The 57,671-nt window shown below is 64.2% G+C and carries 48 protein-coding genes and 3 pseudogenes (1 of these 51 running past the window's edge); 27 read left to right on the top strand and 24 right to left on the bottom strand.

Going from position 1 to position 57,671, the window contains the following annotated elements; all coding sequences use genetic code 11:
- Together K7G81_RS16690 and K7G81_RS16685 are read left to right on the top strand one after the other, a co-directional pair.
- Window positions 1-7: the final stretch of a DUF3147 family protein gene (locus tag K7G81_RS16690; RefSeq protein WP_223031967.1), read on the top strand. It extends 341 nt beyond the left edge of the window; the window shows 7 of its 348 coding nt (coding positions 342-348); its start codon lies off the left edge, out of view; it ends in the stop codon at window positions 5-7.
- Between the two features lie 46 nt (window positions 8-53).
- Window positions 54-689: a phosphoribosylanthranilate isomerase gene (locus K7G81_RS16685; protein WP_223031966.1), complete on the top strand. Its 636-nt coding sequence runs from the start codon at window positions 54-56 to the stop codon at window positions 687-689.
- Window positions 690-694: 5 nt separating this feature from the next.
- Here K7G81_RS16685 and K7G81_RS16680 read toward each other — a convergent pair whose 3' ends face one another.
- Window positions 695-2,461, bottom strand: a complete 1,767-nt coding sequence (locus K7G81_RS16680) for a DUF885 domain-containing protein (protein WP_223031965.1) — start codon at window positions 2,459-2,461, stop codon at window positions 695-697.
- Window positions 2,462-2,607: 146 nt separating this feature from the next.
- Here K7G81_RS16680 and K7G81_RS16675 point away from each other — a divergent pair, with 146 nt between their 5' ends.
- The 3 genes from K7G81_RS16675 to K7G81_RS16665 are packed head-to-tail and all read left to right on the top strand — an operon-like array spanning window position 2,608 to window position 6,112.
- Entirely contained in the window at window positions 2,608-3,882 is a 1,275-nt protein-coding gene (locus K7G81_RS16675; RefSeq protein WP_223031964.1) for an MFS transporter, read from the top strand.
- Complete coding sequence (cysK, locus tag K7G81_RS16670; protein WP_223031963.1) at window positions 3,879-4,799, top strand: cysteine synthase A; 921 nt, start codon at window positions 3,879-3,881, stop codon at window positions 4,797-4,799. The genes K7G81_RS16675 and cysK overlap by 4 nt, the downstream gene beginning before the upstream one ends.
- 11 nt (window positions 4,800-4,810) lie before the next feature.
- On the top strand, window positions 4,811-6,112 hold the full coding sequence (locus K7G81_RS16665) for a cell wall hydrolase (protein ID WP_223031962.1): 1,302 nt from the start codon (window positions 4,811-4,813) through the stop codon (window positions 6,110-6,112).
- 44 nt (window positions 6,113-6,156) lie between these two features.
- On the opposite strand, the gene K7G81_RS16660 is transcribed toward K7G81_RS16665, so the two are convergent.
- From K7G81_RS16660 to hisI, 5 genes are all read right to left on the bottom strand, one after another.
- A complete protein-coding gene (locus K7G81_RS16660) occupies window positions 6,157-6,462 on the bottom strand; it encodes a hypothetical protein (RefSeq protein WP_223031961.1) in 306 nt (101 codons plus the stop codon).
- A 125-nt stretch (window positions 6,463-6,587) separates the two neighbouring features.
- Entirely contained in the window at window positions 6,588-8,390 is a 1,803-nt protein-coding gene (locus K7G81_RS16655) for an acyl-CoA dehydrogenase C-terminal domain-containing protein (RefSeq protein WP_223031960.1), read from the bottom strand.
- 6 nt (window positions 8,391-8,396) lie between these two features.
- Window positions 8,397-8,819: a MerR family transcriptional regulator gene (locus tag K7G81_RS16650; protein WP_223031959.1), complete on the bottom strand. Its 423-nt coding sequence runs from the start codon at window positions 8,817-8,819 to the stop codon at window positions 8,397-8,399.
- 33 nt (window positions 8,820-8,852) lie between these two features.
- Window positions 8,853-9,353: a hypothetical protein gene (locus tag K7G81_RS16645; RefSeq protein WP_223031958.1), complete on the bottom strand. Its 501-nt coding sequence runs from the start codon at window positions 9,351-9,353 to the stop codon at window positions 8,853-8,855.
- A gap of 32 nt (window positions 9,354-9,385) precedes the next feature.
- The gene (gene hisI / locus K7G81_RS16640) at window positions 9,386-9,748 is read right to left on the bottom strand and encodes a phosphoribosyl-AMP cyclohydrolase (RefSeq protein WP_223031957.1); all 363 of its coding nucleotides are present in this window, start codon (window positions 9,746-9,748) and stop codon (window positions 9,386-9,388) included.
- Between the two features lie 358 nt (window positions 9,749-10,106).
- Here hisI and K7G81_RS16635 point away from each other — a divergent pair, with 358 nt between their 5' ends.
- The gene (locus K7G81_RS16635) at window positions 10,107-11,201 is read left to right on the top strand and encodes an acyltransferase family protein (RefSeq protein WP_223031956.1); all 1,095 of its coding nucleotides are present in this window, start codon (window positions 10,107-10,109) and stop codon (window positions 11,199-11,201) included.
- A gap of 157 nt (window positions 11,202-11,358) precedes the next feature.
- Here K7G81_RS16635 and K7G81_RS16630 read toward each other — a convergent pair.
- The 3 genes and pseudogenes from K7G81_RS16630 to K7G81_RS16620 all read right to left on the bottom strand — a co-directional run bounded on the left by K7G81_RS16630 (window position 11,359) and on the right by K7G81_RS16620 (window position 14,844).
- Window positions 11,359-12,455 (bottom strand): annotated as a pseudogene (locus K7G81_RS16630) (IS3 family transposase).
- A gap of 296 nt (window positions 12,456-12,751) precedes the next feature.
- Window positions 12,752-13,726 (bottom strand): glycosyltransferase family 2 protein, encoded by a 975-nt coding sequence (locus K7G81_RS16625; protein WP_223031955.1) that lies wholly within the window; start codon window positions 13,724-13,726, stop codon window positions 12,752-12,754.
- Window positions 13,726-14,844 (bottom strand): glycosyltransferase family protein, encoded by a 1,119-nt coding sequence (locus K7G81_RS16620; protein WP_223031954.1) that lies wholly within the window; start codon window positions 14,842-14,844, stop codon window positions 13,726-13,728. The genes K7G81_RS16625 and K7G81_RS16620 overlap by 1 nt, the downstream gene beginning before the upstream one ends.
- 295 nt (window positions 14,845-15,139) lie before the next feature.
- Between K7G81_RS16620 and K7G81_RS16615 the strand changes: the two genes are divergently transcribed.
- Window positions 15,140-16,366, top strand: a complete 1,227-nt coding sequence (locus K7G81_RS16615; RefSeq protein WP_255587218.1) for a glycosyltransferase family 2 protein — start codon at window positions 15,140-15,142, stop codon at window positions 16,364-16,366.
- A gap of 11 nt (window positions 16,367-16,377) precedes the next feature.
- Here K7G81_RS16615 and K7G81_RS16610 read toward each other — a convergent pair whose 3' ends face one another.
- From K7G81_RS16610 to K7G81_RS16590, 5 genes are all read right to left on the bottom strand, one after another.
- Window positions 16,378-17,814 (bottom strand): oligosaccharide flippase family protein, encoded by a 1,437-nt coding sequence (locus tag K7G81_RS16610; protein WP_223031952.1) that lies wholly within the window; start codon window positions 17,812-17,814, stop codon window positions 16,378-16,380.
- A 3-nt stretch (window positions 17,815-17,817) separates the two neighbouring features.
- Window positions 17,818-18,762 carry a glycosyltransferase family 2 protein gene (locus tag K7G81_RS16605; protein ID WP_223031951.1) on the bottom strand — a complete coding sequence of 315 codons (945 nt, stop codon included), beginning with the start codon at window positions 18,760-18,762 and terminating at the stop codon, window positions 17,818-17,820.
- A complete protein-coding gene (locus K7G81_RS16600; protein ID WP_255587231.1) occupies window positions 18,759-19,787 on the bottom strand; it encodes a polysaccharide pyruvyl transferase family protein in 1,029 nt (342 codons plus the stop codon). The genes K7G81_RS16605 and K7G81_RS16600 overlap by 4 nt, the downstream gene beginning before the upstream one ends.
- Complete coding sequence (locus K7G81_RS16595) at window positions 19,787-20,836, bottom strand: glycosyltransferase family protein (protein WP_223031949.1); 1,050 nt, start codon at window positions 20,834-20,836, stop codon at window positions 19,787-19,789. Before K7G81_RS16595 ends, K7G81_RS16600 begins: the two co-directional genes overlap by 1 nt.
- Before the next feature lie 308 nt (window positions 20,837-21,144).
- A complete protein-coding gene (locus tag K7G81_RS16590; protein ID WP_223031948.1) occupies window positions 21,145-21,951 on the bottom strand; it encodes a Stf0 family sulfotransferase in 807 nt (268 codons plus the stop codon).
- A gap of 183 nt (window positions 21,952-22,134) precedes the next feature.
- On the opposite strand from K7G81_RS16590, the gene K7G81_RS16585 reads away from it, so the two are divergent.
- The 8 genes from K7G81_RS16585 to K7G81_RS16550 all read left to right on the top strand — a co-directional run bounded on the left by K7G81_RS16585 (window position 22,135) and on the right by K7G81_RS16550 (window position 36,637).
- Window positions 22,135-23,112 carry a glycosyltransferase family 2 protein gene (locus K7G81_RS16585; RefSeq protein WP_223031947.1) on the top strand — a complete coding sequence of 326 codons (978 nt, stop codon included), beginning with the start codon at window positions 22,135-22,137 and terminating at the stop codon, window positions 23,110-23,112.
- A gap of 269 nt (window positions 23,113-23,381) precedes the next feature.
- On the top strand, window positions 23,382-25,502 hold the full coding sequence (locus tag K7G81_RS16580; RefSeq protein WP_223031946.1) for a GumC family protein: 2,121 nt from the start codon (window positions 23,382-23,384) through the stop codon (window positions 25,500-25,502).
- Window positions 25,435-26,838, top strand: a complete 1,404-nt coding sequence (locus K7G81_RS16575; protein ID WP_223031945.1) for an outer membrane beta-barrel protein — start codon at window positions 25,435-25,437, stop codon at window positions 26,836-26,838. Before K7G81_RS16580 ends, K7G81_RS16575 begins: the two co-directional genes overlap by 68 nt.
- A 139-nt stretch (window positions 26,839-26,977) precedes the next feature.
- Window positions 26,978-29,902 (top strand): trifunctional glycosyltransferase/class I SAM-dependent methyltransferase/polysaccharide deacetylase, encoded by a 2,925-nt coding sequence (locus K7G81_RS16570; protein WP_223031944.1) that lies wholly within the window; start codon window positions 26,978-26,980, stop codon window positions 29,900-29,902.
- Window positions 29,899-32,859 (top strand): glycosyltransferase, encoded by a 2,961-nt coding sequence (locus K7G81_RS16565; protein ID WP_223031943.1) that lies wholly within the window; start codon window positions 29,899-29,901, stop codon window positions 32,857-32,859. Before K7G81_RS16570 ends, K7G81_RS16565 begins: the two co-directional genes overlap by 4 nt.
- On the top strand, window positions 32,856-34,595 hold the full coding sequence (locus K7G81_RS16560; protein ID WP_223031942.1) for an ABC transporter ATP-binding protein: 1,740 nt from the start codon (window positions 32,856-32,858) through the stop codon (window positions 34,593-34,595). The genes K7G81_RS16565 and K7G81_RS16560 overlap by 4 nt, the downstream gene beginning before the upstream one ends.
- On the top strand, window positions 34,595-35,644 hold the full coding sequence (locus tag K7G81_RS16555; protein WP_223031941.1) for a glycosyltransferase family 2 protein: 1,050 nt from the start codon (window positions 34,595-34,597) through the stop codon (window positions 35,642-35,644). Before K7G81_RS16560 ends, K7G81_RS16555 begins: the two co-directional genes overlap by 1 nt.
- Before the next feature lie 90 nt (window positions 35,645-35,734).
- A complete protein-coding gene (locus tag K7G81_RS16550) occupies window positions 35,735-36,637 on the top strand; it encodes a glycoside hydrolase family 16 protein (RefSeq protein WP_223031940.1) in 903 nt (300 codons plus the stop codon).
- Here K7G81_RS16550 and K7G81_RS18090 read toward each other — a convergent pair.
- The 3 genes from K7G81_RS18090 to K7G81_RS16535 form a co-directional block, all read right to left on the bottom strand.
- Window positions 36,621-38,024 (bottom strand): O-antigen ligase family protein, encoded by a 1,404-nt coding sequence (locus tag K7G81_RS18090; protein ID WP_223031939.1) that lies wholly within the window; start codon window positions 38,022-38,024, stop codon window positions 36,621-36,623. The genes K7G81_RS16550 and K7G81_RS18090 overlap by 17 nt on opposite strands.
- The gene (locus tag K7G81_RS16540) at window positions 38,008-38,574 is read right to left on the bottom strand and encodes a polysaccharide biosynthesis/export family protein (RefSeq protein WP_369412137.1); all 567 of its coding nucleotides are present in this window, start codon (window positions 38,572-38,574) and stop codon (window positions 38,008-38,010) included. Before K7G81_RS16540 ends, K7G81_RS18090 begins: the two co-directional genes overlap by 17 nt.
- Window positions 38,575-38,687: 113 nt before the next feature.
- Window positions 38,688-39,437 carry a metallophosphoesterase family protein gene (locus tag K7G81_RS16535; protein ID WP_223031938.1) on the bottom strand — a complete coding sequence of 250 codons (750 nt, stop codon included), beginning with the start codon at window positions 39,435-39,437 and terminating at the stop codon, window positions 38,688-38,690.
- Window positions 39,438-39,756: 319 nt separating this feature from the next.
- Between K7G81_RS16535 and K7G81_RS18085 the strand changes: the two are divergent.
- Window positions 39,757-40,314: pseudogene (locus tag K7G81_RS18085) on the top strand (glycosyltransferase family 2 protein); the annotation flags it as partial.
- A gap of 45 nt (window positions 40,315-40,359) precedes the next feature.
- Here the strand turns inward: K7G81_RS18085 and K7G81_RS17895 are convergent.
- Window positions 40,360-40,851, bottom strand: a complete 492-nt coding sequence (locus K7G81_RS17895; protein ID WP_255587215.1) for a hypothetical protein — start codon at window positions 40,849-40,851, stop codon at window positions 40,360-40,362.
- Window positions 40,852-40,965: 114 nt separating this feature from the next.
- Here K7G81_RS17895 and K7G81_RS17890 point away from each other — a divergent pair, with 114 nt between their 5' ends.
- From K7G81_RS17890 to K7G81_RS16510, 5 genes are all read left to right on the top strand, one after another.
- A complete protein-coding gene (locus K7G81_RS17890; protein WP_255587214.1) occupies window positions 40,966-41,970 on the top strand; it encodes a glycosyltransferase in 1,005 nt (334 codons plus the stop codon).
- Window positions 41,971-42,479: 509 nt separating this feature from the next.
- Window positions 42,480-43,154, top strand: a complete 675-nt coding sequence (locus tag K7G81_RS16525) for a sugar transferase (RefSeq protein ID WP_223031936.1) — start codon at window positions 42,480-42,482, stop codon at window positions 43,152-43,154.
- Window positions 43,155-43,499: 345 nt separating this feature from the next.
- Window positions 43,500-43,967: a PilZ domain-containing protein gene (locus tag K7G81_RS16520; protein ID WP_223031935.1), complete on the top strand. Its 468-nt coding sequence runs from the start codon at window positions 43,500-43,502 to the stop codon at window positions 43,965-43,967.
- A 194-nt stretch (window positions 43,968-44,161) separates the two neighbouring features.
- The gene (locus K7G81_RS16515; RefSeq protein ID WP_223031934.1) at window positions 44,162-44,713 is read left to right on the top strand and encodes a hypothetical protein; all 552 of its coding nucleotides are present in this window, start codon (window positions 44,162-44,164) and stop codon (window positions 44,711-44,713) included.
- A gap of 144 nt (window positions 44,714-44,857) precedes the next feature.
- Window positions 44,858-45,412 carry a glycoside hydrolase family 16 protein gene (locus K7G81_RS16510; protein ID WP_223031933.1) on the top strand — a complete coding sequence of 185 codons (555 nt, stop codon included), beginning with the start codon at window positions 44,858-44,860 and terminating at the stop codon, window positions 45,410-45,412.
- Window positions 45,413-45,647: 235 nt separating this feature from the next.
- Here K7G81_RS16510 and K7G81_RS16505 read toward each other — a convergent pair.
- Together K7G81_RS16505 and K7G81_RS16500 are read right to left on the bottom strand one after the other, a co-directional pair.
- Window positions 45,648-46,130, bottom strand: a pseudogene (locus K7G81_RS16505) (transposase); the annotation flags it as partial.
- Window positions 46,131-46,429: 299 nt separating this feature from the next.
- Window positions 46,430-46,678 (bottom strand): DUF7218 family protein, encoded by a 249-nt coding sequence (locus K7G81_RS16500; RefSeq protein ID WP_223031932.1) that lies wholly within the window; start codon window positions 46,676-46,678, stop codon window positions 46,430-46,432.
- A 140-nt stretch (window positions 46,679-46,818) separates the two neighbouring features.
- On the opposite strand from K7G81_RS16500, the gene purF reads away from it, so the two are divergent.
- Together purF and K7G81_RS16490 are read left to right on the top strand one after the other, a co-directional pair.
- Window positions 46,819-48,282, top strand: a complete 1,464-nt coding sequence (purF, locus tag K7G81_RS16495) for an amidophosphoribosyltransferase (RefSeq protein WP_223031931.1) — start codon at window positions 46,819-46,821, stop codon at window positions 48,280-48,282.
- Between the two features lie 7 nt (window positions 48,283-48,289).
- Entirely contained in the window at window positions 48,290-49,003 is a 714-nt protein-coding gene (locus K7G81_RS16490; protein WP_223031930.1) for an SDR family NAD(P)-dependent oxidoreductase, read from the top strand.
- On the opposite strand, the gene K7G81_RS16485 is transcribed toward K7G81_RS16490, so the two are convergent.
- From K7G81_RS16485 to K7G81_RS16475, 3 genes are all read right to left on the bottom strand, one after another.
- On the bottom strand, window positions 49,000-50,376 hold the full coding sequence (locus K7G81_RS16485; RefSeq protein WP_223031929.1) for a cryptochrome/photolyase family protein: 1,377 nt from the start codon (window positions 50,374-50,376) through the stop codon (window positions 49,000-49,002). The two genes, K7G81_RS16490 and K7G81_RS16485, sit on opposite strands and share 4 nt — an antisense overlap.
- Window positions 50,377-50,412: 36 nt before the next feature.
- Window positions 50,413-51,444 carry a 2-oxoacid:ferredoxin oxidoreductase subunit beta gene (locus tag K7G81_RS16480; RefSeq protein WP_223031928.1) on the bottom strand — a complete coding sequence of 344 codons (1,032 nt, stop codon included), beginning with the start codon at window positions 51,442-51,444 and terminating at the stop codon, window positions 50,413-50,415.
- Between the two features lie 70 nt (window positions 51,445-51,514).
- A complete protein-coding gene (locus K7G81_RS16475) occupies window positions 51,515-53,389 on the bottom strand; it encodes a 2-oxoacid:acceptor oxidoreductase subunit alpha (protein ID WP_223031927.1) in 1,875 nt (624 codons plus the stop codon).
- A gap of 258 nt (window positions 53,390-53,647) precedes the next feature.
- Here K7G81_RS16475 and K7G81_RS16470 point away from each other — a divergent pair, with 258 nt between their 5' ends.
- Entirely contained in the window at window positions 53,648-53,947 is a 300-nt protein-coding gene (locus tag K7G81_RS16470; protein WP_223031926.1) for a HigA family addiction module antitoxin, read from the top strand.
- 105 nt (window positions 53,948-54,052) lie between these two features.
- Here the strand turns inward: K7G81_RS16470 and K7G81_RS16465 are convergent, their stop codons facing one another.
- Window positions 54,053-55,048 carry a histone deacetylase family protein gene (locus K7G81_RS16465; protein ID WP_223031925.1) on the bottom strand — a complete coding sequence of 332 codons (996 nt, stop codon included), beginning with the start codon at window positions 55,046-55,048 and terminating at the stop codon, window positions 54,053-54,055.
- Between the two features lie 57 nt (window positions 55,049-55,105).
- On the opposite strand from K7G81_RS16465, the gene K7G81_RS16460 reads away from it, so the two are divergent.
- From K7G81_RS16460 to K7G81_RS16450, 3 genes are all read left to right on the top strand, one after another.
- Entirely contained in the window at window positions 55,106-56,080 is a 975-nt protein-coding gene (locus K7G81_RS16460; RefSeq protein WP_223031924.1) for an alpha/beta hydrolase, read from the top strand.
- The gene (locus tag K7G81_RS16455) at window positions 56,077-56,562 is read left to right on the top strand and encodes an RNA pyrophosphohydrolase (protein ID WP_223031923.1); all 486 of its coding nucleotides are present in this window, start codon (window positions 56,077-56,079) and stop codon (window positions 56,560-56,562) included. The genes K7G81_RS16460 and K7G81_RS16455 overlap by 4 nt, the downstream gene beginning before the upstream one ends.
- A gap of 71 nt (window positions 56,563-56,633) precedes the next feature.
- The gene (locus K7G81_RS16450; RefSeq protein ID WP_255587213.1) at window positions 56,634-57,548 is read left to right on the top strand and encodes a DUF481 domain-containing protein; all 915 of its coding nucleotides are present in this window, start codon (window positions 56,634-56,636) and stop codon (window positions 57,546-57,548) included.
- Window positions 57,549-57,671 lie beyond the last annotated feature (123 nt).

The following is a 57,671-nucleotide window of genomic DNA, read 5'->3' as shown; positions in this document are numbered from 1 at the left end:
ATTGTGACGGCATCGCGATTGACCTTCGCGGCCATCGTCGCGATGTGCGCCTGATGCCTGTCACTGCCAAGATCTGCGGCCTTTCGACGCCCGACGCGCTGGCCGCGGCGGTGGCCGGCGGCGCGAGCCACGTCGGGTTCGTTTTCTTCCCGCCCTCGCCGCGCAATGTGACGCCCGATCAGGTCAGCGGCCTCGCCCGGCAGGTGCCGGGGCATATCGCCAGGGTCGGCGTGTTCGTCGATCCCGACGATGCGCTGGTCGACCGCGCGGTGGCTGCCGGGCTCGACGCGCTGCAACTCCACAAGACCGCGCCGGCGCGCGTCGCGGCGATCCGCCAGCGCACCGGCCGCGAAGTGTGGGCCGCGATCGCGGTCAAGACGCGCGCCGACGTGGATGGCGCGCGCCAGTTCGCGGGCGCCGCCGATCGCCTGCTCTACGACGCCAGGACGCCCGATGGCGCAGCACTTCCCGGCGGCATGGGATTGCGTTTCGACTGGCGGCTGCTCGACGGCGTGCGCCACCCGCTGCCCTGGGCGCTTTCCGGCGGCCTCGATACCGCCAACGTCGCCGAGGCGATCGGCCGCACCGGGGCGCGGCTGGTCGACGTGTCGTCAGGCGTCGAGACCGCGCCGGGCAGCAAGGATGCGGGCAAGATCGCCGCTTTCCTTGCTGCCGTCGCCGCGGCCTGACTCGGTCAGAACACCGCCTTCGCCTGCGGCTCGTTCATCATCGCCTGGCGAACCAGCGGGATCGGCGGGCCGCCATAGCTCAGGAAAGTGTCGTGGAACGCCTTCCATGCCTTGCGGCCGCCGCGGCTCGCAGTCCAGTCCTCACGCAGCTTCATGATCATCAGCTTGCCGAGCGTATAGTTCAGATAGGCGGGATCATAGGTGCCGCGCGCTGCCTGCTGTTTGGCGTTGCCGGTATCCTGATAGCATTGATCCTCGAACATCTTTTCGGATTCGGCCTGCGTCATGCCGTGCGCGTGCATCCCGATCGCGGAAAGGAAACGGCAATCGCGCAGCAACGCGTTGGTCAGTTGCCCGATATGCGTCTCCGGATCGCCGTCGTTGAGACCGGCATCCCACATCATCTGCTCGGCATAATGCGCCCAGCCTTCCGCATAGCCATAGCCGACGAACAACTGGCCGAAGATCGACGGCGAGCGGTTGGCGTGGAGGAACTGGACGAAATGCCCCGGCATCACTTCGTGCACCGTGGTGAACAGCAAGTCCGCCTTGCCCGGAATGAAGCCAAGCTGCTCCGCCTTCGGCCAGGAAGGATCGGGCGGCGCGATGTAATAGACCGACGGGATGCCCTTATCGAACGGCCCCGGCGGATCGATATAGGCGGAGTTCTGCCGGTTATACGGCGGCGCTTCCTCCACCTTGGCTTCCTCGGTGCCGGGGATGCTGACGAGATCGTGGCTGGTGACGAACTGGCGCAGCATCGGGATCTGCTTGCGCGCCGCCTCGACCGGACCGCCCTCGGGCTTGTCGTCCTGCATCTTCTTGGCGCACGCCTCGATCGTCGCGCCGGGCGCGAACTTGGCGCAGGCATCCTTCAACGCCGCCTGGTTCTTGGCGAGATCGGCCTTGCCGATCGCCTCGAGCTGGTCGAGCGGCGTATCGACATCCTCGGTGGTGTCGAGCATCCGCGAGAAGCGCGCGGCGCCGAGCGCGAAATCGGTGGTGGCGCTGGGCTTTTGCGCGCGCAGCCAATCGGCGATGTCCTTCATCGCCTTCGACGCCTTGGCCGATGACGCCGCGAATTGCTGCTGCAACGCGGCATCATGGACATCGGTGAACGCCTGCTTGGCGTCGTTCGCGTAGAAATCGGCGAATCCGTCGAACGCGGCGATGCCGTAATCGATGAAGCTCGCCGGCATCGGCGTCTTCAGATTGGCGCGAATGTTTGCGGCCGCGGCCGGCACGTTGTCGAACAGCTTGATGACCGCCTTCATCCGCGTCGGCAGATCGGCGTAGGGCCGCGCCAGATAGACATTGGGATCAAGCCCGTCGCCGACATAATAAGCGGGATTGGTGTGGGGTTGATCGGCGTCGGTCAGCCAGAACAATTTCCCTTGCGCGACCTTGATCAGATAATCGCGCTCGAAACGCTGCTGCGGGGTCAGGCTGGCATCGGAAAAGCCCTGCGCCTTCTGGATCGCGGTGTTGAGGAAGTCGGCCTGGCGTTGGAGCCCGGCTGCGCTCCAATCCGGCAATTGCCCATCGAATTCGTGCTTGCCCTGATAGACCGCGAACGACGGGTCGAGCTTGAACCACCCGTCGATGAAGCTGTTGACGAACGGCGTCCAGTCGGCGTTCGGCGTGGTCGCGCCACCGGGGCCATAGGGAATGGCGGCGTCCGCGCCCGCGCTCTGGTTCCCGTTCTGCTTCGATGGAGCGCACGCCGCCAGCGTCGCGACGGCGATCGTCGCCAGCCATCTTCCCTTTTTCATCCGATACCTCCGAGTCGTTATCTGCCCGGATGCTGGCACGTCGCGGCGATCGAAGCCACCGTCCACGCCAAACAATTGGCGCAGCGGCCGAAACGCGCTTTGCCATATTGCCGCCCGCCCCCCGGTGGCCCTAAAGCGCCCCACACATGGCCCAGCATCCGCTCCGCATCGCCAACTTCCGCGCCTATTTCCTGTCGCGATTCTGCGGCACGATCGCGATCAGTGCGCAGGGGATCATCATTGGCTGGCAGGTTTACAGCCTCGCCCGGCAGACGCTCGACATCAAGCAATCGGCGTTCCTGCTCGGCATGATCGGGCTCGTTCAATTCGTGCCGTTGTTCCTGCTGACACCCGTGGTCGGGCTGGTCGCCGATACGTTCGATCGGCGCTGGATCGTGCGGGGAACGACCGCGCTGCTCACCGCCAATGCCGCGATGCTGGGGCTGCTGACCTGGGCCAATGATCTATCACTGCCGTTCCTGTTCGTGGCCGCTGGCTTCGTTGGCGTGGCGCGCGCCTTTTCCGGCCCGGCCTATTCGGCGCTCGCGCCCAATCTCGTCCCGCGCGAGAGCCTGCCGACGGCAATCGCGGTCAGCGCGATCGCCTGGCAAGCGGGCACGATCGCCGGGCCTAGCGTCGGCGGCGTGCTCTATGCGATCCATCCCGATCTGGCTTATGCGACGATCGCCGGTCTGCTGGCGATCGCGCTGGCGCTGATCTTCACGATCGGCAAGGTGCCGCAACCGCCGGTGCAGAAAAATCGACACCCGCTGCAACGCATCGCCGACGGCTTCGCCTATGTCCGAAACAACCGGCTCGTTCTCGCCGCGATCACGCTCGACCTGTTCGTCGTGCTGCTCGCCGGTGCCACCGCGCTGCTGCCGGTCTATGCGCGCGACATCCTCCATGTCGGCGCGCGCGGCCTCGGCGTGCTGGCGGCGGGCATGGGAATCGGCGCGGCGATCGGCTCGCTATGGTTTTCGGTGCGCCCGATGAAAACCAATGTCGGCGTCAAGATGCTCGTCGCGGTGCTGCTGTTCGCCGCGGCGATCCTCACCTTCGGCCTGTCGACCTGGTTCCCGCTCAGCGTTCTGGCGCTAATCGTCGCGGGCGGGGCCGACATGGTTTCGGTCTATGTCCGCCAATCGCTGATCCAGCTCCACACGCCCGACGAGATGCGCGGGCGCGTCGGTGCGGTCTCGCAGCTCACCATTTCGGCCTCGAACGAGCTTGGCGAGGCGGAAACGGGATTGATGGCCTCGCTGCTCGGCCCGGTCGGCGCGGTGTGCTTCGGCGGGGTCGCGGCGATGGTCATCGTCGTCATCTGGTCGCGGTTGTTTCCCGAGCTGAGGCTTGCAAAGACCTTCACGCCGGCCGACATCTTGAACCTCGAACCGGAAAAGGGAGCGACGCAGCCATGAAGGTCGACACCATCCTCGAGACGATCGGCAATACGCCGCATATCCGGGTGAAGAAACTGTTCCCCGATGCCAATGTGTGGATCAAATCCGAACGATCGAACCCCGGCGGCTCGATCAAGGACCGCATCGCGCTGGCAATGATCGAAGCGGCCGAGCAATCGGGCAAGCTCACGCCCGGCGGCACGATCATCGAACCGACCAGCGGCAACACCGGCATCGGCCTGGCGATGGTCGCCGCCGTGAAAGGCTACAAGCTGATCCTGGTGATGCCCGAGAGCATGTCGGTCGAGCGGCGCCGGCTGATGCTCGCTTATGGCGCCAGCTTCGATCTGACGCCCAAGGAAAAGGGCATGAAGGGCGCGATCGAGCGCGCGCTGGAGCTGGTGCAAAGCACCGAGGGCGCGTGGATGCCGCAGCAGTTCGAGAACCAGGCCAATGTGGATGTCCATCGCCGCACCACGGCACAGGAAATCCTCAACGACTTTCAGGACAATCCGCTCGACGTCATCATCACCGGCGTCGGCACCGGCGGGCATATCACCGGCGTCGCCGAGATCCTCAAGCAGGAATGGCCCGACCTCAAGGTCTATGCGGTCGAGCCCGAGGCCTCGCCGGTGATCTCCGGCGGCCAGCCCGGCCCGCACCCGATCCAGGGCATCGGCGCCGGCTTCATTCCGGCCAACCTGCATACCGACGTGATCGACGGCGCGATCACCGTCTCGGCGGAGGATGCCAAGGACATGGCCCGCCGCTCGGCGCGCGAGGAAGGCATGCTGGTCGGCATCTCCTCGGGCGCGACGCTGGCGGCGATCAAGCAGAAGCTGGCCGAGCTGCCCAAGGGCTGGCGCGTGCTCGGCTTCAACTACGATACCGGCGAGCGTTATCTGTCGGTGCCGGACTTCCTGCCGGAGGCCTGAGCTTCCCGCTCATGCAGCAGACGCTGACCGACTTGGCGCCCGCGCCCGAAACGCTGCGCGCGACGCCGGCGGTGCGTTTGCTGCTGGCGGCGATCGCGCTGGTCGCCGTCGCCGTGCCGCTGGCGATCCTCATCCTTGCGCCGCCGCCCGCCAAGATCGCGGCGCGACGCGTGCCCAAAGCGCATATCGTGTCCCCTGCCGAGCTGCCGCCGGTCGAGCCCGTCAAACTGGTCAATCTTACCCCCGATCAGGCGCGCGCCTATAATGCCGACGTGCCGTTCGCCGACGGCCCCAACCCCGCCGCCCGCCCGTTCCATCTCGCTGGCGCCGAGGCGGATCAGCAGCGCGCGATCGCCTGCCTTGCGGCGGCAGAAGTCTATGAAGCCGGCGATGACAGCACCGGCGAGAAAGCGGTCGCGCAGGTCGTGCTCAACCGATTGCGGCATCCCGCTTTTCCCAAGACGGTGTGCGGCGTCGTCTTTCAGGGCTCGGACCGTTCGACCGGCTGCCAGTTCACCTTCACCTGCGACGGCGCGCTCGATCGCTGGCGTCCGAGCGATGCCGCCTGGGACCGCGCTCGCGACGTCGCCGCAAAGGCGCTGAACGGCGCGGTCGACAAGGCGGTGGGCTACGCCACGCATTATCACACCGATTGGGTGGTGCCCTATTGGAGCGCGAGCCTCGACAAGATCGCGCGGGTCGGCACGCATCTGTTCTTCCGCTGGACCGGCTGGTGGGGCACGCCGCCGGCGTTCAATCGCCATCCGGACGACGTCGAGCCGGTCATTGCGTTGCTTGCCCCGCTCTCCCCCGCGCATGCCGCCGAGGGCCTGCTGCCTGGCGACACCGCGATCCCGATCGACGCCACCGCGATCGCCAATGGCGGCCTGCCGAGCCCGGTCGCCGGCGCGCCCGACACGTTCTTCGTGACGCTCGATCCGAAATGGTCGCCCGACAGCCTGCCCGCGCTGGCGGCGGCCTCGTGCGGGGCGCGGCCCTATTGCAAGTTCATGGCCTGGCCGACCAGGGCCGCCACGCCCGCCGCCGCCGTGCTCACCCCGGCGCAAATCCGAACGATGGCGTTCAGCTATCTGCGGGACAAGGCGAACGGCTATGACAAGGCACTGTGGAACTGCGACACCTTCAAGCGCGCCGACACCAGCCAGTGCATGAAGCGCGAGCCTGTCCTCGCAAAGCCCGCCATCATAACGCCGCCACCGATCACAGCAAAGCCGCTCCCCGACGGCCTCGCCGGCGTCCGCCGCAAGGGCGACTCGACGTTGGAGACATCGCAAGCCACCCCAGACGCTTGATCGGACACGGTCGAGACGGACGGATCATGACCCGTCCGATCTCCTCACGTCTGCGTGCCGGCTTTCGCGGCACTACGCGCGATCGTGATGCGTATCCGGTCGAAGCGATAGCCGTGGAACGCTCTAACCATGCAATTGGCGATCGGAGACGAACTGTCGGGGACCGTGATGTCGACCGTTGGCGGCCGGGAAGAGTCGACGTACATGTGGACCGTCGCCGCTAGCGGATGACAGGTCTTCACCGCGTCCGCAAAGACCTGCTGCGTCAGGACCGGCTCTTGGGATTTGCACGCCGACATCGCAAGCAAGCAAATGCCGACTACCGTCGCGATCCCGACCTTCGTCCGCATGCCCACTCCTCTTAGCCGTACCAAAGTTATGGCAGGTAACTGCATTTGTCACGAACCCGTCCGAACTGAAGCGATAGTGTTCGCCAATCAGCGTCCCCCAGACATCGCGAGGGAACAGGAAGGACTCAGGCCGCGACGAACAGCTCCGGCGGCAGCGCCATCATCGCGTCGCTTCCGCCCTCGATCTTGCGGCGAAGCGCGCCGGCCTCGGGCATGATGCGATCGGCGAAATAGCGCGCCGTCACCAGTTTCGCTTCGAGGAACGGCTTGTCCTCGGCGCCGGCCGACAGCGCCGCATTCGCCGCCTTGGCCATGCGCAGCCACATCAGCCCCAGCGCGACCACACCCATCAGGTGCATGTAGGGATGCGCGCCCGCGCCCACCTGGTTGGGGTTCTGCATCCCCTGCCCCATGAACCACATCGTCGCCGCCTGCAGCTCGCCCAATGCCTTTTCCAGCTTGCCGGCAAAGTCTGCCAGCGCCTCGTCGCCCTTCGCCGCCGCGGCTTCCTCGCTGACGATCTTGAAGAACGCCTGCACTGCGCGCCCGCCGTTCTGCGCCAGCTTGCGCCCGACCAGATCCATCGCCTGCACGCCGTTGGTGCCTTCGTAGATCATCGCGATCCGCGCATCGCGGACATATTGCTCCATGCCCCATTCGACGATGTAGCCGTGCCCGCCATAGACCTGCTGCGCGTTGGTCGCGATCTCATAACCCTTGTCGGTGCCATAGCCCTTGATGACAGGGGTCAGCAGCCCGACGAGATCGGCCGCCATCTGCCGCTCCTCCTCGCTCGCCGCGCCATGTTCGAGATCGACCTGCAACGCCCCCCACAGGCACAGCGCGCGCAGCCCTTCGATCACCGCCTTGGCGTCCATCAGCATGCGCCGCACATCGGGATGGACGAACAACGTATCCGCCTTCTCATTCGGATCGGCCGGCCCGGTCAGCGCGCGGCCCTGCCGCCGGTCCTGCGCATATTGCACCGCATTCTGAAACGCGACCTCGGCCACGCCCAGCCCCTGCAGCCCGACGCCGAGCCTTGCTGCATTCATCATGATGAACATCGCGGCGAGGCCCTTCATCTCCTCGCCGACCAGCCAGCCGGTCGCGCCATCGTAATTCATCACGCAGGTCGAGTTGGCGTGGATGCCCATCTTGTGCTCGATCGACCCGCACGACACCGCGTTGCGTGCGCCCAGCGAGCCATCCTCGTTGACCAGAAACTTCGGCACCACGAACAGCGAGATGCCCTTGGTCGAATCGGGCGCCCCCGGCGTCTTGGCGAGCACCAGGTGGATGATGTTCTCGGTCAGGTCATGCTCGCCCGAGGAGATGAAGATTTTGGTGCCGGTGATCGCATAGGAGCCATCCGGCTGCGGCTCCGCCTTGGTGCGGATCAGGCCGAGGTCGGTCCCGCATTGCGGCTCGGTGAGGTTCATCGTGCCGCCCCACTTCCCCGACACCATGTTGGGGACGTATTTGGCCTGCTGCTCGGGCGATCCCTTGGCAAGCAGCGCGGCGATCGCGCCATGGGTCAGCCCCGGATACATCGCGAACGCCATGTTCGAGGAGATCATATATTCCTCGAACGCTGTCGCCACGACATGCGGCATCGCCTGCCCACCGAACTCTTCGGGCGCCGACAGCGTGCCCCAGCCCGAGTCGACGAATTGCCGATAAGCCTCCTTATAGCCCTTCGGCGTCGTCACGCTGCCGTCGTCGTGGCGCGTGCAGCCTTCGGCGTCGCCCGACTGGTTCAAGGGAAACAGCACTTCCGAAACGAACTTCCCGCCTTCGTCGAGCACCGCATCGACCACGTCGGGCGTGGCGTTGGCGAAACCGGGCAAATTGCTGTGCTTGTCCAGCCCCACGACATGTTCGAGGATGAAGCGCGTATCGCGCACCGGCGGATTGTATTGCGGCATCGAGGGTCAGTCCTTGTGGTCGGCGCGGCCGGTTTCGAGCAGCGCGATGAAATCGGTGAGTTCGTCGATCGAGGCATGGATGTCGCGCATCTGCGCTTCGAGCGTCGCGACGCGTTCGCGGCAGCGCTGGATCGTCACCGCGCGCTGCACCTTGCGGCCGTCGCCGATGTCGTAAAGGTCAATCATCTCGCGGATCTCGGCGAGGCTGAAGCCGACACGCTTGCCGCGCAATATCCACGCCAGCCGCGCGCGATCGCGATGCGAATAGATGCGCTGCGTTCCCCGCCGCTCGGGCGAGATCAGGCCTTCGTCCTCATAGAATCGCAAGGCCCGCGCGGTGACGTCGAATTCCGAGGAGAGATCGGAAATCGAGAAATGGTCGCGGTCGTGGCGCGGCTCGATCGCCGCGTGAGCGGATACGGTCGCCATGACCGCGATCGTAGCCGACGCTTTACGTGAACGTCAACCGCTGTCGGGCGCGCATAACGCCCGCCCCTTCGCATCGGCCAGCGCCGTCGCCTCGGACAGCGAGTTGCTCAGCATATCGACCGACAGCCCCGCCATCGTCGCGCGCCCGGTGCATTGCCTGCTGCACGCATCGGGCAACGCGCCGGGAAATCTGATTCCCTGCCCGTCGAACCGCGCATCGAACGCGCAGCCATCGCCGAGATCGACCTTGAGCCCCTCGCCCGACCGTTTGAGCGTGCCGGCTGCGCTGCATTGCTGCCTTTCGCCGTAATCGAGCGTCACGCCGATGCGAAAATCGCTTTCCCCCGGCACCACGCACACCCGCTCGGGGTCGCTGGCATAGACGCCGGTGAGATCGGCGCTCGCCGGATCGCGGATCACGCCGCGCGCGATCGCCGCCTGCTCGAGCCGCGCGCCGGCGCCGCCGGAAGCCACATCGGCCGCATCCTGCTTCGACGAACATCCGGCGAGCGCCAGCATTGCTAATAACAGCATTCCACCATGGCGAGCGGCGCGACGAAGTGGCGTCATTCCACCCGCACCAGCCGATCGCCCTCGATCCGCCGGAAGAAGCAACTCCGTTCGCCAGTGTGGCACGCCGGCCCGGCGGCCTCGACGATCAGCCACACCGCGTCCTGATCGCAATCGATCCGGATATCGTGGACGGCGAGCACGTTTCCCGAACTCTCGCCCTTCTTCCACAGCTTCTTTCGAGAGCGCGACCAGAAATGCGCCTCCCCCGTCGCGATCGTCGCCGCGAGCGCCTCGGCATCCATATGCGCGAGCATCAGCACCTCACCCGAACCGCGATCGGTGCAGACCGCCGTAATCAGCCCGTTATCATCGAATTTCGGATCGAGCGTCAGCCCGGTGTCGCGGTGGGTGGCCATGGGAACGAGTTAGCGTGGTTGATCGACGAGGAACAGATGGCAGCGCCGGTCCGATACCGGACAGGGCAGAAACCGCGAACATTGCCGACATTCAACGGTCGAAGCTGGCCCTTTGATAGCGGTCCTCCGTTCATGCCGCACTCAAGCACCGAACGGCGAATCCGGCGCGGTTCAGTTTCCAGCGCACGACATGATCTGCAAGGCCCAGCTCACGATGGCGGTGGAAGATTGATGCCGAGATCATTTCCAGTCGAGTCAACGAGACGCGCGCGCCATTCATCGCACCGTGCCTATTTCGGCGTAGTGTAATATTGTAGGTGCCGCTGAGACCGTAACCGCCCCAAAAGGAGAGCGGCGGATGATCTACAATGTTCAGGCACTGCGGGCCTGGGCGGCAACGATCGTGATGTTCGTCCATCTCGAAACGCTGCTCCGGCCGCTGCACGACGACGTGTCGCATTATCTGGTCGCGGGCCAGGTCGGCGTCGACCTGTTCTTCGTCATCAGCGGCTTCGTGATGGTGCATACCATGCGCCGCAAGCCGGTTTCCGCGGGTGCCTTCTTCCTCAATCGGATCATTCGCGTGGTGCCGCTATACTGGCTGCTCACGCTGGCGGTCTTCGCGATCGCAATTGTCATGCCCTCGCTGCTTCAAGCGACCCGCGCCAGTCCAGCCGAGCTCGTCCGGTCGCTATTGTTCATTCCCTTTGTCAAATCGAACGGCTTGGTCGCGCCTGTTCTGTTTGTCGGATGGACGCTCAATTACGAGATGTTCTTCTATCTGCTGTTCACGATCGCGATTGCGCTGACCGGACGAAGGTTGGACGCCACCGTGTCCGCGACGATTGCGATGATCGTCGCGCTGAACATTGCCGGCCAGCTCTGGCATTTGAAGAGCACGCCCTGGAATTTCTTCACCTCGTCGCTGATGTTCGAGTTCGCGTTCGGCATGCTGTTGGGATGGCTGCAGCCGTGGCGCGCTCCGGTGCCGGTGCGATGGAGCCTGTCGGCCGGCGCCGTCGCCATGGTCGCGCTGATCGCCGGTCCGCTGCTATGTCCGGCCGTGCCGGCATTTTGCCGCTCGGGCATACCGGCGGCGATCATTGTCTGGGCGGCGATCTCGGCCGAAACACAGGGGGTCCGGCTCGACAATCGCTGGGTGCAACTGGTCGGCGCGGCGAGCTACTCGCTCTACCTGACGCATCCCTTTGCGCTTCAGGCATTCGGGCATGTCAGCGCCCGGATCGGTCGGCCTGTCATTGCGCTGGTGCTGACGCCGGTTGCATTGGCGACCGCGATCGTCATCGCGATCATCGTTCATCGCTTGATCGAGCGCCCCATGACCGATTGGCTGCGTGCCAAATCGCACCACCAATTGCCGGTTGTCGAGAAGGCCGAGCCGGCTGTCGTTGGGATCGATAGCGGCGATGGACACGGTGGAGCAGCAGTTTGAAATCCGGTTTTACAAGCTCCGTTCGCCAACTTTTGCTTGCTCGGTCAGTCGACCAGTGGGTTTCGGGAACGCTATGGTGACATCGGAGCAGCAAGATCTGGGTCGGAAACGGTCAGATAATAACGCCGACATTGCCGACGTTCGATCGAGCCAATTCCTAACCGAACGCGTCGGCCTTGGCCTGCGCTCTCGACCGGTAGACTTTCTTCCCGATCCGCTCGGTCTTGAGCGATGAGAAGAAGCTTTCCATGGCGGCATTATCCCAGCCGTTGCCCGATCGGCCCATCGAGCAGGTGACGCCGTTGTCCGCCATAAGGCGCTGGAACTGCTCGCTTGTCTATTGGCTGCCCTGATCCGAATGATGCAGCAGGGCATCCGGTTTGCCGCGCCGCCAGATCGCCATGATCAGCGCATCGGTAACGAACTGGGCGGTCATCGCGTCGCTCATCGACCAGCCAACCACCCGACGCGAGAACAGGTCGATCACCGCGGCAACATAGAGCCACCCTTCAGCGGTCCAGATATAGGTGAAGTCGGCTACCCATTTCTGGTTCTGCCTGTCCACCGTGAACTGGCGATCGAGCACGTTGCCGGCGATGACCGAACGTTCGCCCTGATCCTTCGGCAGCCCACGAAGGCGTGGCCGTGCCCGCAGGCCCTGCTGACGCATTAGCCGTTCGACTCGATGCAAGCCGCAGGAAATGCCTTCGGCGAGCAGATCGTGCCAGACCCGGCGCGCGTCGTATGTGCGGTAGCTGGTGACATGGCTGGTCTTCACCCTGGCGGCGATCATCTCATCGTCGCAGGCAGGCTGCGACGGTGCCCGGTTGAGCCAGGCATGAAAGCCGCCGGCGCGACGATGATCCCCCGGATCATCATCTGCTCCGCCTCATCCCGTCGGTGCTTCGCGATGAACATGAACCTCATATCGAGTCCTTCGCGAAGTAGGCGGCGGCTTCAGCGGCGAAATGATCCCCAGATCATTTCTTGACCCGCTTCAGTTTAGGATGTCTCGTTCTACCTTCAGCTTCACCACTTCGCGGCGTAATCGATCGATCTCCAACTGCTCGGCCTCATCTGCCCGTGACCGGGAAAGGCATGCCCCGGATCGGCGGCAAACTTATTCACCCATTTGCGCAGCACGTTCTCGTGTAAATCCAGGTCGCGGGCCGCCTCGGCGATCGTTACGCCACGCTCCCGGACCAATCGCACCGCCTCAAGCTTGAACTCGCGAGCGAACTTCCTTCTCTGCATTGATGACCTCCGATAGCTGAAACCACCTTATCTCGGTGTCCACCAAACCGGCAGCAGGCCACTCTCCCGTCCCCGTGGTGACCAGGCTTGGCATTCTTAATTTTGAGAGCGGTAAGCGTGGACATAGCGGCCGATCCTTGCCCCTCATCCGGTGTCGGATGGAGCGGAATTTATTGAGGCCAACAGGAGCGCCAGTTTGCTATGAAGAAGTAAGTATTCAAAGACTTAGACACGTTCTGATCCCTCCTGGAACGCCCCCTTTGCCGTCACCCTCTCCGCCACTCAACATTCGATGGTTATTGGCTTACACGATTTGTGCGGATGCCAAATCTCCGGATCAAATAGCCGCAGCCCCAGGCGAGGTGCATGATCATTGCTGCAGGTCCCGCGGCAGCGGAGCACAGCGATCGGGACCGTATGGCGATCGCGCCGCCAATTCCCAAGCAAAGTGCCGCCCAACCGATCAGGGGGACGAGGAAAAGCGGAGATAATGGCGCACCGAAGATAGCGAGGAGCAGCGCGATGGGGACCGCGAGCGGCGCCATCTGGCGGAGGCGGGGCCGAAGCCGGTGCAGCACGATGGTCTGGGCCCGTCCCTTGCCGTAACCATAATATTGTCGCCACAGTGCGCGCGGGGTGCGGCGCGGGAAATAGGTGATCGCGCAAGCCGGCTCGAGCCAGATGCGGCCTTCTGTCGCCAGGCGGCAGTCCAGCTCGGCGTCCTCATTGTGGGACATCGCCTCGTTATAGCCGCCGACACGTTTGAAGGCGTCCACCGCCATCAGCGCGTGGTGGCCATGTTCGACAAACTGCCCGCGCCCGATATGGCGGTGCGCCGATCCCCCCGTTCCCAGTAGTGAATTCTGCGCCGCGGCACAGCCGATCTGGAAGCAGCCATGCCCTTCGGTGACCATCGGCACGACGACCGACACCACGTCGCGCCGCGCCGCCGCCTCGACCAGTCGCGAGACATAGCTTTCCGGATAGCGGCAATGCGCATCGACGCGCACGAACCAGCGTCGATCGCCCGCGTATGTCGCCACGGCGCGATTGACGCCAGCGCTTTGGAGGCGATCCGGATTGTCCATCAAAACGACATTGGGATAGTCGCGCGCCACCTCGGCAACGATCCCGCGACTGCGGTCCGAACTGCCGCCATCGGCGACGACGATCGGCGCATCGGGGCTGTCGCGAAGCAGTTGCGCGAGCAGCGACGGCAGGTGCGCCGCCTCGTTGAGGCACGGGATGATGATCAGCGGCGAGTCGCGCATCAATGGCGAGTCCGTGTGAGCGCGGTCATCAAGTGCTCGCAATCCCTCCGGTCGGCGATCAGATCGCGTCGCGGGATCGCGGCGACGTGATCGCGTAGCGCCGCGTATCGGCGCGGATCGAGCCCCGCGAGCACATTCGCCAGCGCGTCGAGGTCGTCATCGACGACGAGACCGGCATCGTGGCGATCGAGCCATCGCCCGGTTTCGACCGAGCGGAGCGCGATCGGCACCGCGCCGAACGTGGTCGCTTCGTACAGTCGATTGGGTAGCAGCCAGCGCGAGTTGAGCCCTTCCTCGAAATAATCGATCGCCCAGGCGAAGTGGCATGACGCATACAGGGCCGGCAGGTCCGCTGGCTTGTAGGGGCCGCGATAGGTGAACCCCTCAACTCCCGCGACCTGCGACTCGAAATCGGGAAATTCGGCGGGCGAGGCGCGGCCGGCGATCAGGACGCGCACGAAGCCGTTCGCGCGGTTCACCAGTTCAGCCAGCCGAGCGAAGGTCTTCTTGCAGCGAAGCATCCCGAACCAGCCGATCACCCAGGGCGGCTGCGCGGCGACCGGCGCCGGGGATGGCGGCGCCCCCTCGAGGGCAAGGACCTTGTTCTCGACCAACAAACGCGGCGCTTGAAGCGTCGGCCGATGGTCGAAATAATCGCTGATAAAGGCCGGCGACGACGACAGCAGCAGGTCGACACGCCGCAGCAGCCGTGCCTCTGCCGCTTGGATGAGCCGCGCGGGAAGCGACGTCCCGAGTAGGGTCCGGTGGATGTCGAGGCATTCGTAGACGAGCCCGGCACGCGGCAACGCTCGCTTTACCCTCGCCGCCAGCGCCAGCGCTTCGAGATTGCGCCCGATAACGACGTCGGCACCGGCGGTGGCATCGAGCATCCGTCGCGGGCGGCCCAGATTGCCGACTACCGCCGCCGCCCGCTGAGCTAGTTGGGCATCGCGCGTCCGACCGAGATCGATAACCGGCGCCCCATCGACGGCATGGGTTACGCTGTCGCCACGACGGAACCCCAGCACGATCGGATCGCCCCCGGCGGCGTGCATCATGCGAACGCGCCGCTCGACCGCCGAATCGTTCACGTCATGGACGAAATAGGCGATCTTCATGTCGAGGCCCGCATGGCGCGCTGGAACGCTTTGGTCATGACGTGCGTCTCACCTTAATGCTGCATTGCGGCATTGAATGCTCCAGTTTAGGGTCGACGGCAAATGCGGTGGCGAGATCGGGCGCAATGACGGCGAGCAGGGTTTCAGATCAACGCATCTCCGCGATCGGTGGGACCAAGCGGCCTGCCTGCGCGGCGAACGGCCGCGACTGGCCGACAATAGGCGCTACATGACGGCTCTCCCGAATGTTGCACTGCGGGCAGATCAGAATAATGGCTTCGAAGGATTGCGCCGAATGAGCCGCGACACGATCGGTTTCATTGTCCCGACATTCAATCGTGCAACAATGATCGGCGACACGCTGGATGCGATCCTACGCCAGGCTCGGCCGCATGACGTGGTGCTGGTCGCCAATGACGGGTCGAGCGACGATACCGCGGAGGTCGTCGCCGGCTATGGTCCGCGTGTTCGGATGCTATCGCTCGAGAATGGCGGCAAGTCGCGAGCGCTCAATCACGCCCTGGCGACGCTCGATACCGAGTGGGTGTGGATCTGTGACGACGACGACATTCTCGCCGACGGCGCCGTCGACGCCTTGATCGCCGCCGCGACGCGGACCGGCGGCGATTTTGTGTTCGGATCGTTCGGCCGTTTTCAGGATGGCCAGCCACCGAGCGGTGCCCTCGGCCCCGGCTATTGGCCGAAGCTCGATCGGGGGACGATCGACCGTCACCTGCTGGAGGATTTCTTCATTTTCCAGAATGCCTCGCTGGTGCGGCGCGCGCTCTACCAGCGCGCCGGCGCATTCGACGAAACGCTGCCGCGCTCGATCGACTACGACATGGCATTGCGACTGAGCGCGCTCAGCGACCCGGTCTTCGTCGACCGCGATATCTTCTACCAGCGTCAGCATAGCGGCTTGCGCGGCCCGTCGAGCCACCGGCACAGCGCCGAGGACATGGTCTCGGTATGGACCGAGACCGACATCCAGATTTTCGCGCGTTTTCGTGACGACGCTACGCTGCCACGCTTCGAGGCGCCCTATCAAGCCGGCGAATCTTGGGAACGCGCACGTGCCGGCCGTCTGCTGCGGGCAACCGTGATGGCGCGTCACGGACATCTCGAGCAGGCACGCCGGGATTGGCACGCGGCATCCTCGATCCGCCCAAATATGTTGCTCAGCCGGGTCGAACGCGAGACGCTGGGTCGTGTGCTTGCCGGCAAGTTCAACGCTGCTCAGGCGCCGACGCCGCACCTGATGACGATGCTGCGGGCCATGCAGAGCGGATCGGCGCTGGAACAACAAATGGCCGCAGCGATCGTCTCGGGCGGCATGTGGCGCATGCGGCACGGCGATGGCGATTATCGGGCGAGTCAGTTGGCGTTGATGCGCGAGGGCAATCGCAGCCTCGCAGCGTCGGGGCTCGATTACGTCATGAAGAAAATCGCCCCGGGCGATCGCCCCAGCGCACTCGGCGAACGCTCGGCAACGATCGTCACGGTCCCCGAATCGGTCGCTTGACGGTGTAGCGCCTACGCCCGGCGCGGGCGCAGCTTGCCGCCTACGTGACAGATTTCCTGCCATAATGGATGCTGGAACAGGATCAGCGAGACGCCCTGTGCCACCGCCATCACCAACCCGGTTCCGATCAGCAGCCGCCAATCCGTGGCTCCGGAGGCCTCTAGCGCGAGCAGCGCCATGGCGGTGATGGCCAATGGGACGAGCGCCGCGACGAGACTGCGGCGCAAGCCGAGCAGATATTGGCCGATGTCGAGCCCAGCCACCCGGCGCGCGGCGTCGAGCGCCTGAGCGAGGCTGATATAGCTACTGACGGCTAGACCAACGGCGATTGCGGTCAGCCCCCAATGCGCGAGCGTGACGACGGCAATCGCGCGCACGGCCATGTTGATCGCGCGGATGCGGAGCAGCAATCCGGGCCGCGACGCCGCCAGCACCATCGCCGAGGTCGGCGAAGTCAGCGGCCAGACCACGAACCCGCAGGCCAGCGCCCGCATCGGCGCCGCTGCCGCGATCCATTGCTTGCCGAAGATCAACGGCACGATCAGATCGGCGGTCAGCGCGATGAATCCGAAAAACGCGACCGAGAGCGTGAGCAGCATCCGGCTGCTGATCGTCAGCGTCCGCACCGGCCCGACTCCCTGACGATTGTCGGCCGCGATACGCGCGTTGAGCAACGGATCGATCGCGCGCGACACCATCTGCGAGTAGATGCGCGAGATCATGTTGGCGCGGCCGAACAACGCGCTTTGACCGAGCCCCGCGAGCACGCCGATCAGCATCGGCGTGACGTTGCTGTTGATCATGTTGAGTACATTGGCGCCGACCAGCTTGCCCGAAAAGCCGAGGATTTCGCCCATTCCGCGAAAGCTCGGGCGCCACAGGAAGTATCGCCTACCGACCGCCAGGAACGCGATGCAGGAGATGATGCCCGAGGCGAGTTCGGCATAGGCGAGCCCCATGTACGACCAGCCGAGCCAGACGAAGAGCACCTGGAGGATCGATAGCGAGCCGTTGCGCGCGATCATCACCAGGCTGATGAGATCGAACCGTTCCTGCCGGTTGAGCATGGAATTGATCGGCTCGAACGGCGTGTAGAGCGCCATCTGCACCGCCATCACCGCCGCCACATCGGCGACGCCTTCATTGCCGTACATCCAGATCCACAGCGGCCGACCGAGCAGCAGCACGGCACAGACCGCCGCCGTCTGCAGAATGGTGAGACCGTAAACCGATCGTCGCGCCTCGCGATCGATCGATTTGGCGTAAACCAGATACTCGCTGGTACCGGCTAGCTGGAAGGTGCCGAGGATCGCCGACATCGCCATCGTCACGGTGAACACGCCGAGCTCGTCGGGCTGCATCATCCGCGCGACCAGCACGGACGCGACGATCGCCATCGCCGCCGACACCCATTGCGTCCCGAGCGTACTATAGACGTTGCGGCGCACCCGTCAGCCTCCGTTCGCCGTGGCGGGGGACGGCACCGTGCTCGCACGCGCGCGGCTGTTCCAGCGCAGATAGCGCGCGACATCCCGGCCACGCTCGATCATGCCGAGCTGCCCGTCGATCCGGCGCAGCCGCCACGCCTCGCGAAAGGCTCCGGCGAAGACTAGCGCCTCGATATCCAGGCGCCGATATTCGTCGATCAGCGATTCGAACGCGCGCCGCGCCCGGCCGGTATAGCGGCGAGCGATTTCATTACCGTACAGCGACAGCGGCCGCGCCGCCTCGCGCTTCGTCACCGCGAAACCCAATGCGCTGTCCTCGACGTGGAACACGACGTCGGGGGCGGCATCGTAACAGATGCCGCCATCGGCGAGCAGCCTGGCATAGAACCAGCTATCCTCGCCGTAGAGGCACTTGTAACGATCGAAAAAGCCACCGAGCTGTTCGAAATGACTGCGCGATACGATCACGCAGCTCGAGTGCAAGGCATCGATCATCGTTTTAAGATGTTGTCCGTCAGTGCCGTCCTCGATCGAATGCGTGCCGGCGAGCCGATGGGTTGCAATGATGTTGGGGCGAAGGCCGCCGCTCTCCGGCGCGTCGTAGCCGCAAACATAGGCGGTTGCCGAACTCTCGGCGATCAGGCGCAGACCGGTTTCGATGTGGCTCGGTCGCCATTCGTCATCCGCATCGAGGAACGCGACGTAGGCGCCGACACTTTCGCTGACGCCGCGATTGCGCGCCGCGCCGGGACCGGCATTGACTTGGCGCACCACACGCACGCCGCGACTCTTGAACGGCTCTACGACGTCGATCGACCCATCGCTGCTGCCGTCATCGACGACGACGATCTCGCGCGGCGGCTGCGTTTGCGCCAGCACCGACTCGATTGCCCTGGCGATCGTTCGCCGCTTGTTGAACAACGGGATGACGGCCGAGACGTCGCTCATTGCAGGCGTCCGCCATTGGCGCGTGCGACGCGCGACAGTCGTTCGAGCAACTGCTCGCCGAGTTGCTGTCGGCGCGCCGGCTCGCTGAGATAGGTCGGCGCCTCGACGACTTGCGCCAGATCGCGGGCGGCGCCTTCCACGAGCTGGCGGTCGACGCGCTCGGCCAACGATCGCGGCCCCGGCAGTTTGCCGAGCCGGGTGACGCGCGCGATCTGTCGCTTGCGCCAGTCACGCCGCGCTTCCCACCCTTGCCTGGCGCGGAACCGGACAGCATTGCGATAGGCGGCCTGCGCCGCTTCGAGACTGCTGTCCGCGCCGAAATAGTTCTCGCCATGAAGACCGCGCAACCGATCTGCCAGCCAGTCGTCGGCCGAAGTCGAGCGGATCATGCGCGGCTCGAACGGCAGGCCGACGGTAAGCAACCAATCCCACCATTTGAAGCTGCTCACGCCGCGCGTCGAGGCCACCGGCACCCATGGCGTGCCGAACGTATCGGCGATGATCGCGGCGTGCATCGATTCGGCGATGACGCGGTCGGCGCTCCTGATCGCATCGATCACCGCGCGACACTCGCCGCGTGGATCGACCACCGCGACCCCGGCGAGGCGCGCCGCTTCGATCAGGCCCCGGTCATGCATCGATTCGTGGTGCGGAATGAAGATCGCTCGCCCTGTCTTCGCCGGCGCCTCGCCGACGCTGTTCGTAAAAGGGAGCAACAATGCGCCGTCTGCCAGTCCCTTTTCGGCCGGCAACCCCAGCGCGGCGGCGCTGAGCGGCCCGCGAACCGACGCGATTTCGAGCGCCTGGTAGCCACGCAGATTGTCGAGATTGCTGTATCCCACCCCGCTCGAGAAGATCGTCACTCGATCATGGTGCGGCAGCGGGTTGCCGATGATCGTGCCGATGCCGAGAAACAGGTGTGCGCTGTCGTCGCGCCACAGATCGGCAGCCAGATCGGTCCACAGCCACGCGTTGAGGTCGTCGCCGAAATTGCCTTCGGCGGATCGGTAATAGTGCAGCTTCATCACGCCGTCCGCTCCGCCATCCGGCGCGTCGAGCGGTCCGCCGCCGACGACGCGAACAACTGCGCGAGATCGCGTTCGACACGTCTCCACGACAGCGCCGAGAGGTCGGGCGTCGCGCCGGCGGGCAGGCGCCGCACGTGCCGGGCAAAGGCGGCGAGGCGCTCGGGCGTCAGGCGGCCGTCGTAGAGCTGGACCCAATCGTGACCGACGAGGCGGGCGAGTTCGGGCATCGATCCCAAGGCCGGGACGAGTACCGGCCGGTGGCGCGACAAGGCGTGGATCGCCGATCCGCTGTTGAGGATCGCGCGATAGGGCAGCACCGCCCCGTGTGCCGTATCGAGCGCTCGCTCGATATCGCTTTCTTCGAGGAAGTCGGCGCCGAAGCGGCAGTCGACCGACGCCACGCCGGTCGCCCGCGCAGCGAGCGCGTCGGCATAATCGGAGTCGAGCTGTTTGCCGATGATCGTTGTCAGCAGGCGCTCCTGCGACAGACCGGCGGCGGCGTCGATCAGCTCCTCGATATTCTTGTACGGACGCACCTGGCCGAAATTGAGCAGCCGCACCTCCTCGTCGTGAGCGGGCGGCGTAAAGGGGCGCGAATCGCTGCCGCCTTCATAGATGCCGTGTCTGGTGACGACGGCGGCGCGCCCCTTCGCCGCGGGATAGCGCTGCTCGACCAGTCGCCGCGACGTTTCCGAAAGGTAGACGATCGCGTCGAGCGACCGCACGAAAGCATCGGGCACGATCTCGTGCCTGGCGCCGTCCTCATGTGGCGCGACATTGTGCGCCACCCAGACGAGACGCGTTCCGCGCATCAGTCGTGCGATCCGGAAGCGGAGCAATTGGGCGAACGCCTTCTTGCGGCTGGTGAGGCTCATGAACAACGTCGGCCAGTGGAGGATCACCATATCCGTCCGCAGCAGCTCGCCGAGCGACCAGCCCATCGGCACCGGATCACCCCCCGCTGCCGCGATCGCGCGTGAGAACCGCTCAACGAAGCTGTTGAACGGCGTGTCGACCGGATCGATCGCGACGATCGGCCGGGTCATGCTTGATACCGTGTCGCCCAGCCCAAGCGGCTCGGCAGAGACGTTCGAAGGTCGATCGGGAGCGAATTGTACGCGTGCGTCTCCATGAGGCGCGGCTCTGACGACGGGAGGGCAGGATTGTCGAGCCGCACAGAGACGATCCGCCCCAACCATGCGGCGCACTCCCGAATTTGATGCGATGCAGCACGATCCAGCAGACCGCTACGGAGGGCGTCGCAATGGCCGCTAGCGAACATAATCATGGCTATCCCCCTTGCTTCGACGCACCAATTATGCGGCGCCGCAGCATCGGACGCCAGTGGGGTCGTTCAGGCGGCCCTGACCAGCGCCTCGCGAACCTTTCGCAGGCCATGGCGCAGATCGATGCCACGGACGCCCTTCCCGCCCGATGCGTGAAGGTCTTCGATAAATCGCCGTGCCCACATGCGGTTCACGACATTGGATTGCTTGTGGGTCACAAGCTTGGCGGGTTCGGCCCGCTCCGACAGCGTCACGTCCATGAACGCGGCGATACGCGCGACGGCCCCGGCGATGTTTTCGTGGATATCCTCGAACGTCACCTCCATCCAGCGGCAACCGCTCGTCGCCAGGGCGAATTGCCACCGCGCGTTGTGATCGATCAGTTCGCGCAGGCAGGCATAGATTTGTGCGAAATTATAGGTCGGTTCGATGCCTTTTGACGGCTGTCCGTCGATCCACACGCCGGTCTGCTGGGCAATGGCGTACGAAATCGCCTGTTTCAGAACGTCGCTTCGTCTGATCGCCACGAAGAAGGGATCGGGCAGCCGCTCGCGCAATCGATCGAAGCCGCCGACCGCGTCGAGATGGCTCCAATGGCATTTGATACTGAACACACCGTTCGGCGTGGTCCGTCGGCGCATCAATTCACTGAGCACGTCATCGGTGCCGACAACGCCGAGTTGCTCTCGCCAACGCGCGAGGTTACCCGGGTTGAGATACTCGAACGGCGCGCCGAAACAGCCCGTTTCGATCAGCGAATGGCCGAGCATGTGACTTCCGGAACGGGGCGTCGAGGCGATCACCAGCGTCTTGGCGGGCACCGCGGCTACAGGGGAGTCGAACTTCGTCTCGAACTGGCTTTCGTATAGTGCCACGCAAGCTCGTCCTTTTCGATTTGGCGCTGCCCGGAGTGAAGAGTGGCGCCTCACCGGAGGTCTGCTGTCAACGTCGCGGCGACGACGCGCGCTCTGCGCGAGCCGATCCGAATGGCGAAGCCTGTGCAGCGGCCGCGGCGTCCTCTAAGAGCGACCCCGCCCGTGATGTGCCGAGGATCCGAGATGGCAGCAGAAGCGATCTGCGTGATAATCCCCGCCTTCAATGCCGAAGCAACGATAGCCCGCGCGATCCGTTCCGCACTGGCACAGCAGCCCGTTGGCGAAGTGATCGTCGTCGATGATGCGTCGACTGACGATACCGTCGCCGCGGCGCGGCGCGGCGACGATGGCTCGGGTCGGCTGCTGCTTGTCGAACTCGCGACGAACGCCGGTCCGTCGGCCGCACGGAATGCGGCGTTGGCGCGGAGCCAGGCGCCATTCGTTGCCGTACTCGACGCCGACGACTATCTCCTGCCGAATCGGTTCGAACCGTTGCTCGCCATCCCAGATTGGGATCTGATCGCCGACAACATCCTGTTCGTGCGCGAGGGCCGGGCGGAATCTTCGCCCTCCCCGCCCGACGGTGATCGGCGCCGCCCCCTTCATTTCGCCGAGTTCATCGAGCGCAACATCTCGAAGCGCGGCCGCAATCGCGCCGAGCTCGGCTTTCTCAAGCCGCTGATGCGCCGTTCGCTGCTGGATGATCTCGGCTTGCGCTATGACGATACCGTCAGGTTGGGAGAGGATTATCTGCTCTACGCCGCCGCGATGGCCAAGGGCGCGCGGTTCGTTCTTGCCGAGCGCTGCGGCTATGTCGCGATCGAGCGCGCCGGTTCGCTGAGCGGGCGACACCGCACCGCCGATCTCGCGGCGCTGATGACCAGCAGCCTGGCCCTGGCCGACGATCCGGCGATTCCGCTGGCCGATCGACGCCTGTTGCGACGCCACGCCCTTTCGATCCGCGCCAAGCTGGACCATCGGCGATTTCTCGACGACAAGCGGCAGACCGGATTGGCGCGCGCCACGCTGTCCAGGCTCAAGCATCCTTACCGACTTGCCGGCGTCGCACTCGATGTCTTGCGCGACAAGCGCGAGCTCTCCCGGGCGGCGGCGCAAGCGGCCGACTGTCGAGCCCTTTTCGATCGGGGTGAATTCGACTGATTCGGCCGTTGCCCGGCAAGCGGGATGGGATTTCGCGCGCTTATTGTGCACCGCCGAAGAGAAAAATCGCCAATTGGCGCAAAATCGTCGCGCCGGCCGCCCATTTCGCCGCTTTTGCCTGCGCGACGGGCGGTGCAATGGTTAAGCATTCGTCAACGCTGCGGCGCCGTGATCGGCGCGGCGCGTGAGACCAGTTCTTCGTCAATCTATAGGGGTTAGGTATTCAGATCGACCCAGCGACTGTCGCTCCTCATTTTGACGGCGACGACATGGACGAATTCGCGCCGGCGGAGACACGAACCGCGGCGGTGCGACGGCTGCTCCCGGATCCTCGCCTGGTCTGGATGATATTTCGCCGCAATATCTGGCTGTTCCTTGCCGTATCGGGCGCAATCGTGCTCGGCGTCGCCATATGGACGCTGTTGCAGACGCCGATCTATTCGGCGAGCGCGTCGGTGCTGATCGATCCCGCCGGCCAGGATGTCGTCGATGTAAAGGCGGTGACTCCCGATCTGCCGACGACCAGCGATGTCGTCGATACCCAGGTCCGCCTGATCCAATCCCCGACCATCGCCGAGCGCGCTGCCGCCGCCTATGCGCAGCAGCATCCGTCCGATCCGCGTGTCGCCGCGGCGGATCACGAAGATCTGGTCGATGCGATGTCGAACATGGTCTCGGTGGAGCGGGTCGGGCTTACCTATGTCATCAATGTCAACGCCAGTTCGACTGACCCGCAGTTCGCCGCCGACACGGTCAATTTGTTCGCCCAGCAATATCTCGATGCGCAGCGCCAGGCCAAGCTGTCGACCAACCAGCAAGCCAGCTCGTGGCTGGCAGGAAAGGTGCAGAAGCTCCGTGACGAGGCCTCGGCGGCGGACAGCGCCTTGCAGCAATACAAGATCAGCCATGGGTTGATGAGCGCCAACGGCCAGACCATGGCCGAGCAGGAGGTTTCCGGCCTCAATCAGGAGATTGCAGCGGCCAGGGCCGACCTCGCCGAGAAGCAAGGTCGCTTGTCCGCCGCGCGCAAGCAACTCACATCGGGCGGCACGGGCGCCGACGTCGGTGCCGCGCTCGAATCGAGCACGATCAGCGGCCTGCGCCAAAGCGAGGCGACCGCGAGCGCACAGGTCGCCGAACTATCGTCGCATTACGGGCCGCTTTATCCCGATCTGGTCAAGGCAAAGAGCCAGCTTGCCGACATTCGCAGCGAGCTCCAGCAGGAGATCAATCGTATCCTGACCAGTCTGCAAGGCGACGTCCGTGTTGCGCAGTCGCGGCTCGATTCGCTGTTGGCGAGCCAATCCCGCGCGACCGGCTCGCTCGCCAGTAACAATTCAGCGGAGGTCGGCCTCAGCGATCTGCAGCGGCGCTCGGATGCGGCCAACGCGATCTATCAGACCTTCCTGACGCGCTTGCGCGAAACGAGTGCGCAGCAAGGCCTGCAGCAGGCCGACGCCCGCATCGCGTCTTACGCCAAGGTGCCCGAAGATCCGGACTTCCCCAACAAGAAGCTTGCCGCGCTGTTCGGCATTTTGGGCGGTATCGCGGGTGGGCTGATGGCGATTGCCGCTGCTGAATATCTACAGGGGGGAATCCGCACCAAATCGGACGTCGAGCGCAAGCTGCGCGTCCGTTACGCCGGCGCCATTCCCGATCTCGAATCGACGCTCGGTCGCGTTCGCGTCGCGGACCAGCCGATCGACTATATCGTCAATCATCCCTTTTCGACCTTCGCCGAAGCCTTTCGCGCGTTGCAGGCTTTTCTCCTGCTTGGCGGCAGCAAGGGCGCGCGCGCGGTCGCCGTAACGTCGGCGCTACCCCAGGAAGGCAAGACCACGACTTCGGTCGCGCTGGCGCGCACCGCAGCAATGGGGGGCGCACGCACCGTGCTGGTCGATTGCGATTTGCGCCGGCGCGGCGCGAGCGAGATGTTCATCGCCGACGGCCGCCCCGGCCTCTATGAATATATGCGACGCGAGGTAACGCTCGATCAGGCGCTGTTTGTTGATTCGGCGACGGGCATGGCCGTCCTGGGGACGAGCGAGGCGCCGCGCGATGCCCGTGATCCGCTAACGCCCAGTAATCTCGTCCGGTTGCTCGCCGAGTTGAGGACGCGATTCGAGGTCATCATTCTCGATACCGCCCCGGTGCTCGGCGTGGCAGACGCCCGTGCAGTTGCAGCCAGTGCCGATCGGGTGTTGGTGGTCGCTCACTGGCGCAAGACATCGCGCGCCGCGGTCGAGGCAGCGATCGACACGCTGCTCAACGCCGAGGCCAAGATCAGCGGCGTCGCGCTCAGCCAGGTCGATATCAGACGCTATGCCAGCACCGGCGAGGCCGATGCCTATGGCTACCAGAAGAAGTTCAAGGGCTATTACACCAACTAAAGGGACCCGCATGATGCTTAAGCGCGTTCCGACATCGCAACCGGTACGTCTTGCCGTGCTGTTGGTGGTAGTTCTGTCGTCGGGGATATGGCTGCCGTCGGCGGCGTCGGCGCAGGACGATGAAGACGAGCGGGGTCAAAGCGTCACCGATCGCGAAAAAGCGCGCCTCGAGCATGTCACGATCCCGGTCGGCGGATTCGCACTGAAGCCGCAGATCGAGGTGGACGGATCATATGATGACAACATCTTCGCGACCGACGCCGATCGGCGCGGAGACTTTTACACGACGGTCCATCCGTCGATTGATGCGCGCTCGCTCTGGTCGCGCCACAGCCTCGATATCAAAGCCTATTTCGATCACGACTTTCACGCCAAATACAGCAGCGAGGATACTTCGGAATACGGCATCTCGGCGGATGGCCGATATGACGTTTCACACCAGACACGGATTTACCTGAGCGGATCGGCGATCCACACCGCCGAGAAGCGCGGCAACCTTTCGAGCTTCTCCAATTCCGGCGAACCGGTCCGCTACGATTCGTTTCAGGGATTGGCGGCGATCGAACAGAATTTCGGCGCCTTGGGGTTTCGGGTCGAATCGCGCGTCCGACGACTCAGCTACAGCGATGCGATCCTCGCCGACGGTAGCGTCGATAGCCAGAAATTCCGCGATCAGACCATCGTTTCAAGCGCATTGCAGGCGAGCTATGACCTCAACACGCTGACCCAGTTCGTGATCCGGGGAACGGAGGAAAGCCGGCGGTACGATCTGAGACCCGGCGACCCGGGCTTCGATCCCGTTACCCAGATCGACCGAAGCGGCGACAGCACGCGGATCGAAGCCGGGATCGTACGCGACCTGACCGGCCTGCTGTCGACGACGGTGCGGGTGGGCTATCTCAACTTCCGTTATCCCGATCCGCAATTGCGCAATATCAACGCGTTTTCGTATTACGGCAGCCTCAATTGGAACGTGACGCCGCTCACGACGGTCAGCGGCTCCGCGCAGCGCACCGTCGATGCGACGACATCGCCTTATACCGCCGGCAACCTGCGCGATGAGATCAGCCTGACGGTCGACCACGAACTGCTGCGCACGTTGGTGATCTCCGGCAACGCGCGGGTGGCCTGGATCAAGCCGTCGATCCTGAAGGGCTTGCCCTATGCCATTGTCGCTTCCAGTCGGGAACAGGAAATCGGATTCGAGGCGCGATACTATTTCCTCCCAAGACTACGGTTTACAGGAAATTACAATTACCAAACCCGTGAATCTTCGAACAAGGCGATAGCGTTCAAAGAGAATGTCATTACCGTCGGCGTAAGTTACGTTTTTTGATTTATATTAAGATCGTTGACTTTTTGGGCTGAGGCGAGCCTGATAGACTTGGAAAGTCGCAAAATTGCACGGTTTGCGCGCCACTGACGTAACCAGCAACCCGCTCCGCGGAGCCTCTGATCTTTGTGGTGCGCCGGCCTTGGAGACGATCGCGGTCGCAGCGACTGCGGTCTCGGTTGTCATTCCTGCATACAATAATGCCGCGACGCTGCCACGAACGATCGATTCGTTGCAGGCACAGTCACGAAGCGACTGGGAAGCAATCATCGCCTGTGACGGCCCGGTCGACGGCACGCTGGAATGCGCGGCGCTCGAAGCCGATCGCGATCCGAGAATCACCGTCATTGCGCTCGACCATCACGGCGTGGCCCAAGCCCGTAACGAAGCGATCATGCGCAGCTCTTCCCCGTGGCTACTGTTCCTCGATGCCGACGATACGATTGGCCCCAGCTTTCTCAATCATATGCTCGGCGTTGCGCAGCGCAATCCGGCTGCAGACGTCATCGCGTGCGGGTACTTCCGGCGCAATGAGAACGGGGCGATCAGCGCGCGCTTCCGGCCGTTGCCGCTCGATCGCGATGCGCTTGCGGTTTGCGCCGCCGGGCCGCCGGGTGCAATCCACAGCTTCCTTGTCAGGCGCAGCCTCGTCGTCGAACACGGGGGCTTCGATACGAGTTTGCGGACCAACGAGGATTGGGATCTGTGGCTTCGCCTGGCGCAGAGCGGCGCGCGTTTCGCAGTGACCCGATCGCTATTAGCCGATTATTGGTCGACGCCCAATTCGCTGAGCCGCCGCGGCACCCAAATGCTGCACGACGCCGGCATCGTGCAGCTGCGCGCGCAGGCCGTCGCCCGCGCGCCGCGGCCTGGCCTGGAGCAATTCGATCAGCGCCCTTATTCGCTCGATGATCTCACCTTGCGTAATGCGTTTTGGAACGCCGGCGTTGCGATTGGGCAGCGCAGGCCGGTCGGCGACCTGATCGCCGATATCTCGCCCGATGCCGATTATCGCTATCAGCAGTCCCAGCTAGCACTCAAACTGTTCGACGGCTTGGTGGTCGGCAGCGGTATCAGCTACGCCGACATGGCGACCCGCTGGTCCGCGCTGGCAGATGACGTTGCGGCCTTTTTCTCGGGCCTGCAGCGCCGTTGCGGGGCATCCACCCTCGATCCTCTTGCCCGGACCCTGGAAATCGAAGTCGCGCGCGCGGGGCGCTTCGACGGCGAGATCGAACTCGGCAAGGTTCTCGCGGTATCGCTGACGGTGTGGATGCTGATGGCGGGCTATCAACCGTCGAGCACTGCGGATGTCGTCATATTCCGCGCGAAAGCGTTTCGGCCCGCAACGATGTTCAGTTTTGCAGCACCGCTGGTCGGCGCCCTGACGGGCCGCGACGTTCGCGCGGTGATCCGGCGCGGCATCTCGCGGCGGCTGGAAACGCATCTTCGGCGCCATGCGCGGCGGTGGTGCGCCTTGTCTCGGCTGCGGCGGCTGCGCGCGCTGATGCGCCGCGTGATTGGCCGTACCGGCCCGCCGTCGCCGAAATTGAGTGCGGCGGTTCGCCGGACAACGGAGATCGAAACGACATGGCAGCTGTCACAGCGCGATCGATCGACCCATCGTGTCGACGATCCACCGCTGCTGCATCCAGGCGCGCAGTCGAGCGCGGCCGAGTGGGATGCATTCTTCGCAAGCGAGGATCCATGGGATTATGGGAGTGAGTACGAACAGGAAAAATACCGGCGTACGCTGTCGCTGATCGAGCCGATTCCGCACGGGAAAGCGCTCGAGATCGCCTGCGCCGAGGGCCGCTTTACCGCGATGCTGGCGACCGTCGCTGGCCGCGTCCACGCCGTCGACATCTCTCCGCGCGCGATCGAGCGGGCCAGGCGCCGCACGGCTGCGTTTGATAACGTCACTTTCGAAGCGCGCGATCTCTTTTCCCAAGGCGTCGTCGGCGAATGGGACGTCATCACCTGTTCGGAAATGCTCTATTTCGTGCCGTCTGTTGAGGCATTGCAGGCGGTTGGCAGGCAGATCGCCGCCGCGCTTCGCCCCGGCGGGCAATTTGTCCACGCCCACGCCTATGAGCTTCACGAGAGCCGCGACCGGACGGCGTTCGACTGGGAGGACACGGTCGGCGCGCAAACGATTTTCGAAACCTTCCGCGATACGCCCGGCCTGGCTCATATTCGCACGATCGAAACCGACCTCTATCGCATCGATCTGTTCCGGCGCGCGCCGGCTGGGGCGACGAGCGAGATCGAGCGCTGCGGTCTCGGTTCTCCCCTGCCCGCCCAGGTTGCCGCGAGCGTCGTCTGGAACGGTGCTATCGAAACGCGCGCCGAAGCGGCTGCGCGGCGCTGCTACGAATTGCCCGTGCTATTCTACAACGGGGTCTTGCCTCGCGAAGAGGCGCACGATCTCTATACCGTGGCGCCCGATACGATCGAGCACCAGCTTCGCTTCCTGCGCCGTCGCGGCTTTCGTTCGGTGACCTCCGAAGAATGGTTTGAGGGTGCGGCAAGAGCCGGCTCGTTGCGCGGGCGGCCGGTGATGATCACCTTCGACGGCTGGCCCGACCGGTTTGAGGACCTGGTGTGGCCGATCATCTGCGGAAATGGCTTCGCGGCACACCTCTTCCTCGCTGCGGAGGATCTTGATCCTGATCGCGGCGGCATTGATCCGGCGCGAGCCCGAAAACTGCTCGATCGGGGCGTGACCTATGGCAGCCGCCTGATGACGGCGACACCGGCCGACCGGCTCGCCTCGCGCGATCTGCTCGAAGAGGCGGCGCAGTCGCGGCGACTGCTTGGCGATCTGCTGGGAGTCGAGATCCAGACGATCGCGCCACCCGCCGGTTTTTCTGATATAGCGATCGAATGGCTGATGTCGTCGACCGGCTATCGCCGATCGTTCGTGCTCGACGGCGGCCGGGCGCCGGTCTGCGGGTTCGAGATGCGCACGCCGCGCATCGAGATCACCGAGGAAATCACCATCGACCAGTTCGCCAAATGGGTGGCGCCGGGCACGGCCGGCCCGGATCAGGGCGACATGCCGTGAATGCGCGCGAAGCGCTGGACGCCCGCCCCGCCGATGATGCGGCGATGCGACACGCACCCGAGATCAGCATCATCACGCCGACCTTCGATGCCGCTGCCTCGTTACCTCGAATGCTGGACAGCGTCTCGCGGCAGAAACTGAGCGACTGGGAGCATATCATCATCATCGACGGTGCTTACGACGACAGCTTGGCAATCGCGACCGCAGCCGCCGCGCTCGATGCGCGCATCCGTGTGATCGAACAGGCGAACGCCGGAGCATCGGCGGCGCGAAACCGCGGGATCGATGCGGCGCGCGGTACCTGGCTGCTGTTCCTCGATGCTGACGACACGATCGCGCCAAGCCACCTCAAGCGACTGCTCGCGAGGGGCGCACGCGATGTCGATGTCGTTTGCAGCGGCTATATCCGGCGCGATGCCGCGGGCCGCAAGGTTGGCGCCTATCGAGTCCCGCCGCTCCACGCTGATCCGTTTCGCGCCATCGTCGAAATGCCCCCGACGGCGATCCACGCCATTCTGGTCCGCCGCGACGCCGTGCGCGCGGTCGGCGGCTTCGATCCCGCCCTGAGGACCAACGAGGATTGGGACCTTTGGCTGCGGATCGCGCGCAACGGCGCGCGCTTCGTGGTCGATCGCGCGCAAACCGCGAGCTACTGGACCAGTGAAAAATCGCTGACACGCGACAGCGGCGCGATGGTCCGCGACGTCGCCATCGTTCTCGGGCGTGCGGGGCAGCGCGATCCGCGCGTGCCGACGCCGCTGCCTGCCTATGTCGATGGCCTACCGCTCGGCGATGTCGAGCAGAACCTGCTGTCGTGCGCATTGTGGAGCGGCGCTGCCGACATTGCGGGTGGCGGCAACGGCATGGCCGCGCTCGACGCCCTGCGGCTGCCACTCGGCACGCCGTGGCAGCGCGACCATCTGGTCGGCACGATGACCGAAGCGCTGATGGTCGGCAGCGGCGGCAGCTATGCGACGCTCGCCGAGCGCTGGAGCGAATGGCAGCCACGACTTGAGCCGTTCCTCGCTCGAGTGGCAACGGCCTGCACCGCGCCCGGCCTCGATTTCGCGCTGCTGCGTGACCTCGAGGCAGAGGCCGCTCGCAACGCGCAGCTACGCAAGCCGCGACTGATCGGCCGCACCCTGGCGATGCCAGCGACCCTGCGGGTCATGTTTCGTGGCGTCCCCCAAACCGGGGCCGAAGCCTTCGCCATGGTGCCGCGGCTATTGCCGAGGCGGTCGTTCTTCATGATGACCGGGCAGGTTCCTCGCGACACCCGCGCGGCGACACTTCGCCGATATGCCGCGCGGCATCTGAAACGTAAATTTCTTCGCGGGCTGGAGAAGATATCGATCCGGACATCCGCCGCCGGCAAGGCGGTCGATTGGGCAATGGCCGGCCTGGCCGTCGCCGCCCGCCCGCTACGCCGCCCGACGCCCTCCGACGCAAAAGAGGCGGACGTCGAACCGGAGGCGGTTGGCGAGCCGGCGGCGGGCGAAGGGTCGGGACAGAGCTGGGATGCGTTCTTCGAGCAGGAGGATCCGTGGCACTATTCGAGCGCCTATGAACAGCTCAAATACGAGCAAACGCTGTCGATCCTGCCCGATCGGCCGATCGGCCGAGCAATCGAGCTCGCCTGCGCGGAGGGCATGTTCACCGCGATGCTGGCGCCGCGCGTCGCAACGCTTCGCGCAGTCGATATCTCGACGCGGGCGATCGAGCGGGCCGAGGTGCGGTGCCGCGGCCAAGGCATCGAGAATGTCGATTTCGGCACGCTCGATTTCTTTAACGAGCCGATCGGCGATGGCTGGGATCTGATCGTTTCGTCCGAAGTGCTTTATTACATGGCGGATGTCGCGCAACTCGCGGATTTCGCCGGGCGCGTCGAACGGGCACTGGCGCCCGGCGGGCTGTTCGTTCACGCCCATGCCTATGAAGTCACCGACCAGCCCGATCATACCGGCTTCGATTGGGGCGACCCCTTCGGCACCCAGACGATTTCCCGCGTATTCGGCGAACGCCAGGGGTTGGAATGCGTCAAGGCGATCACCACCGATCTCTATCGGATCGAGCTTTACCGGCGGGTCGCGCCTTCGGCGCCCAGACGCGACGAACCCGACCTTATCGAATTGCCGATCGCATCGACGCTCGAACGCTCGGTCGCGTCGGCGGTGGTCTGGAACGGTGCCGTGCGGACGCGCCAGCAGGTCGAGCAAGAAGAGCGGGCCTTCCGCATTCCGGTGCTGATGTATCACCGAATCGCCGACCACGGCCCCGAAGGCCTGAAGGATTGGCGCACGACGCCGCGTGATTTCGAGCACCAACTGCGTTTCCTGCGGCGGCGCGGCTATCGCTCGATCTCCATCGAGGAGTGGGAGGCGGGGCGAACCAACAGCGCGTCGCTGCGCGGACGGCCGATCCTGCTGACCTTCGATGATGGCTATGCAGACTTTCACGATACCGCCTGGCCGATCCTTGCCCGCAACGGCTTTTCGGCACTGGTGTTCGTGGTGACGACAAAGGTCGGCGGCGTAGCGGATTGGGACGCGGCTTATGGCGATCCCGCGCCGCTGATGAACTGGGATCGGATCGTCACGCTCCATCGTGACGGCGTTGCCTTCGGCAGCCATCTCGCCACCCACCGGGCCGCCGATCGCTTGCCGCTTGCCGAGCTGACCGTGGAAATGGAGCAGTCGAAACAGGCGCTGGAGGAACGGCTGGGCGTGGATGTCGTCAGCGTCGCGCCGCCGTTCGGCGCGACCAATAATCGCGTCGAGGATGCGTGCGCCGCGGCAGGCTATCGCCATGTGTTCGAGGCGGAGGGCGATGTCGCCCGTATTTGGGGCAACCGCTGGCGAATCCCGCGAATCAACATCGGGGGATATGAAAGCATCCATGATTTCGCCCGGTTGATCGGCCGCGACGACGAGCCGCCACAGCCCGAGGATCTGCCGTGACCACCGGCCGCGCGACCCCGCTTGGCTGGCGCGAGCTGGTGCACCGGCTGGCGCCGCTCGCCCGGCCGGAACGGCCTTGGCTGGCGCTGATCGTCGGCCTCGGCTTGTTGCTGTCGCTGGCCGAGGGCGTGGGGCTGACGCTGGGACTCGTCCTCATTTATCGCCTGCTCGGCGCCGGAGACGTTCTTGACGCCGATGGCCCGGCACATGTGCTGCTGGCGTCGCTCAGCCAGCACAGCTTGTCGGTCCTGACGTTCTGGGCGCTGGCTACGATTCTCGCCTCGACGGTGCTCGCCATCGCCAGCGAATTGTTGTCCGAAACCGTCGCCAATCGCGTCACGCATCGTGTGCGGACACGCATCTACGCGACCTATCTCACGGTCAGTTATCAGCGGGCGAGTGCCCATGGTCATGGAGAGATGCTCGACACGCTCGATTATGAGACGCCGCTGCTGACCCAGGCAATCGGCGAGGTCGTTGCGATCGTGATCGGGATCTGCGCGGTTCTCGTTTACGGCGGCTATGCGCTCCTGCTGTCATGGCAGTTGACGCTTGCCGCCTTGCTGCTCGGTCTGGCGTTGGCGGCAACGCTGGCGATCGCGTCACGCCGCCTGGCTGCGCTCGGCGCGCGGACATCGGCGTTCAACGAGCGGCTGTTGGCGCTGACTGTGACCACTGTGCAGGCGATGCGCACGATCCGGCTGCATGCCGCCGAGCCACTCTTCATCGATCGTTATGCCGCCGCGTCCAAAGGACTGGCGCAATCGCATGTGCGGCTTGCGCGGTTTCAGAGCGGCGTTCGCGCGGTGCGCCAGATCGGCAAGCTGGCGGCGCTGGCGGTGCTGATCGCGATCGCGCTGCGCCTCGCGATACCCGCCGCATTGGCGATTGCAGTGGTTGCGATCCTGATCCGCCTGCTACCGCATGCCACGCAGATCGAAGACAATATGCTAGCCCTGTTTCAGCTTCGCTTACCGCTGACCATCGTCGCGCGGGCGATCGCTGAGGCGCCGCTCACCGACAACGCGCCGCCTGTGTCGTTCACCCGTCTGCGGCGTGAGTTGCGGCTGGATCGGGTCACCTTCACCCATGCCGATGGCACGCAGGTGCTCCATGATGCCAGTTTCGTGATCGGCGCCGGCGAGATGGTCACCGTTCGCGGCCCGAGCGGCGGCGGCAAAACGACGATGATCAACCTGATTGCCCGCCTCTATGAGCCCGATGACGGCCAGATCACGGTCGACGGCCGGCCGTTGCCGGCGATCGGTCGGCAGGCCTGGCTCGATCGCATCGCCTTTTCCGGGCAGGATATCGAGGTTCATCCGGGCTCGATCTTCGACAATGTGCGCTTCGACAATCCGGCGATAAGCCGCGACGACGCCCGCTGGGCGCTTGGGGTGGCGCACGCCCTCGATTTCGTCGATCGGCTGCCCGCCGGCATCGACAGCGAGGTCGGCGACGATGGGTTGCGCCTGTCGGGCGGTCAGCGCCAGCGCATCTGCCTCGCCCGCGCCATTGCCCGCCGGCCCGACATGCTGATCCTCGACGAGGCGACCAGCGCGATCGAATCGCAGCTCGAAGCGCGCATCTATCGCGCCATCCGCGCGGCGCTGCCGGCGACGACGATCCTGGTCGTCACCCACCGCCTGACCGTCGAAGGATCGAGCGCGGAATGGCTGTTGGAGGACGGGGGATTTTCGCGCATCGACCAACCAGCGAGAGTGGCGACGCTCTGATGCCGCGCGTTTCGGTGATCACGATCTTTCTCAATGCCGAACGCTTCCTCGAGGCGACGGTCGCGACACTCAAGCGACAGACCGAGAGCGATTGGGAATTGGTTCTGGTCGACGACGGATCGCGCGACGCGAGCACCGACATTGCCCGGCGCCTTGCTGCCGACAGCAACGGCCGCATCCGCTATGTCGAGCACGACGGCCATGCCAATCTCGGTCTGGCGGCGTCGCGCAATCGCGGGCTGCAGGAAGCCCGCGGCGACTATATCCTTTACCTCGATTCGGACGACCTGTTGTTCCCGTGCGCGCTCGAACGGCTCGCCCGCGCGCTCGACGACGACCCCTCGCTCTCACTCGCCTTTGGCGCCACCTTGTTCTGGAACTGGGATCCGGCGTTCGCCGAGGAGCCCGACGCGATCCAGCACTATCGCGGCTGGGCGGATCGAACCATCGCCGGCGCCCGCTTCCTCGCCGCGATGATCGCCGACGAAACGCTGCATCCGGCCAATTGCAGCACGATGATGCGGCGGCGCGCCCTGCTCGATATCGGCGGTTTCGATCCGGCGTTCCGCGGCATCTACGAGGATACCTCGCTGATGACCGAATTGCTCGTCGCCGGTCGCGCGCGTATCCTCAGCGAGTGCCTTTCGGCCTATCGGATGCATGCCGCCTCGCATTGCCACACCGCCATTGCGACGGGTGATTATACCGCCAGCGAGCCTAACGCTGCGCGCTTGCGCTTTCTCGAATGGGCGCAGGGATTTATCGCAGCGCGTGGCGCGGAGCCTGCCGTGGTAGCCCAGGCGATTGCGCGGACGATCGCAGAGCAAAGAGGTATAGGCGTGCCCCCGCGCTGGCGGCGCATGGGCGGAATCGTGGCCCAGGCATTGGCCGATCCCGCCCGGGTCAAGCGGCGCCTGCGCCCGCACGTCGCCCCCGTTCGCGCCGCGCTTCGGGAGATCGAGGCGTTCTACGCGGCCTATGGCGATCGGGAAGAGGCGGCGCGGGCGACGCTAAGGCTCGTCAGGGCGGAACGCGATGGATGGGCTTAGTAACGCGATGCACGCCCCTCATGCAGTTTCATCCGCCGGGGATAGTGCCCATAACGGCATGGGGGCCCAGTGACGTTGAGGAACAGCACCATGACGATCGCCACCGCCATCGCCGCGGCCGGCTTGCTCGGTTTCGCCGTCGCCACCTTGCCGACCGACGCGTCGCAGGGCCAGCCGGTATCCGGGCCGCCCGCCGGGCTCGCCGTCAGCAAGAGCTTCGATGAGGAATTCGACGGCTCGACCCTCGACCCGGCACGCTGGGCCTTTGCCCTTTATGATCCGCACAAGGATAAGCCAACGATCGCCAAGCGAAGCCTGTGGAACAATGGCGAGCTAGAAGTCTATACCGATCGCTCGTTTCTCGATCTCGGGCTCGATCCGTTCGATATGGCGAACGGCGTTCTGACGATTTCGGCTAAGCCGCTGCCTGAGGCTGCCCGGACCAGGATCATGGGCGCGATCGACGAGCAGCCGCCTGCGATACGCGACAGCAAGCTGCGTCGTGTGGAATATAGCTCGGGATTGATTTCCACCCGCGCGTCGTTTTCGCAAACCTATGGTTATTTCGAGATGCGTGCGAAATGGAGCCGCGGAAAGGGGCTATGGCCCGCCTTCTGGCTGCTGCCAGCATCGGGCGGTTGGCCGCCGGAGATCGACATCATGGAAGCCCATGGCGACAAGCCGCGGCAAATCTTCCAGAGCGTTCATTCCAAAAGCATAAATTCGATTACCAAGACCGTTCGCATGATCGATCCGGCCCAACAATATCATACCTATGGCTTGCTCTGGACGCCCGAAAACGTCGATTATTATATCGATGGCGAAAAGACAGCCTCGATCCCGACGCCTGCCGATATGCACCAGCCAATGTATTTGGTTGCCAATCTCGCAGTTGGTGGCGGATGGCCCGGAGACCCCGACGCAGCGACCCAATTCCCGGCGACGATGCAGATCGACTATATTCGGGCCTGGAAGCTCAGCGGTGACCAATAAGGGGGCGCTTGCGTAGCTCGGCGCGATAACGAGCATTCGGGCCGGCATGGAAGGCCGCCGCGTCATAGGCTTCGGTATTGTCGCGGCGCCACACCGCGCACCCCAGGCCGGCCATGATCAGCACCGTCGAATGCAGAAAAGGCGCGAACGCCAGCGACTCGATCGGCATGCGGATCGCGACATAGCTGAGATAGGCGCAAAACAGGATGCCTATGTCCGTCGGGGCACGGATCGTTCGCACCCAAAGCGTGGCGAACAGCACGATCATGACGATCCCGAACAACACCAGGCCGACGATGCCGAGATGAACCAGGATTTCGCGAAACGTGTTGTGGAAGTTGAAGCCGGTGCGCGTGGCGATGTCGGCATAGCGCCAGATTCCTTCGGCATCGAGATTGCCTTGCCGCCAAAAAGCGCTGAACCCGAGCCCCAAGGCGGGGCGCTGCTCGATCAGAACCTGCGCGCGCGACCAGATATAGGTGCGGCCGGTCAACGTCGGATCCTTGTCGGTTGCCTGAAGGACCATCGCCATCAGCGGCTGGAGCCATAATCCGCGCAGCGCCGCGGCGACGGCAGCGACCGCGACCCCCGCGGTGAAAATTGCGGTTCGCACTTCCGCCTTCAACGGCCGCACTACCGCCCATCCGAAGAGGATCACCAGCGCAAACAGGCAGGCGACGATTGCTCCCGCCGATTCCGCGATCTTGAGGATCCAGAGATTCATGATCGTGACGATACCGCTGGCCAGCAGCAGCAAGCCCTGTCGTTCGCGCCACGCCGCCATTGCCGTGACGACGCTGATCATGATCGTGATCGCACCGATATCAGCGGCTTGGTTCTTGCTTCCCGTCAGCCCGGCGAATGCTGTCGTAACGCCCGACGCGCCCCCGCCACCCCAGCCGACCATGCGACCGAACGCCAGGCTGGCGAGCGTGTATATCGCGAAGGCGCCGAACAGAGCGTAGAGCAATTGCCGTCGATTGGTGCCCGCGCCCATGACGGCACCAATCGCGACGGTAATAAAATACTGAAAACCGTAATAAAGCGTGGTTCTGGCAGAGATCGACCAGAGCGTCGACAGCATCGCGAAAGCGGGCAACAACAGGATCGGCGAAATCGCCAGAAGAACGCGCGGTAGGGTGCGATACCTGACCACGGCGTAGAGTGGCAACATCGCCAGGATAAGGAACACGCCCTTCGAGCCGAACTGGAAGATGAACAGCATCGAGCTCATGGCCAACCAGCACCAGCCCAGATCGAACCATTGCCGATAATCGATGCCCGGCGCGGCGCGGCGCGGGGATGCCGCGACACCTCTGCCGATCGCACGTCGAGCCCCACCGCCATCGCGGTGCGCTCGATAGGACGTCTCAGAAATAACGCTCACCGATCCTGATGGTGTCGCCCGGCAGAATCCAGAACGGCTTGTCTTTCGAGAGCTTGACCTCGACCTCGCCTTTATCGCCGCGCTGCAGGAATATCTTCGACGTGCTGGCGCGATAGGTAAAGCCGCCGGCCGTCGCTACGGCCTGCTGCAGCGTCAGCGCGGAAGAATAGGGATATTTGCCCGGCTTATCGACCTCGCCCAGAATATAAAACGGCCGATAATCGACCATATCGACGCTGACCTTGGGGTCGAGAATATAGTCCGGGCTGAGCTTGTGGGTAATATCGAGCTGAAGCTGCGCCACGGTTTTTCCCGTCGCATCGACATTCCCGATCAGGGGCAGCGAAATCTCGCCCGATGGGCCGATCGCATATTCTCCGTTCATCGCCTGCTCGCCATATACGGAGACGCGAATGCGATCGCCCGCGCCAAGCGTATAGGCGGGCGGCTTGGCCGAATTGACGCTGGCCGCCATCGTGGCGGCGCGCCCGGCACAGCCGCTGGAGCCCATGACCAGTAGCGCCGAGGCGATCAGCAAGGGAAATCTCACTGCATTCTGCTCCATCAGCTGTTCACGCGCTATTGTTTTGCAGTGCGGCATAAAAGTCGAGAGCCGCCGAACTGATTTTAGCGGCACGCGGCTCGTTGGCGCACCGTTCCGCCTCAATGTGGGCCTGCCGTTACATGTAAACGATCGCCATGGGGCAAGCGCCGCTCAATTGTTAAGGGATCGGTCGTTGCCGTCCATCCTTCGGATTCGTTCAGCACGGCTGCAGTGAGCCTGCCGGTGCGATAGGCACCGGTATCCACGCCGATACGATTTACTCGGACCTCAGGATCATCGACGATCGAGTGACCATGAACCACGACCGCGCCATGATCGCGCTCGTCGTCGAGAAACGCGTCGCTGATCCATAGCAGATCATCGTCCGCCTGGCGGGACAGCGATATGCCCGGCCTGATGCCGGCATGACAAAAGAAATAATCTCCATGGCGAACGGATAGCGGCCGATCGCGCAACCATTCGATCGTGTCGGCCCCGATCTGGTCGGCCAGCCGCATGCCGAAAGCGATCGAGTCTTCGCCGTCGCGCGGCGGGGCGATGTCGTAGCTTGCCAGCGTCGCCTCACCGCCATGGCGAAGCCACAGCCGTTGGGCAGTGGCGTCGCCGGCAATTACGTCAAGCAGCACCGCCTCGTGATTGCCGAGCAGGACCGTCGCGCGGGTCACCTCCTCGGTCAGGCGCTTGAGGAAATTGACCACGTGGCGGCTGTCGGGGCCGCGATCGATCATGTCCCCCAACACGACCAGGTGGCCGCTACCTTCACCCCAATGATCGAACCGCGCGTCGAGCTCGCGAATCAAGGCGGTCAGCAGATCGTAGCGGCCGTGGATATCGCCAATGGCGACCACCCAATCTTTCTTCAGTGTTCGCAGTCGCCGGCGTAAGCCGCGACGCGCCGGTGCTTCGAAGCGACGGATGGCGAGCGGGGTTGGCATCGCCGGCACCATACCCCCGCGGAACGTGTCATCTCAATCGGCGCTCTTTCCGTTCATCCGATTCGGCGCGCAAACGAACGGTTTGCAAGCCGGCCGACGGGATGCACCAAGGATTTTCACGCCGAGCGGCTTATATATTCCCGAGAAAATGATCCAAATAGGATACTATCCGTGATTTGCTTTTGTCGGGCTGCTCAGCATATGTCGCCGCTTCTCTAGTAATGGAGCGGCCATGACGAAGCTGCCGATGATCAGTTTCGCCGTCGCCAATTTCAACGGCGGCGCCTTCCTTGCCGATGCGATCAATAGCGCCCTGGGCCAGCGAGACGTCGATGTCGAAGTTCTGATCGTCGATGACCGTTCGACCGATGATAGCTGGCCAATTGCCCGACGACTTGCCGCAGCCGACAGTCGCGTCCGAATCTTCCGGCTCGATCGTAATTCGGGACCGGCAAGGGCGCGCAATCGGGCATTGCGTGAAGCCCATGGGGAGTGGCTGGCAATCCTCGACAGCGATGATCTGATTCATCCCGATCGGTCGCGACGGTTGATCGACGAGGCTGCCCGGTGCGAGGCGACGATGATCGCCGACGATCTGTTGCTGTTCGATCAGGATGACCTCCAACCGCCCAAGCTGTTCCTCGAACGTCGAAACGCGCGAGCGCCACGGTGGATCGATCTGGCTAGCTATCTCGATCAAACTTTGATGTTCGGACGCCATCCCAATCTCGGCTTCCTGAAGCCGATGATACGACGCGATTTTCTCCAATCGACCAACGTTACATATGACGAGAGCCTACAGATCGCCGAAGACGACGATCTCGTGTTGAGGCTCCTATTGGCGGGCGGCCGATATAGGCTGCTGCCGCGGCCGATGTATTTCTATCGCAAGCATGGCCGTTCGATCTCGCACCGCTTGTCGTCGATCAACGCGGACCGGATGATGGCCGCCGCCGAGCGCCAGCGGGCGGCAATCATCGCTGTTGCGCCACATGCGGTGTCCGCCTTCGACAAGCGTGTGCGGGCGCTTCGGGCGGCGAGGGGGTTCAGCCATCTGATCGATGCGCTGAAGCGACGCGATGCCGCCGCCGCGTTGCGCGTCGCGAGCCGGACGCCGTCGTCGCTTTTGCTGCTCCGGCAGCCACTGGCCGCGGCGGTCGCGCGGTTGATCGGCGGTGGCGCAGCAGCCGAGGTTCCGGCGCCAACGCCGCGAAAGGATGCCGTGCTGTTCATCAGCCGCCAGCGCATCGTCGGGGCGACAAACGGCAGTTCCGCCTACCTTATCGCGATCGCCCGCGCTGCCCGCGATGCGGGGTTCGAACCCCATCTGCTTCAGCCCTCGCCGGGGCTGTTCGGCCGCACGCCGTTTTTCCGGATTCGACCGGAGATGGCCGTTTTCGCCAGCCATCGGATCAGGGGTGGCCGACGGTTTGGCGACTGGATGATCGCCACCGACCCGGCGGTGACGCTCGCGGCTGCCCGGGGGATGCTTGCTCGTCTGTTGCGCAAGGCGCGGATCGGCGGGCCGCTCAGCATCGATCGTAAGGCGCCCTATGCCGCCGCCGCTCCGTGGCAGCGCGACGATTTTGCGTTCGTCTCCCGCTACGGTCGAGAGATTCCCGGGCCGGCCATCGCCGACTACGTCTTTCAGAGCGAAGCTCTTCCCTATCTTTTGACCCCGGACCGGCGAACGGCGACGCTGATGCACGATTTGTTCAGCGCGCGAACGTCGCAATTCGGTGATGCGGCCGCCGACAGCGTAACCGCCCTCGACGAAGCGTCTGAAATCGAGCTGCTGGGCCGGACCGACGCCGTTCTGGCCATCCAGCAGCAAGAGGCCGCATTCGTTCGCGATCATGTGCCGAAAGCGCGGGCGATCCTGGCGCCGATGGCCGCCGATCCCGTTGCCAATGCAACCGCGGGCAACGCCAACGAGCTATTGTTCGTCGGAAGCAACACTGCCCCAAATATCCATGGTCTTATGTGGTTCAATACCGAAGTGTGGCCGATCATTCGCGCCGCGCGACCGGATGCGTGCTTGAAGGTTGCCGGGCGTGTCGCGGAGGCGATCAATCAGGTGCCTGGCGGTGTCGAGATGCTCGGCATGGTCGATGACCTGCGACCGCTTTACGAATCGGCCGGGATCGTCATCTCGCCGTTGTTGCAGGGATCGGGGTTGAAGATAAAATTGGTCGAGGCGATTGCGATGGGAAAGGCCTGCGTGGTTACAGGCGTCACGCTGCAGGGCGTCGAGGAGGATCTGGGCTCGGTCGTGGAACGCGCGGATGATCCGCAGCGCTTCGCTGCTGCCGTCATCGCCTTGCAGGGCGACGAACAACGCCGCCAGCACTTGGCTGATGCGGCACTCACGACAGCGCGGCGGCAATTTGGCCCGACCGCCGCCTATGCCGAATTCACCGAATGGCTAAGCGCCGCGCCGAACTAGACAAGCGGACGAGAAATTTCTCGAATACGGCGCCGTGAAAGCTCCGTTCATCGCGTAGCGGCAATAGTCTACTCGCCTCGCCGTTTACGTTTCTCGTTCCGTCCCAAACGGGATGACATCATCACTCTCCCCCCTCAAATGTCGCAACCGCAGCATCGGGCGGCAGGCCGTCTGGTTAGGCCGTGCCTAAAGCACGACGGACGGTTTTTGGCGGTTCTCGGTCATTCGGCCGATGCGGGTGAAGCGATGGATAAGTTATAAGAGTGTTTGTTGTGCTGCGACGCAGCATCGTTGAAAGCATCGGAGCGGCGCGGGTGCGGTAAAAAAATCGTGATCCGTGGCTTAAATTCGTAGTTTTCATTTTCAGTTATTGGACCGATTTTCCGTTTATCAAGCGCCTACCAAATCCTTGTTTGATACAGGCAGGATTTAAAAAATGTTGTGCATCGCAACAATTGGTGCTTGTCTTACGCGAAGAGTTGGTTGGGAAACGACTTGAAAGGGGCTCGATGTCGACTTCGCCGATATCGTCACAATGGCTCCCCGCGACAGCGGTTCAATCCGTCTCCTCGGGCGGTCGCGCCGTCCGTCTTTGCGATATAACCATCGCCATGATGGCAATTTTCCTGCTGGCACCGGTACTGATCGTGGTCACGCTGGCGGTGATCGTTGGTGGCGGAAGCGGGCCGATACTGTTTCGTCACGCGCGGATCGGTCGAGACGGCAACGTCTTCTACTGCCTGAAATTCCGTACCATGCAAAAGGATGCCGAAGCGCGGCTCGAGCATCTTCTGGCCAGTTCGCCCGCGCATCGCGAGGAGTGGGAACGCGATCATAAATTGCGTCGGGATCCGCGCATCACTGTCGTGGGGCGGTTTCTTCGTGTGACCAGTCTCGATGAACTGCCGCAATTGTGGAACGTGGTTATCGGCGAGATGAGCCTGGTTGGGCCGCGGCCGATCACCGAGGCGGAAATTCACCGCTATCGCCGCTATTTTGCCGATTATGCACGCGTTCGCCCGGGCATCACTGGCCTGTGGCAGATCAGCGGACGCAATGACGTCAATTATCGGCGGCGCGTGGCAATGGATGTGACGTATGCGCGAAGCACGTCGCTTGGCCTATATCTGCGGATCTTGGTGCTTACCGTGCCGGCTGTGCTGCTTGCTCGGGGGTCTGCCTGAACATAATTGGCGCGATTACAGAACGGCGAGATTTACGATCGCGAGCCACAGAACGACCGCCCACACGGCCGCGAGCAAGATGCCTCTGGAACCATCCAGCGGGTCGTGAGCGTTCCACCCGACCGGCGACGCAATAACCGGGCCGCCGAGGCGACTGACACGCTTCCTGGCAGGCAACACTTTTCGTGACATCCGACCTCTCCGAGGCGCCCATGGTTCAGTCCTGGGACATTGTGACAATATGATGATCGAGCGGCGCCCTGTCCATCGGGATTAAAGCTTACGCCAATGGCGCCGCTTGCCGGCATTGACGCTTTGGTAAGGCTCACGCGGTAATCGCGCGGCATGAGCACGCAGCAGATCGCCACCTCGTCCTGGATGTCGCGGCCTGGGGTTGATCGCAACTCCTTCTGGCGGCATGACTTGTCGCCAGAACACATGACACGACCGCATCAGGAGAGAAAAATAGAATCGACGGTTGTCAGCCTTTCGCGCGAAGGGCTTGTTATTCGTTGCGCAGAAGTGCTCGCGCCGGGAGCGATCATTCGCCTCAATTTGCCCGGCTCGTCCGCTGCGACTGCTCGCGTCGTTAACAGCGAAGCCGATCACTATGCGCTCGAATTCGTCGACTCGGCTTCCGCCCGCTTGGTGGCGGGACGGACGATCGACGATCTTGCCGGGCTGACGATATCGCCCGACTCCGAGTCGTTTCCGGAACCAGATGTTGCGCGGTGGCCGCGGTTCGCCCGCGGCTGGTTCATTGTCGCCGTGACGGCGGCAGGATGGGCCGCGATTTACTGGCTGTGTCGCTGACCTGCCGCTCGCCATGAGATTCCGACCGACGCGTTAACCGTTCAAAAAGCCGAATCCCGTATGGGCGCTTTCGAACAAGCGGTTCCGGGGCGTCAATGCGAGTAATGTGGTCTATGGCGTTGGGATCGCTTGCGGTCCTAACGGCGTGTGGTGGCGGTTCCGCCGTCGACTCAGCAGGTGAATCGATAGGTGTCGTGCCGACGCCCGCGCCTTCGCCGACGCCTTCTCCATCTCCGCCCCCCACGCCGACGCCCGCCGCCGGCGACCAACCCGAAGAGACGTCGCTCGATCCGATTCCGCCCAACACCTATCCGGCCGCGGCAACGGCTTCGGTCGAGAGTGTCGATTACCCGATCGGCGCCACCAGCGTCGATGTCCCCATCCGGCTGGATCACGCGACGCCCAATACGGTTTTCGTGCACGTCAAAACGCGTAACGGATCCGGCGCCAACTATGTCTATTCGGGTGCCTATTATACCCAGATCGATAAATATGTGATTTTCCGTCCCGGCGATCCGCTCGTCCAAACCGTGACGATTCCCATCGCCAAAACCGTCGAGGGCGGCCATTTTCAGCTGATCTTCCCCGAGGTTCCGCAGGGCGCCAAGCAAGGGAACGCGATTGGCGAACTCACTTCCAGAACCGGCGCGTCGCCGACGACGCCGATCACCCAGGGGTTCCGGGCGCCACGCACCTTCGAACACGGCAGGCTGCTGTATGAGATGGACCCGAGCACCGTGCGGTGATCCGATTCGGGCGGCCCGGGTGTCTGGTCGACCTCGTTTACGCAGGGCCGGACCCAAGCGGCGAACCAGGAAACCGGGTTATACCTCGATAACCAGCTCTATCCGCAGGCCGAGCCGGCCGTCGCCGTCGCCGACGGAGCGCTCGTGCTCCACAGCCAGAAGCTGGCACAGCCGATCATCTATCGGGGCGTTGGTTATTACTACGGCGCGGCCGCGCTCGATGGGCGCAACATGCCCGAGACCCAGATCACCTATGGCCAGTACGAATGGACCGCTACGATGCCCGACCGCCCCGGCTCCTGGCCTGCCCTTTGGCTGGTCGGCGTCAAAGGCTGGCCACCCGAAATCGACGTCTACGAAGGCTTCGGCCAGAATGCGAGTTTCGATTTCGATCGGGACATCAGTTCGACGATTCATGGCGGCCCAGTCAACTCGGCCAGCTTCGAACGCGGCATGTGGGTCGACGCAACCAAAGCCTATGGGATCGAACACATCGCGCGCGCGGCGCATCGCTATGCGGTGGACATCGAGCCTGATTACATCACCTGGTTCGTCGATGGAGTCGAAACCTTCCAGGCGCACAACCCATTCTCGGGCGCCTTTTTTCCGCTGATGACGGTCGCGGTGAAAACTACCGACAACTATGCCTCCGGAAGCGGCGACATGCAGATTATGTCGTTCAAGGTCTGGACAAACTGACGCCGATCGACCCGCGTCATCTGCGGGCTGCTCGCCGGGTGCATCTGATTTCCGGAAATGGAGGGCATCGCATTGCGGTCAAGTCGAAATCACATTGTTCGGCATATCCTACGTTGAGACCCAAGGTGGCAATGCAACTCGCGCGCTCAGTGATGCGCGCCGCCACACGCTTCCAGCGCCACGGTGAACCGGGACTGCCTCGCAAAGAAGTCGAGCAGCTTGCCGCGCATCAGCCTGCGGCTGAACACTGACGATGGACATCGGCACGGATCAGGCTGGCATCGACCGCGAACCCCTCTGCCCCCACCAGCCCTTCCGCCATGCAGCGCTCGACGGTCAGCTCGAACAGCTTGCGCAACAGGTCGCTGTCGCGAAAGCGGCCGTGGCGGTTCTTCGAGAAGGTCGAGTGATCGGGCACAAAGCCATCGAGATCGAGCCGGCAGAACCACCGATAGGCAAGGTTGAGATGGACTTCTTCGCAAAGCCGTCGCTCCGAGCGGATGCCCATGCAATAGCCGACGATCAGCATCCGGATCATCAGTTCCGGATCGATCGACGGCCGTCCCATCGAACTGTAGTACGGCTTCAGGTGTTCGCGAATGCCCGTCAGATCAACGAACCGGTCGATCGAGCGCAGCAGATGATCCGTCGGCACGTGATCCTCGATGCGGAAGCTGTAGAACAGCGCCTCCTGCGTCGCCGTCCGCTCGCCCATCATCGCGCCGTCTCCGCTTGTCCGCGGGAAACCTAATCGGGACTTCAGCACGAGCGCAAGCGCGAGTTTTTCAACAGAATCGGGTGGTTTGGCGACGCTGGTGCCGATCACTTGGAACGGCAGCTTATGCCTCTTCGAGTTTCGTGGGCCGTCGTTCCGGATGGTCGTTTTCCCGGAACCTTCGGAACTTTCGGGGCGGCAAAATCAGTCGCCACCCGGACTTGTACCGGGGTCCACCGTGCCGCAAGCCAAAACGACGCGGCGCCTGCGGGACGTTGGATGCCGGAACAAGTCGCCTGCCCTCAGCTATGCCGAATCGCGTCGATCAGCTCGTCCTTGCTCATCTCCGATCGGCCCTCGATGCCGATCTTCTTCGCCTCGTCGTAAAGCTCGTCCTTGGTGCGATTTTCCAGGTGCGTGCTGTCGTGATCGAGCGAATGCCCCGCCTTGGCGTTGGCGATCCGCGCCGCTTTTTCCTTCGAATTGCCTTCCTTGCGCAGGTCTTCGTAGAGCTTGTCGTCCTTGATCTGCGATCCGTGGTTCTTGGCCATGATGCTTACCTCCTTGTGCGCGGATTCAACGCATCGGCCGCCGTCCCGCTCCCCCAATCCGTGACGAATTCAAGACAAGGCGCGACAAACCGCTTTCGCGCTCCTATATGGGCGGCGACCACGGACCACATGGGCCCGACATGCTGACCACGAATCCTTTTGACGACGACAAGCTGCGCGAGGAGTGCGGCGTTTTCGGTGTATCCGGCACGGACGGCGATGCCGCCGCGCTGGTCGCGCTCGGGCTGCACGCGCTGCAGCATCGCGGGCAGGAAGCCGCCGGCATCACCAGCTTCGACGGCGCGCATTTCCATACGCATCGCGCGATGGGCCATGTCGCCGGCAATTTCGATAGCGACGAGGTGATTCGCGCGCTGCCCGGCAGCGTCGCACTCGGCCATGTCCGCTATTCGACCACCGGCGAAACGGCGCTGCGCAATGTCCAGCCGCTTTATGCCGAGCTCGCCACCGGCGGATTCGCCGTCGCGCATAACGGCAATATCTCCAACGCGATGCGGCTGCGCCGCGATCTCGTCCGCCACGGCTCGATCTTTCAGTCGACCTCGGACACCGAGACGATCATCCACCTGGTCGCGACGTCGAGCTATCGCACCCTGCTCGACAAGTTCATCGACGCGCTGAAGCAGGTCGAGGGCGCTTATGCGCTCGTCTGCATGACGCCCGAGGGGATGATCGCCTGCCGCGATCCGCTCGGCATCCGGCCGCTGGTGATGGGCAAATTGGGCGGTGCAACCATCTTCGCGTCGGAAACGGTCGCGCTCGATGTCGTCGGCGCGGACTATGTTCGCTCGGTCGAGCCGGGCGAGCTGATTATCGTCAAGGGCGAGGAAGTGCGCTCGATCCGCCCGTTCGCGCCGCAATCGGCGCGGCCGTGCATTTTCGAATATGTCTATTTCTCGCGGCCCGATTCGATCGCCGACGATCGCTCGATCTATTCGGTGCGGAAGGCGATCGGCGCGCAGCTCGCGATCGAGAATCCGGTCGATGCCGATCTCGTCATCCCCGTCCCCGATTCGGGCACCCCGGCGGCGATCGGCTATGCGCAGCAATCGGGCATTCCGTTCGAGCTCGGTATCATCCGCTCGCATTATGTCGGCCGCACCTTCATCCAGCCCGGCGACAAGATCCGCCATCTCGGCGTCAAGCTGAAGCACAATGCCAATCGCGCGCTGATCCAGGGCAAGCGCGTGATCCTGGTCGACGATTCGATCGTGCGCGGGACGACCTCGTTGAAGATCGTGCAGATGATGCGCGATGCCGGCGCGGCGGAGGTGCACATGCGCATCGCCAGCCCGCCGACACGGCATTCATGCTTCTACGGCGTCGACACGCCCGAGCGCGCCAAGCTGCTCGCCGCCAAGCTCGATCTCGGCGGCATGACCGAGTTCATCCATGCCGACAGCCTCGCTTTCCTGTCGATCGACGGTCTCTACAAGGCGCTGGGCGAAGCGAAGCGCGCCGACATCCGCCCGAGCCATTGCGACGCCTGCTTCACCGGCGACTATCCCACCACGCTGACCGACCAGGACGACGCCGCCGCGCCGATTGATCAGTTGGCGCTGCTGGCGGAGCGCGTGAACTGAGCACGCGATGATCGACAAGCCGCTTGCCGACACGATCGCGCTCGTCACCGGCGCCGGGCGCGGAATCGGCGCTGCCGCCGCCAGAGCGCTCGCCGCCCGCGGTGCCCATGTCGTCCTCACCGCGCGCTCGTCCGACGAACTGGAAACGGTGGAGGACGCGATCTTCGCCGCCGGCGGCAGCGCCACGATCGCCCCGCTCGACTTGACCGAAACCGACAGCATCGCCCGCCTCGCCGCTGCCGTGAGCGACCGCTGGGGCAAGCTCGATGCGCTGGTGCTCAATGCCGCGCGGCTGGGCACGCTTGCCGCGGTGCCGGCGATCGATCAGCGCGAGCTGGCGCAGGTGCTCACGCTCAACGTCTCGGCCCAGGCCGCGCTCATCGCCGCGTTCGATCCGCTGCTCCGCAAGTCGGATGCCGGCAAGGTGATCGGCCTCACCTCGAGCGTCGGCCGGTCGCCGCGCGCTTACTGGGGCATGTACGGCGCCTCCAAGGCTGCGTTCGAAACGCTGCTTGCCGCCTATGGCGACGAGATCGAGAATATCAGCAAGGTTCGCGTCGCGATCGTCGATCCCGGCGCCACGCGCACCAAGATGCGCGCCCGCGCCTATCCGGGAGAAGACCCGCAGTCGGTCAAGCCGCCTGAAGTAGTCGGCGAGCGGATCGCCGAGCTGGTTGCCGCCGGCTTTCCGGTCAACCACACGGAACGCGTCGCCGGCTAGCCGATCCGCTTCACCGCGGCGAGCGCGCGGTCCCGGGCTTCGCGGTGGCCGATGATCTTCGCTGGATAATCCTTCGGCAAGCATCCCGCCGCCTCGGGATCGTGGATGACGTCATCGCCCAGATCGACGAGTTCGGGCACCCATTGGCGGATATAGTCGCCGGCATCGAATTTCTCGGATTGCGTCAGCGGCGCCATGATCCGCTGGAACATGTTGGCGTCTACGCCGGTCCCCGCCACCCATTGCCAATTGACGCTGTTGTTGCCGTAATCGGCGTCGACCAGCGTATCCCAGAACCATCGCTCGCCCTCGCGCCAGTCGATCAGCAGATGCTTGACGAGAAACGACGCGGCGATCATCCGCACGCGATTGTGCATCCAGCCGGTCGCCCAGAGCTGCCGCATCCCGGCATCGACGATCGGGTAGCCGGTGCGCCCCTTGGTCCAGGCCTCGAACTCGTCGCGCACCACCGAGGAGCGGAAATCGCGCCATTCGAGCGCGTCGAATTTTTCGCGGGCGTTGCGAGCCGGATAATCGGGGAATTGCAGGATGACGTTCTGCGCGTAATCGCGCCAGCCGAGCTCGCCGAGGAAGGTGCCGACCGACCCGCCCGCACCGGCGACGCGATGCCAGACATAGGCGGGCGATACTTCGCCGAAGTGGAGATGCGGCGAAAGACGAGACGAGCCTTCCTCGGACGGCAGGTTGCGGGTCTGATCGTAGCGCGCGGCGTGTTCGACGAAGCGATCGACACGGGCACGGGCGCCGTCTTCGCCGGGCATCCAGTCCTCGAACCCGGTTGCCCAGTTCGGGCTGGTCGGCAGCAAGTTCCAATCGGCAAGGGCGTCGCTTGTCGGCCATGCCGATGGCGCCGGAATCTCGCGTGGCCGATTGAGCGGCTCGGCCGGGGGCATGCGTTCGTTGAGCGCTCGCCAGAACGGCGTGTAGATCTTGTACGGCGTACCACCGCCGGTGGTGATCGAGCCGGGCGGCGCGAGGTAATTGCCGTCGTGACAGACGAGATCGAGACGCCTGGCGACGGCGCGGTCGGCATTGCGCCACCATGGCTCGTAATGGCGAATGGCGTGGACGCGGCTCGCCCCGACTTCCTTGGCAAGTTCAGCGAGTTGTTCATCGCTCTTGCCGTGCCGCAGGATCAGCCGCGAGCCCTTGGCGCGGAGGCTGGCGTCGAGCGCGGCGAGGCTGTGGTGGAGCCACCAGCGGGAGGCGGCGCCCATCTTGCGGTGCCGGGGCGTCTCGTCGTCGAGGACGTAGACCGGGACGACCGGCCCCTCCCCCGCCGCGGCAACGAGCGCGGGCTGATCGGACAAGCGGAGATCGCGGCGAAACCAGAGCAGGACGGGATCGGGCATCGAGACCTTACGCCTGCGCGACCATCCCGGTTCCGCTCACTCCGCGCGGGGTTGCTTGTCGACCATCCAGGTCTGGCCCTTCGAGAGCAGCTTCTGCAAGTCGGCGACCTTGCCTTCACTGGCGGCGCGGTTCTGCTCGACGACGGCGCTGTCGAAGGTCGGCGCGGGATCGTCGTAGATCACGCCGAGCGCGACGGGAAAGCCGACATGGGGCATCTCGACCAGCATGTGCGCGAGGCCGCGGTTGGTCTGATCGTGGCGGATCACGCCGGCGGCCTGCCAGTCGTCATCGGCGACGTCGACGACCTTGAGCGTCAACCGCTCGGTGTCCATCGCCAAACCCTTTGCGCCGCCATCAAACAGCAGCGGCTCGCCATGCTCGACCCAGAGCTGGTTGGCAGCGGCATTGGGCTTGGCGGTGAACGGCGCGAACACGTCGTCATTATAGACGATGCAGTTCTGGAAGATCTCGATGAATGCCGCGCCCTTGTGGGCATGCGCGGCCTTCAGCACCTCGGGCAGCTTCTTGTGGACATCGATGCCGCGAGCGATGAACCGCGCGCCCGATCCAAGCGCGAAGGCGCACGGCTTGGCGGGATGATCGACCGAACCGAACGGCGTGGAAGGGCTGCGCGTGCCTTCACGGCTGGTCGGCGAATACTGGCCCTTGGTCAGCCCGTAGATCTCGTTGTTGAACAAGAGCACCTGGCAATCGAGGTTGCGGCGCAGCAGGTGCATGGTGTGGTTGCCGCCGATCGACAGCGCGTCGCCATCGCCGGTGATGATCCACACGTCGAGATCGGGATTGGCGAGCTTGACCCCCGTCGCCACCGCCGGCGCGCGGCCGTGGATGGTGTGGAAGCCGTAGGTTTCCATATAATAAGGGAAGCGCGACGAGCAGCCGATGCCCGAAACGAACACCGTTTTCGCCGGATCGGCGCCGATCTCCGGCATGGTGCGCTGCACCGCCTTGAGGATCGCATAGTCACCACAGCCGGGGCACCAGCGGACCTCCTGATCGGTCTCCCAGTCCTTGAGCGTGGTCTTGATCGGGGTCATCTCGTTCATTGGAAATTCCTAGCGCCGCCAATGTTCTGCGCTGCGAAGTGGAGAAAGTGGAGAGTGTCGCGCATGTTTCTCAGGCCTGGCCCAAGGCGGCCTCGATCGCCGCTTCGATCTCGGCGATACGGAACGGCTGGCCCGACACCTTGTTGAGCGGCTTGGCGTCGACAAGGAACTGATCGCGCAGCACGGTCTTCAATTGCCCCGTATTCATCTCAGGCACGAGAATCTGATCGAACTTTTCCAACAAGTCACCCAAATTCGCCGGCATCGGCCAGATGTGGCGGATGTGGATATGGCTGACGTCGAGCCCGCGATGGCGCGCGCGGCGCACCGCTTGGTGGATCGGCCCGAAGGTCGAGCCCCAGCCAACGATCGCCAGCTTGCCCGACGCATCGCCCAACTCGACCTGCTGATCGGGCACCTTGATACCGGCCACCTTGTCGCGGCGCAGCTCGGTCATTTCCTGGTGATTGGCGGGCGAATAATCGATGTTGCCGGTGCCGGCCTTCTTTTCGATGCCGCCGATGCGATGGAGCAGCCCCGGCGTGCCGGGCTTGACCCACGGCCGCGCCAGCTTCTCGTCACGGGCATAGGGCAGGAACCCCTCGGCCGGCGCCTCTTCCAAGAAGGTGACCGGAAACGCCTCGTAAACACTGATATCAGGGACTTTCCACGGCTCTGCCGCGTTGGCGATATAGCCATCGGTGAGGAGCATCACCGGGGTCATATATTGGGTCGCGATACGGCAGGCCTCGATCGCGCAATCGAACGCGTCAGCGGGCGAGCGCGCGGCGATCACCGGCATCGGCGCATCGCCGTTGCGGCCATAGACCGCCTGATAGAGATCCGACTGCTCGGTCTTGGTCGGCAGGCCGGTCGAGGGGCCGCCGCGCTGCGAATTGACGATGACCAGCGGCAGCTCGGTCATGATGGCGAGGCCGATCGCCTCGCCCTTCAAGGCGATGCCCGGCCCCGACGACGAGGTGACGCCAAGCTGCCCAGCATAGGACGCGCCGATCGACGCGGCGACCGCAGCGATCTCGTCCTCGGCCTGAAAGGTGGTGACGCCGAATTCCTTCAACCGCGACAGGAAATGCAGGATCGCCGAGGCAGGCGTGATGGGATAGCCACCGAAGAACATCGGCACGTTCGCCAGTTGCGCGCCCGCAACGAGGCCGTAGGCGATCGATTCGGCGCCGGTGACGGTGCGGTACAGGCCCGGCTCGGCTGGCGCGGCGGGGACGTGGAGCTGGCCGACCATGCGGCCGAGCTCGGCCGTTTCGCCATAGGCATGGCCGGCGTTGAGCGCGGCGATGTTCGCTTCGGCAAGCTCGGGCGCCTTGGCGAACTTGGCCTTGAGCCAATCAATGATCGGCGCGCGCTTGCGATCGAACATCCACAGCGCGAGGCCGAGCGTCCACATGTTCTTGCAGCGCAGCGCTTCCTTGTTGCCGAGCCCGAACGGCTTCACGGCTTCGAGGGTGAGCTGCGAAATGTTGAGCTTCAAGACCTGCCACTTGGCGAGGCTGTCGTCCTCCAGCGGGTTGGCGTCGTACTTCGCCTTGGCGAGATTGCGCTCGCCGAACTCGCCCTCGTCGGCGATGATCAGGCCGCCGGGCTTCAGCGCCTCGACATTCACCTTGAGCGCGGCGGGGTTCATCGCCACCAGCACGTCGGGCGCGTCGCCGGCGGTTTCCACCGCGGTCGAGCCGAAGTTGATCTGGAACGCCGAGACGCCGAACAACGTGCCCTGCGGCGCGCGGATTTCGGCGGGGAAATCGGGGAAGGTGGCGAGATCGTTGCCGGCCAGCGCGGTGGACAGCGTGAACTGGCCGCCGGTCAACTGCATGCCATCCCCGCTGTCGCCGGCGAAGCGAACGACGACGGATTCGGCGGGCGGGTTGGCGCTCGCTTCTTCGCGAGTCACCTTATGTACGGCGGTTGCCATGTAACGATCCTGCAAACAAACATTGCGCGCCCTCTACGCCGGGGGCCGCTTTCCCCCAAGGTAGAATTTGCCGGGGCTCATGCAAATGGTTCTTTTTCGGGATGGCTGCGTGTCGCGTACTACTTGACACGGCAATGGCTCATCCGCTGACTAGGGATCGGGCCGGCACATGGTCGATGACGGTGACTCGCAACTGGCGAATGACCTTCGAGATCAACGACGATGGCGCGTTAGAGAATATGGACCTGGAGCACTATCATGGCGCTTAAGATGCACTCGTCCCTGGCGGTCCACGTCGGCGATTGGCTGAAGACAGAGATCGTCGAGCCGGCCGGAATCAATGTGAAGGCGCTGGCTGCCCATTTCGGCGTGGCGCGTAAAACGCTGAGCACGCTGCTCAACGGCCATGCCGCGCTCACTGCGGACATGGCGATCCGTTTTGAAAAGGCGTTCGGCGTAAAGGCGGACACGCTGATGCGCATGCAGGTTGCCTATGAACTGGCGCAGGCCCGTGAACATGAGGATGCCTTGGCTGTGGAGCGGCTGGTCGCGGCGTGAGCCGACACGCCCGAAGTAGCCGCCCGCCCTTTTAGGGGACATCCTTGGCGCAAAGCGAACCAGAGCGCTTGATGGTGATGGGGCACCATGGACCCTGAAACAAGTTCAGGGTGACGAGCCTGATACGGCTGACCTCGGTTCCACCACATTACCTGAGTTCTCTCCCGCTCTCGGCCCTTTCCTCGAAAGGGGGAAGCGAGGCGATTCCTCGAACATGCGGCCGAGCGCGAGGATCGAGGCGACGTGACGGCGGGAAACTTCCATCGCGTCATTGCCGTAGCCGCCGCCAAGCGCGCTGGCGAGCGGGATGGCGCGGTCGCGGGCAAGCGTGGCGATGAAACGGTCTCGGCGGACGAGGCCGCCGGCGGTGAGCTTGAGGCGGCCGAGGCGGTCGCCCTCGAACGGGTCGACGCCCGCCTGGTAGAGGATGATGCCCGGCGCGACCTCGTCGATCATCGGCACCAGCGTTTCGCGCAATCGTTCGAGATAGGCGTCGTCCCCCACCCCGTCGGGCAACCCGACGTCGAGTGTTGAGCGCGCCTTGCGCACCGGGAAGTTCTTCTCGGCATGGATCGAATAGGTGCCGATATCGTGGCGGCCGGCGGTCAGCGCGGCGGTGCCGTCCCCCTGATGCACGTCGCAATCGACGATCAGCACGCGCTCGACGCGCCGTTCCTCGACCAGCCGGACCGCAGCGATCGCGAGATCGTTGAACACGCAGAACCCAGCGCCGGTATCGGACAGGGCATGGTGGCTGCCGCCGGCGCTGTTGGCGGCATAGCCACGATCGAGCGCGGTCAGTGCCGCCGCCCATGTCCCGCCCGGAACGACCTGCGCGCGGCGCGCGACCTCGGGCGTGATCGGGAAGCCGATCCGCCGCTCCTTCTCCCGCGGCACCCGCGCCTCGATCACCTCGGCGACGTAATCGGGATCGTGCACCGCTTCGAGCCAGCGGCGCGGCATCGGCTCGGGCTCGATCCAGTCGAGCGGCGCGCCGCTATCGCGCAGCAAATCGCGCACCAGCCCGTTCTTGTTCCACTGATAGGTCGACCTTGCCGGGGCGGGCGCGACATAGTCGGGATGGTGGACGATCGGGATCATCGCGTTTACCTAAGCGTCCACCGCCGCCGCTTCCACCGCGAGCGCGAAAGGAGAGCCATGACCGATCCCTTCGTCCGCCCCGACGTCCGCGCGTTCCTCGCTTATCTCGACAGCATGCCGGGGCCGAAGATGCACGAGCTGGACGCGCCTGCCGCACGCCAGGTGTATTTCGCGATGAAGGACGTCGCCGATCCGCCGGTGGGCGAGCTGGCGGTGATCCGTGATCTCGCCATTCCCGGCCCGGCCGGCGACATCCCCGCCCGGCTGTTCGATCCGCGCGAGGCGCGCGAGCCCGGTCCGCTGGTCGTGTTCTTCCATGGCGGCGGCTTCGTGATCGGCAATATCGATACGCACGCCAGCTTCTGCGCGGAGATGGCGCGGGTGCTCGACCTGCCGGTCGTCTCGGTCGACTATCGGCTCGCGCCAGAAGCGCCGTGGCCCGCGGCTCCGGACGATTGCGAGGCAGCGGCGAGATGGCTGTCGTGCTCTCCGGACGCGCTTGGGCGAGCGGTGTCGGGCATCGTACTGGCCGGCGACAGCGCCGGCGGCAATCTGGCGATCGTCACGGCCATGGCGCTGCGCGATGCGCCCGCAACAGTACCGGTGATCGCGCAATGCCCGATCTATCCGGCGACCGACGCCAGCAAGCCCTACCCGTCCTATGACGAATTCGCCGAGGGCTATCTGCTCACCCGCGACAGCATGGAATGGTTCATGGCGGCCTATCGCAGCGATGCGACGCACCTGCGCAGCTCGCCGCTGATCGGCGACCTGGCGGGGATGCCGCCGGCGGTGGTCGTCACCGCCAGCCTCGATCCGATCCGTGATCAGGGGCGCGCTTATGCCGCCGCGCTCGCCGAGGCCGGGGTGGCGGTGATCTTCCGCGAGGCCAAAGGCATGATCCACGGCTTCGTCAATCTTCGCCAGGCGATCCCGTCGGCACGCGGCGACGTCGCCGGGCTGCTGGCTGCGTTGAAGGGCGTGATTACCGAAGCCGAGGGCGAACGCGCGATGGCGCAGGCGGCGGCATGAGCGACACTGCCGCCGCCCTGCCCTACCGCCCCGCCGCCGGGATCATGCTGCTCAACGGCCATGGCCAGGTGTTCGTCGGCCAGCGAATGGATTCGACGCTCGAGGCCTGGCAGATGCCGCAGGGCGGGATCGACCAAGGCGAGGATGCACTGACCGCCGCGCTGCGCGAGCTGGGCGAGGAAACCGGAATCGCCGCCGACAAGGTCGAGCTGATCGCGACCGCCGAGGAGGAGCTGCTCTACGACCTGCCGCAAGAGCTGATCGGCAAATTGTGGAAGGGGCGCTATCGCGGCCAGCGCCAGACCTGGTTCCTGTTCCGCTTCATCGGCGACGACGAAAGCGACGTGAACATCGCCACCGAGCATCAGGAGTTCCGCGCGTGGCGCTGGGCCGACCCGGCCGATCTGCCGACGATGATCGTGCCGTTCAAGCGGCGCCTTTACGAAGAGGTACTTGCGGCCTTTTCCGCTCATCTCGCGTGAGGGCTTGAATTCCAATTTTTGTTTTTTGATAACGCCTTTTCTCTGCCCGAATCGCACGGTAGATCGGTGTCATGCTGCTCGCAATGTTCCTTGCCGCCTCGGCCGCGCCGCCGCCGCCCGCCGACGCCGATCCGCAGGTATCGAGCGGCGCACCGATCCCGCCGAACATCAAGGACATGCTGGATGCGGCAATCGCTTCTGGCAGCGATTCGGAAGTCAGCGTCGTCGCCAAATATGCGGTGAAGGCAGCGCCGCAGAGCGCCAAGACGATCAACGACACCGTCACCGCCTGGCGCGAGGCGCAGACCGCCGCGCACGAAGCCAAGGTGGAAGCGGCCGACTTCCTCGACCTGTGGAGCGGCAAGGCGACGCTTGGCGGCTGGATGACGACCGGCAACAGCCAGAACATCGGCCTGACGGCAGCCGTCGATCTCGATCGCGAGGGGCTGCAATGGCGCCACAAGCTGCACCTGCAGGCCGATTATCAGGAGAGCCTGCACGTCACCACGCGCGAGCATTACCTCGCCTCGTACGAGCCGAACTACAAGGTCGACGAGCGATCCTATGTCTACGGCAACCTGCAATATGAAAGCGACCGATTCCTCGGCTATTACAACCGCTATTCGGCCTCGGTCGGCGCGGGCTACACGGCGATCAAGAACCCCAAGATGCGGCTCGATCTCGAGCTTGGCCCCGCCTATCGCTACACCAATTTCACCGACACCCGGAACGAGAACAACATCGCGACGCGCGGGTCGCTCGATTTCAGCTGGAAAGTGACGCCGGCGATCTCGATTACCCAGCAGGCCGACGCCTATTTCGAGCGGTTCAATTCGACGGTGACCGGTACGACGGCGCTCAACGCCAAGCTGTTCGGACCGCTGTCGGCGCAGTTTTCCTACAACGTCCAGTACGAAAGCATGCCGCCCTCGGGCAATGAATCGACCGACACGACGAGCCGGGCATCGCTGGTTTATACGTTCTAGGCGGCGTGGACAAATTGGTTGACGTTGCGATGGCCGGTTGATTCAAGGCTGCCTTTTGGAGGCGGGTTTGAGTCGGGGCGATCTTACCGAAGCAGAATGGCGTGTTTTGAAGGGGTTGCTTCC

Source organism: Hephaestia mangrovi (assembly GCF_019880555.1).
In the GTDB taxonomy this organism is placed as follows: domain Bacteria; phylum Pseudomonadota; class Alphaproteobacteria; order Sphingomonadales; family Sphingomonadaceae; genus Sphingomonas; species Sphingomonas mangrovi.
The sequence above is the reverse complement of the archived record's forward strand: the minus strand, read 5'-3'. Positions and strand labels throughout refer to the sequence as shown.

Bases quoted from the DNA above. Each gene is read 5' to 3' on its own strand.
- K7G81_RS16685 (WP_223031966.1), top strand. From the start codon at position 54: ATGCCTGTCACTGCCAAGATCTGCGGCCTTTCGACGCCCGACGCGCTG.
- K7G81_RS16680 (WP_223031965.1), bottom strand. From the start codon at position 2,461: ATGAAAAAGGGAAGATGGCTGGCGACGATCGCCGTCGCGACGCTGGCG.
- K7G81_RS16675 (WP_223031964.1), top strand. From the start codon at position 2,608: ATGGCCCAGCATCCGCTCCGCATCGCCAACTTCCGCGCCTATTTCCTG.
- cysK (WP_223031963.1), top strand. From the start codon at position 3,879: ATGAAGGTCGACACCATCCTCGAGACGATCGGCAATACGCCGCATATC.
- K7G81_RS16665 (WP_223031962.1), top strand. From the start codon at position 4,811: ATGCAGCAGACGCTGACCGACTTGGCGCCCGCGCCCGAAACGCTGCGC.
- K7G81_RS16660 (WP_223031961.1), bottom strand. From the start codon at position 6,462: ATGCGGACGAAGGTCGGGATCGCGACGGTAGTCGGCATTTGCTTGCTT.
- K7G81_RS16655 (WP_223031960.1), bottom strand. From the start codon at position 8,390: ATGCCGCAATACAATCCGCCGGTGCGCGATACGCGCTTCATCCTCGAA.
- K7G81_RS16650 (WP_223031959.1), bottom strand. From the start codon at position 8,819: ATGGCGACCGTATCCGCTCACGCGGCGATCGAGCCGCGCCACGACCGC.
- K7G81_RS16645 (WP_223031958.1), bottom strand. From the start codon at position 9,353: ATGCTGTTATTAGCAATGCTGGCGCTCGCCGGATGTTCGTCGAAGCAG.
- hisI (WP_223031957.1), bottom strand. From the start codon at position 9,748: ATGGCCACCCACCGCGACACCGGGCTGACGCTCGATCCGAAATTCGAT.
- K7G81_RS16635 (WP_223031956.1), top strand. From the start codon at position 10,107: ATGATCTACAATGTTCAGGCACTGCGGGCCTGGGCGGCAACGATCGTG.
- K7G81_RS16625 (WP_223031955.1), bottom strand. From the start codon at position 13,726: ATGCGCGACTCGCCGCTGATCATCATCCCGTGCCTCAACGAGGCGGCG.
- K7G81_RS16620 (WP_223031954.1), bottom strand. From the start codon at position 14,844: ATGAAGATCGCCTATTTCGTCCATGACGTGAACGATTCGGCGGTCGAG.
- K7G81_RS16615 (WP_255587218.1), top strand. From the start codon at position 15,140: ATGAGCCGCGACACGATCGGTTTCATTGTCCCGACATTCAATCGTGCA.
- K7G81_RS16605 (WP_223031951.1), bottom strand. From the start codon at position 18,762: ATGAGCGACGTCTCGGCCGTCATCCCGTTGTTCAACAAGCGGCGAACG.
- K7G81_RS16600 (WP_255587231.1), bottom strand. From the start codon at position 19,787: ATGAAGCTGCACTATTACCGATCCGCCGAAGGCAATTTCGGCGACGAC.
- K7G81_RS16595 (WP_223031949.1), bottom strand. From the start codon at position 20,836: ATGACCCGGCCGATCGTCGCGATCGATCCGGTCGACACGCCGTTCAAC.
- K7G81_RS16585 (WP_223031947.1), top strand. From the start codon at position 22,135: ATGGCAGCAGAAGCGATCTGCGTGATAATCCCCGCCTTCAATGCCGAA.
- K7G81_RS16580 (WP_223031946.1), top strand. From the start codon at position 23,382: ATGGACGAATTCGCGCCGGCGGAGACACGAACCGCGGCGGTGCGACGG.
- K7G81_RS16575 (WP_223031945.1), top strand. From the start codon at position 25,435: ATGCCAGCACCGGCGAGGCCGATGCCTATGGCTACCAGAAGAAGTTCA.
- K7G81_RS16555 (WP_223031941.1), top strand. From the start codon at position 34,595: ATGCCGCGCGTTTCGGTGATCACGATCTTTCTCAATGCCGAACGCTTC.
- K7G81_RS16550 (WP_223031940.1), top strand. From the start codon at position 35,735: ATGACGATCGCCACCGCCATCGCCGCGGCCGGCTTGCTCGGTTTCGCC.
- K7G81_RS17895 (WP_255587215.1), bottom strand. From the start codon at position 40,851: ATGGGGTTCGAACCCCGCATCGCGGGCAGCGCGGGCGATCGCGATAAG.
- K7G81_RS17890 (WP_255587214.1), top strand. From the start codon at position 40,966: ATGATCGCCACCGACCCGGCGGTGACGCTCGCGGCTGCCCGGGGGATG.
- K7G81_RS16525 (WP_223031936.1), top strand. From the start codon at position 42,480: ATGTCGACTTCGCCGATATCGTCACAATGGCTCCCCGCGACAGCGGTT.
- K7G81_RS16520 (WP_223031935.1), top strand. From the start codon at position 43,500: ATGAGCACGCAGCAGATCGCCACCTCGTCCTGGATGTCGCGGCCTGGG.
- K7G81_RS16500 (WP_223031932.1), bottom strand. From the start codon at position 46,678: ATGGCCAAGAACCACGGATCGCAGATCAAGGACGACAAGCTCTACGAA.
- purF (WP_223031931.1), top strand. From the start codon at position 46,819: ATGCTGACCACGAATCCTTTTGACGACGACAAGCTGCGCGAGGAGTGC.
- K7G81_RS16490 (WP_223031930.1), top strand. From the start codon at position 48,290: ATGATCGACAAGCCGCTTGCCGACACGATCGCGCTCGTCACCGGCGCC.
- K7G81_RS16485 (WP_223031929.1), bottom strand. From the start codon at position 50,376: ATGCCCGATCCCGTCCTGCTCTGGTTTCGCCGCGATCTCCGCTTGTCC.
- K7G81_RS16480 (WP_223031928.1), bottom strand. From the start codon at position 51,444: ATGAACGAGATGACCCCGATCAAGACCACGCTCAAGGACTGGGAGACC.
- K7G81_RS16475 (WP_223031927.1), bottom strand. From the start codon at position 53,389: ATGGCAACCGCCGTACATAAGGTGACTCGCGAAGAAGCGAGCGCCAAC.
- K7G81_RS16470 (WP_223031926.1), top strand. From the start codon at position 53,648: ATGGCGCTTAAGATGCACTCGTCCCTGGCGGTCCACGTCGGCGATTGG.
- K7G81_RS16465 (WP_223031925.1), bottom strand. From the start codon at position 55,048: ATGATCCCGATCGTCCACCATCCCGACTATGTCGCGCCCGCCCCGGCA.
- K7G81_RS16460 (WP_223031924.1), top strand. From the start codon at position 55,106: ATGACCGATCCCTTCGTCCGCCCCGACGTCCGCGCGTTCCTCGCTTAT.
- K7G81_RS16455 (WP_223031923.1), top strand. From the start codon at position 56,077: ATGAGCGACACTGCCGCCGCCCTGCCCTACCGCCCCGCCGCCGGGATC.
- K7G81_RS16450 (WP_255587213.1), top strand. From the start codon at position 56,634: ATGCTGCTCGCAATGTTCCTTGCCGCCTCGGCCGCGCCGCCGCCGCCC.